General features: G+C 38.8%; 44 protein-coding genes and 1 pseudogene (1 of these 45 running past the window's edge). 29 read left to right on the plus strand and 16 right to left on the minus strand.

Features of this window, described 5'->3' with window-relative positions; genetic code table 11:
* The 10 genes from I6F45_RS17375 to I6F45_RS17420 all read left to right on the plus strand — a co-directional run.
* Positions 1-1,382 (plus strand): transposase (locus I6F45_RS17375; RefSeq protein WP_197161367.1); only part of this gene is annotated, 1,382 nt, incomplete at its 5' end.
* 220 nt (positions 1,383-1,602) lie between these two features.
* Complete coding sequence (locus tag I6F45_RS17380; protein ID WP_197161370.1) at positions 1,603-1,959, plus strand: hypothetical protein; 357 nt, start codon at positions 1,603-1,605, stop codon at positions 1,957-1,959.
* Positions 1,960-2,182: 223 nt separating this feature from the next.
* Positions 2,183-2,812, plus strand: a complete 630-nt coding sequence (locus tag I6F45_RS17385) for a hypothetical protein (RefSeq protein WP_197161375.1) — start codon at positions 2,183-2,185, stop codon at positions 2,810-2,812.
* A 599-nt stretch (positions 2,813-3,411) separates the two neighbouring features.
* Positions 3,412-4,137 (plus strand): hypothetical protein, encoded by a 726-nt coding sequence (locus I6F45_RS17390; RefSeq protein ID WP_039488371.1) that lies wholly within the window; start codon positions 3,412-3,414, stop codon positions 4,135-4,137.
* 121 nt (positions 4,138-4,258) lie between these two features.
* Entirely contained in the window at positions 4,259-4,576 is a 318-nt protein-coding gene (locus I6F45_RS17395; protein WP_197161378.1) for a hypothetical protein, read from the plus strand.
* 258 nt (positions 4,577-4,834) lie between these two features.
* Positions 4,835-5,374 carry a hypothetical protein gene (locus tag I6F45_RS17400; RefSeq protein WP_197161380.1) on the plus strand — a complete coding sequence of 180 codons (540 nt, stop codon included), beginning with the start codon at positions 4,835-4,837 and terminating at the stop codon, positions 5,372-5,374.
* A gap of 502 nt (positions 5,375-5,876) precedes the next feature.
* On the plus strand, positions 5,877-7,415 hold the full coding sequence (locus I6F45_RS17405; protein ID WP_197161382.1) for a glucan biosynthesis protein: 1,539 nt from the start codon (positions 5,877-5,879) through the stop codon (positions 7,413-7,415).
* A gap of 236 nt (positions 7,416-7,651) precedes the next feature.
* A complete protein-coding gene (locus I6F45_RS17410; RefSeq protein ID WP_197161384.1) occupies positions 7,652-8,014 on the plus strand; it encodes a 2OG-Fe(II) oxygenase in 363 nt (120 codons plus the stop codon).
* On the plus strand, positions 8,008-8,256 hold the full coding sequence (locus tag I6F45_RS17415) for a DUF1272 domain-containing protein (RefSeq protein ID WP_197161386.1): 249 nt from the start codon (positions 8,008-8,010) through the stop codon (positions 8,254-8,256). The genes I6F45_RS17410 and I6F45_RS17415 overlap by 7 nt, the downstream gene beginning before the upstream one ends.
* A 44-nt stretch (positions 8,257-8,300) precedes the next feature.
* A complete protein-coding gene (locus I6F45_RS17420; RefSeq protein WP_096794347.1) occupies positions 8,301-8,603 on the plus strand; it encodes a hypothetical protein in 303 nt (100 codons plus the stop codon).
* A 138-nt stretch (positions 8,604-8,741) separates the two neighbouring features.
* Here I6F45_RS17420 and I6F45_RS17425 read toward each other — a convergent pair whose 3' ends face one another.
* The 7 genes from I6F45_RS17425 to I6F45_RS17455 form a co-directional block, all read right to left on the minus strand.
* Positions 8,742-10,025, minus strand: a complete 1,284-nt coding sequence (locus I6F45_RS17425; RefSeq protein ID WP_197161387.1) for an allantoate amidohydrolase — start codon at positions 10,023-10,025, stop codon at positions 8,742-8,744.
* Between the two features lie 14 nt (positions 10,026-10,039).
* A complete protein-coding gene (locus I6F45_RS17430) occupies positions 10,040-11,269 on the minus strand; it encodes a pyridoxal-phosphate-dependent aminotransferase family protein (protein WP_165735574.1) in 1,230 nt (409 codons plus the stop codon).
* Between the two features lie 2 nt (positions 11,270-11,271).
* Complete coding sequence (locus I6F45_RS17435; RefSeq protein ID WP_197161388.1) at positions 11,272-12,096, minus strand: sulfite exporter TauE/SafE family protein; 825 nt, start codon at positions 12,094-12,096, stop codon at positions 11,272-11,274.
* Positions 12,084-13,667 carry a gamma-glutamyltransferase family protein gene (locus tag I6F45_RS17440; protein WP_197161390.1) on the minus strand — a complete coding sequence of 528 codons (1,584 nt, stop codon included), beginning with the start codon at positions 13,665-13,667 and terminating at the stop codon, positions 12,084-12,086. Before I6F45_RS17440 ends, I6F45_RS17435 begins: the two co-directional genes overlap by 13 nt.
* On the minus strand, positions 13,664-14,869 hold the full coding sequence (locus I6F45_RS17445) for an amidase family protein (protein WP_197161392.1): 1,206 nt from the start codon (positions 14,867-14,869) through the stop codon (positions 13,664-13,666). The genes I6F45_RS17440 and I6F45_RS17445 overlap by 4 nt, the downstream gene beginning before the upstream one ends.
* Positions 14,870-15,206: 337 nt before the next feature.
* Positions 15,207-15,689 (minus strand): putative 4-hydroxy-4-methyl-2-oxoglutarate aldolase, encoded by a 483-nt coding sequence (locus tag I6F45_RS17450; protein WP_197142650.1) that lies wholly within the window; start codon positions 15,687-15,689, stop codon positions 15,207-15,209.
* 3 nt (positions 15,690-15,692) lie between these two features.
* The gene (locus I6F45_RS17455) at positions 15,693-16,346 is read right to left on the minus strand and encodes a TetR/AcrR family transcriptional regulator (RefSeq protein WP_197142651.1); all 654 of its coding nucleotides are present in this window, start codon (positions 16,344-16,346) and stop codon (positions 15,693-15,695) included.
* A gap of 181 nt (positions 16,347-16,527) precedes the next feature.
* On the opposite strand from I6F45_RS17455, the gene yddG reads away from it, so the two are divergent.
* On the plus strand, positions 16,528-17,436 hold the full coding sequence (gene yddG / locus I6F45_RS17460; protein ID WP_197161394.1) for an aromatic amino acid DMT transporter YddG: 909 nt from the start codon (positions 16,528-16,530) through the stop codon (positions 17,434-17,436).
* An 83-nt stretch (positions 17,437-17,519) separates the two neighbouring features.
* Here yddG and I6F45_RS17465 read toward each other — a convergent pair whose 3' ends face one another.
* Positions 17,520-19,076: a PepSY-associated TM helix domain-containing protein gene (locus I6F45_RS17465; RefSeq protein ID WP_197161396.1), complete on the minus strand. Its 1,557-nt coding sequence runs from the start codon at positions 19,074-19,076 to the stop codon at positions 17,520-17,522.
* A gap of 674 nt (positions 19,077-19,750) precedes the next feature.
* On the opposite strand from I6F45_RS17465, the gene I6F45_RS17470 reads away from it, so the two are divergent.
* Positions 19,751-21,799: a TonB-dependent receptor gene (locus tag I6F45_RS17470; protein WP_165739936.1), complete on the plus strand. Its 2,049-nt coding sequence runs from the start codon at positions 19,751-19,753 to the stop codon at positions 21,797-21,799.
* Positions 21,800-21,914: 115 nt separating this feature from the next.
* Here I6F45_RS17470 and I6F45_RS17475 read toward each other — a convergent pair whose 3' ends face one another.
* Both I6F45_RS17475 and I6F45_RS17480 read right to left on the minus strand, forming a co-directional pair.
* Complete coding sequence (locus I6F45_RS17475; protein WP_197142653.1) at positions 21,915-22,595, minus strand: LytR/AlgR family response regulator transcription factor; 681 nt, start codon at positions 22,593-22,595, stop codon at positions 21,915-21,917.
* A complete protein-coding gene (locus tag I6F45_RS17480; RefSeq protein WP_197161398.1) occupies positions 22,589-24,097 on the minus strand; it encodes a sensor histidine kinase in 1,509 nt (502 codons plus the stop codon). The genes I6F45_RS17475 and I6F45_RS17480 overlap by 7 nt, the downstream gene beginning before the upstream one ends.
* Before the next feature lie 343 nt (positions 24,098-24,440).
* On the opposite strand from I6F45_RS17480, the gene I6F45_RS17485 reads away from it, so the two are divergent.
* Entirely contained in the window at positions 24,441-25,304 is an 864-nt protein-coding gene (locus I6F45_RS17485; RefSeq protein ID WP_165728998.1) for an ABC transporter ATP-binding protein, read from the plus strand.
* The gene (locus I6F45_RS17490; RefSeq protein ID WP_197161400.1) at positions 25,298-28,453 is read left to right on the plus strand and encodes a M1 family aminopeptidase; all 3,156 of its coding nucleotides are present in this window, start codon (positions 25,298-25,300) and stop codon (positions 28,451-28,453) included. Before I6F45_RS17485 ends, I6F45_RS17490 begins: the two co-directional genes overlap by 7 nt.
* Positions 28,454-28,525: 72 nt before the next feature.
* Here the strand turns inward: I6F45_RS17490 and I6F45_RS17495 are convergent, their stop codons facing one another.
* Both I6F45_RS17495 and I6F45_RS17500 read right to left on the minus strand, forming a co-directional pair.
* Positions 28,526-29,041 carry an ankyrin repeat domain-containing protein gene (locus I6F45_RS17495; RefSeq protein ID WP_197161403.1) on the minus strand — a complete coding sequence of 172 codons (516 nt, stop codon included), beginning with the start codon at positions 29,039-29,041 and terminating at the stop codon, positions 28,526-28,528.
* Positions 29,042-29,175: 134 nt separating this feature from the next.
* Positions 29,176-30,702 carry a catalase gene (locus I6F45_RS17500; protein ID WP_197161406.1) on the minus strand — a complete coding sequence of 509 codons (1,527 nt, stop codon included), beginning with the start codon at positions 30,700-30,702 and terminating at the stop codon, positions 29,176-29,178.
* A 417-nt stretch (positions 30,703-31,119) separates the two neighbouring features.
* Between I6F45_RS17500 and I6F45_RS17505 the strand changes: the two genes are divergently transcribed.
* The 5 genes from I6F45_RS17505 (at position 31,120) to I6F45_RS17525 (ending at position 37,969) form a co-directional block, all read left to right on the plus strand.
* Positions 31,120-31,794 carry an HAD family hydrolase gene (locus tag I6F45_RS17505; RefSeq protein ID WP_197161410.1) on the plus strand — a complete coding sequence of 225 codons (675 nt, stop codon included), beginning with the start codon at positions 31,120-31,122 and terminating at the stop codon, positions 31,792-31,794.
* 210 nt (positions 31,795-32,004) lie between these two features.
* Positions 32,005-33,726, plus strand: coding sequence for a purine-cytosine permease family protein (locus tag I6F45_RS17510; protein WP_197161412.1), 1,722 nt, complete (start codon positions 32,005-32,007; stop codon positions 33,724-33,726).
* Between the two features lie 60 nt (positions 33,727-33,786).
* The gene (locus tag I6F45_RS17515; protein ID WP_197161414.1) at positions 33,787-35,310 is read left to right on the plus strand and encodes a mannitol dehydrogenase family protein; all 1,524 of its coding nucleotides are present in this window, start codon (positions 33,787-33,789) and stop codon (positions 35,308-35,310) included.
* Positions 35,311-35,312: 2 nt separating this feature from the next.
* Positions 35,313-36,230 (plus strand): carbohydrate kinase family protein, encoded by a 918-nt coding sequence (locus tag I6F45_RS17520; protein WP_197142669.1) that lies wholly within the window; start codon positions 35,313-35,315, stop codon positions 36,228-36,230.
* 269 nt (positions 36,231-36,499) lie between these two features.
* Positions 36,500-37,969 carry a carbon starvation CstA family protein gene (locus I6F45_RS17525; protein WP_004334688.1) on the plus strand — a complete coding sequence of 490 codons (1,470 nt, stop codon included), beginning with the start codon at positions 36,500-36,502 and terminating at the stop codon, positions 37,967-37,969.
* Between the two features lie 87 nt (positions 37,970-38,056).
* Here I6F45_RS17525 and I6F45_RS17530 read toward each other — a convergent pair whose 3' ends face one another.
* Complete coding sequence (locus tag I6F45_RS17530) at positions 38,057-38,575, minus strand: TetR/AcrR family transcriptional regulator (RefSeq protein ID WP_101163235.1); 519 nt, start codon at positions 38,573-38,575, stop codon at positions 38,057-38,059.
* A gap of 390 nt (positions 38,576-38,965) precedes the next feature.
* Between I6F45_RS17530 and I6F45_RS17535 the strand changes: the two genes are divergently transcribed.
* The 9 genes and pseudogenes from I6F45_RS17535 to I6F45_RS17575 all read left to right on the plus strand — a co-directional run bounded on the left by I6F45_RS17535 (position 38,966) and on the right by I6F45_RS17575 (position 48,237).
* On the plus strand, positions 38,966-39,586 hold the full coding sequence (locus I6F45_RS17535) for a glutathione S-transferase family protein (protein WP_197142673.1): 621 nt from the start codon (positions 38,966-38,968) through the stop codon (positions 39,584-39,586).
* Between the two features lie 49 nt (positions 39,587-39,635).
* Positions 39,636-40,328 (plus strand): cupin domain-containing protein, encoded by a 693-nt coding sequence (locus I6F45_RS17540; RefSeq protein ID WP_197142676.1) that lies wholly within the window; start codon positions 39,636-39,638, stop codon positions 40,326-40,328.
* Between the two features lie 188 nt (positions 40,329-40,516).
* Positions 40,517-40,897: an STAS/SEC14 domain-containing protein gene (locus I6F45_RS17545; RefSeq protein WP_197142678.1), complete on the plus strand. Its 381-nt coding sequence runs from the start codon at positions 40,517-40,519 to the stop codon at positions 40,895-40,897.
* A 463-nt stretch (positions 40,898-41,360) separates the two neighbouring features.
* Positions 41,361-44,204 carry a PQQ-binding-like beta-propeller repeat protein gene (locus tag I6F45_RS17550; protein WP_197161416.1) on the plus strand — a complete coding sequence of 948 codons (2,844 nt, stop codon included), beginning with the start codon at positions 41,361-41,363 and terminating at the stop codon, positions 44,202-44,204.
* Between the two features lie 774 nt (positions 44,205-44,978).
* Positions 44,979-45,254 (plus strand): hypothetical protein, encoded by a 276-nt coding sequence (locus tag I6F45_RS17555; protein WP_197161418.1) that lies wholly within the window; start codon positions 44,979-44,981, stop codon positions 45,252-45,254.
* A gap of 110 nt (positions 45,255-45,364) precedes the next feature.
* Positions 45,365-45,649 (plus strand): hypothetical protein, encoded by a 285-nt coding sequence (locus tag I6F45_RS17560; protein ID WP_197161420.1) that lies wholly within the window; start codon positions 45,365-45,367, stop codon positions 45,647-45,649.
* Positions 45,650-45,845: 196 nt separating this feature from the next.
* Complete coding sequence (locus tag I6F45_RS17565; RefSeq protein WP_231609695.1) at positions 45,846-46,358, plus strand: DUF6624 domain-containing protein; 513 nt, start codon at positions 45,846-45,848, stop codon at positions 46,356-46,358.
* A gap of 263 nt (positions 46,359-46,621) precedes the next feature.
* Positions 46,622-46,825 (plus strand): annotated as a pseudogene (locus I6F45_RS17570) (transposase); the annotation flags it as partial.
* A 401-nt stretch (positions 46,826-47,226) separates the two neighbouring features.
* Positions 47,227-48,237 carry an alpha/beta fold hydrolase gene (locus I6F45_RS17575; RefSeq protein ID WP_166420374.1) on the plus strand — a complete coding sequence of 337 codons (1,011 nt, stop codon included), beginning with the start codon at positions 47,227-47,229 and terminating at the stop codon, positions 48,235-48,237.
* 444 nt (positions 48,238-48,681) lie between these two features.
* Here the strand turns inward: I6F45_RS17575 and I6F45_RS17580 are convergent, their stop codons facing one another.
* The 3 genes from I6F45_RS17580 to I6F45_RS17590 all read right to left on the minus strand — a co-directional run bounded on the left by I6F45_RS17580 (position 48,682) and on the right by I6F45_RS17590 (position 56,688).
* Positions 48,682-51,615 (minus strand): TonB-dependent receptor, encoded by a 2,934-nt coding sequence (locus I6F45_RS17580; RefSeq protein WP_197161423.1) that lies wholly within the window; start codon positions 51,613-51,615, stop codon positions 48,682-48,684.
* Between the two features lie 65 nt (positions 51,616-51,680).
* Entirely contained in the window at positions 51,681-54,341 is a 2,661-nt protein-coding gene (locus I6F45_RS17585) for a glycoside hydrolase family 16 protein (RefSeq protein ID WP_197161424.1), read from the minus strand.
* Positions 54,342-54,663: 322 nt separating this feature from the next.
* Positions 54,664-56,688: a winged helix-turn-helix domain-containing protein gene (locus I6F45_RS17590; RefSeq protein ID WP_197161425.1), complete on the minus strand. Its 2,025-nt coding sequence runs from the start codon at positions 56,686-56,688 to the stop codon at positions 54,664-54,666.
* 170 nt (positions 56,689-56,858) lie between these two features.
* Here I6F45_RS17590 and I6F45_RS17595 point away from each other — a divergent pair, with 170 nt between their 5' ends.
* Positions 56,859-57,671, plus strand: partial view of an alpha/beta hydrolase gene (locus I6F45_RS17595; protein WP_197161426.1) — the 5' end (the start) only. 969 nt of this gene lie beyond the right edge of the window; only the first 813 of its 1,782 coding nucleotides appear in the window; its start codon is at positions 56,859-56,861; the stop codon falls past the right edge of the window.

The raw sequence follows: 57,671 nt of genomic DNA on the forward strand, positions 1-57,671 counted from the left end.
AAACGGGCGCGGCGGCGTATCCACCTTCGGTAATGCTAAAGATTATTTTACTGGGCTATGCACATGGTTTGATCAGTAGCCGTCGAATTGCTAAAGCGTGTGAGACGAACATTTTATTTATGAGTGTGTCGGGAGATATCCAGCCGCATTACGCATCAATAGCAGGCTTCGTTGCTAAAATGCATGAACAGATTGAGCCGATTTTTACGCAAGTGCTGATGATATGTGATGAGGAAGACTTGATAGGCCGCAACATGTTTGCCATTGATGGGTGTAAATTAAAGTCCAATGCGAGTAAAGAGTGGAGTGGCACATTCGATGAGTTAGGTCGCAAAAAAGCAAAACTAGAACGCGCAAGCAAACGTATTATTGAACGCCACCAATCACAAGATGGACTGGGCGAAGAATTGATAACTCAGGATTTAAAACAAAAAGAAAAGCTAGATAAAAGTGCAGATAAAATCACCGAGTTTTTAGCCACTCACGAAGAGAAAACAGGCAGTAAAGGCAAGCCTGTTAAAAGTAATATCACTGATCCAGATAGTGCAAAAATGACGACCTCAAAAGGCACAATCCAAGGTTACAACGGCATCGCGATAAACGATGATAAACACCAAATTATCCTGCAAGCACAAGCGTGGGGCTCAGTAGGCGAGCAACAAACTTTACAGCCAGCCGTTGCACAATTAAAACAGCAACTCGCTAAACTCAATACAGAAAAAATGGAAGATGAGCATACCATCAAATTCACCGCAGACAGTGGGTTTAACAGCGAAGTAAATCTTGAATTTATGGCGCAAAGTGGGTTCGATACCTACATTGCGGACAACCAATTTAGAAAACGAAATCCATTGTTTAAAGCCAGCGAAACATACGAAACAGAGCAAGAAAAGCGCCGACTAAAACGCAGCAAAGGCAAGCCACGATTATTTACCTCAGATGATTTTCATTATAATGAAGCAACCCAAATTTGCCGCTGCCCCGCAGGCAATGCAATGTGGCGAAGCGGGATAAATGTAAAAAGTCACAATCAGCAATACACGCGATTCTGTGGTTATTTAAAAGACTGTAAAACGTGCCCGCTACAGCAGCAATGCATGCGAAAGCCACCCATTAAAACGGGGCGACAAGTACAGTTTATAAATAATGAATCACGCAAAAAGCTGAGCTATGTAGACAAAATGAAAGTAAAAATAGACAGCCCCATAGGTCGACGACAATATAGCAAACGACTCGGGTGTATTGAGCCAGTGTTCGGGAACATTACAGTGAATAAAGGCATGAATAAATTGACCTTACGGGGTCAAACGAAAGTGAATGCGCAATGGCAACTGTATTGTCTTGTTCATAATATAGAAAAGCTGCAAAACACGATGCATTAAGAAGGGTAAGCGCTTTTACCCTAAATAAAAGCCACTCAAGTACCCGTAATCCCGTCCAAAACGCCAATTAAAACAACACCAAACTCCCACTTTATATTCTGCATAAAATACAGTAATCGATTGAACCAAAATAGGAACTCAGCTATGGTTTGTTTATCAATAAAAATAAATAAAAAAACGAGTTAATCTACAGGCTCGTTAGCTGTCTATGAGGATTCGGGTGAAAGCATTACTAGCACTAATTATATTATCTTCTATTGGAGCATATGTTCCTTACGCTCAAGCTCAAGATGTTAATGTTGAACTTATTCCACCTGAATTTACTCTTTGTGGAAAAGTCATCACTCGCAAAGATGCTGAGTACGTTGAAATTAGAAATTGGTTAAGTGAAAATAAAAGGGGCTGGGACATTGATTGGAATACACCAATTGCTGGTTTATTATATTCATATCCTTCTTATTCAATAGTCGTTTTTCCTACTGGTGTTCATGTCGGTTATAAAACGGACAATGGATTTACAAGGTTAATAAAGTCTAAAAAGCATAACCTTAAAACGTCATGTGAAAGCGTCAGCTAACAAGCCATTCAAAAGGACAAAAAACAGCTTGCTGCCCTTCGTTCCTCAGGCATTATAGCAAGCTGTTTTTTGCCTCTTAATGGGGCGTTGAGGCTGTAGAATTACTCTTTCTAGGAACGTATTCTACTATTTTCAATTGATTGCTTTTTAACCTTGAATCCATTCATTCGCTGTGATCTAATAGATATTATTCACCCACGGTAAANAATTTTAAGGGACTATTGTGCAAACTGATGATGTTATAAAATTAGCAGAAAAATTAATTCAAATATCCAATACTATCGGTGAAAAAGATTACGTTAAATTTAAAGGGATATATGCAAGAGTTTCTGATTTTTTAGTTAAATTTGCAGGAGCAAAAAGCCCTTTTTTAACTGCTATATCTTCTATGCCAACTGATAAAGCCAGAGCAGGTCAATACCTTTCTGAAATTTTACGCTCATTTATAGATCATCTTGACGATGGACTTGTTGGAGGGCTTAGCCCAAGAAGACAAGCTGAAATTGATGTGACTTCAGACTTTCTTGATCAAGCACAAGGATTATTACGTTCTAATAAAGTTCACCCCGCTGCTCCAACTATATTGATAGGAGCATCTTTGGAGGAGTTTCTTAGAAACTGGGTAGAAGACAAAGAACTATCATTGGGGCCAAAAAAGGCAAGCCTTGATTCTTACGCTACCACTTTACGTGCTGAAGAATTAATAACTAAACAGGATATGAAAGATATAGCTTCTTGGGGAGGAATGAGAAATCATGCAGCTCATGGTGAATGGGAAGAGCTTGGTGGTACAGCAAGGGTTAAATTAATGCTGGAAGGTGTTAATTTATTCATGAGAAAGTATGGTGAATAAAAAATACTAACAAGCGCCTAAACTCCGGTATTGATTAGTTGTCACAGTTTTGGCAAATAACGAAAATAACGAAAATAACGCAAAAAGCCATGCCAGGAAGTTAAGATGACACCCATTCAAAATTTTACGTCAATTATCAATGATAGCAGTGAGTTAGGTTACATCCATGAAAGTGCATCACGCAAAAAGCTGAGCTATATTGACAAGATGAAAATAAAAATAGATAGCCTGATAGGCGAGAACAATTTTTATTAAAAAATGGTAAACAACTCGGCTTCATTGAGCCTAATTTCCTTTAAAATAAAAGCGGAATATTACCAACGTTATGATGATCCCCAACTGCTAGGTTTTTTCTGCTGCATCGCTTATTTTAACAAATATACTTTGCCCACCAGAGTAAAAAAACACCTACACCAAATTTCCAGTAATTCCTTGCAAAATGCTAATTAAAACAACATCAAACCCTTTTATATTCTGCGTAAAAATACAGTAATCGATTGAACCAAAATAGGAACTCAGCTATGGTTTGTTTATCAATAAAAATAAATAAAAAAACGAGTTAATCTACAGGCTCGTTGGTACTAAAGGAGTATCTAGCATTGGATGATCTAATAACAAAAATCAAAAGTGTCCCTAACGAAATTTGGTGGAGAACACTTTCGTATATTATTTCCGCTTTTTTCCTTGTACCAAATATTACGATGATCATGTTTCTAATTTACATGGGAGAATATGACTTTTTCTCTTACGACTTCTTTACGGAGGGTGTATTTGGAATGAAATTGTTTTTCGTAACTACTGCTTTTTTCTTACTTATTAGTTCATTAGCAATATTTAGCCCTGTCTTATTGATTGTTGGAAAAGTTAAGAAAAAGAAAATCGATAAACAACTAATTGCCCTGAGTATTTTATTTACTTTAATTACTTGGTCGATCCTTATCTTAGAGTTTATTTCTGGTGCTGATACTGCTCGGATTTTCTTTGTATTAGGTATGTGTGCGGTTATTATTACTCATATTTCAGTGCTAATTTACTTCAAGGCTAAGGCACAATTTATCAGTTTAGGAGCTATTACTTTTTGTATAGTTTTTATGTCTTTTAATTGGTCTGCTCAATCCTCCAAAGTAATTTCAATTGGCTTACAGGCATTTGGCGTTGGTGGTGATTTATCAATAACAATAACTAATGCTCAATCTGGAGTTAAAACTAAAGGGAAACTAAAATTAATATCCCCAAAATTTATATACTTTACGCCTTCAACCGAAAAGGGCGTTGCTAGTTATTCTTTATCAAATGTAGGCTATTATGTTGTGGATAAAAAGTAGCTCTAACAAGTCGTAAAGCAGAACAAAAAAAATCTGGTTTTTACTGCTATGTCGCTTACTTTAGCAAATATATTTTGCCTATTTAAGGCAGCACTAGATATAAAAATACAAGGAAGCATGATTGAATTATTTAAATTGGTTACAAAAGACATACCCAGAGCTAAATGAGATATCAAATGAAACTATTAACTCTCATATCAACAAAGCAAAGTCTGATACAGAGCTTTTTAGGGAATTCATTAAAGTACTAGGTAGCTTATTTTTTATTATCCCGTTTAACTTATACCTTTATATTTCGGGTATTCAGGAATCTAACAGCTCTTTATATTGGTTGTTGGTTGTGGCTTCAATTGCTGTTGGTGGTTTTATCGGGCTTTATTGCGAGCAAAAGGTCATTAAAAAACGTCTTAAAAAAATAATACAGTTAAAGGCGTTTTGAATGACTAATGATGAAGGGCAGTTAGGGTGACCTTATTCTAACCGTTACGGAAATTATCAATTATAGAATGGTAAACAACTTGGCTTTATTAAGCCTGATTCTCTTTAAAATAAAAAGCGGAATATTACGGTCAATAAATGCATGGGTAAATTGATTTTAAGTTGATAGGAACTCAGCTATGGTTTGTTTATCAATAAAAAATAAAAAACGAGTTAATCTACAGGCTAATTATACGTATCTCAGATTATGGAGAATCTTTTGAATCTTAAAATTAAAACATCTAAAGCCGACTATGACGCTTTTTACGCTCACACAGCATCTAAGGTGTTGAAATCCTATACATGGATACCCATGCTTAAAAATGTGTGTCTTTGGTTGGTGCTAACTTTTAGTTTTATGTCCTTCTTTCAGTTTCAGTCTGGCGGAATAGAAAATAAGTTGTTCTTTTCTGTTTTCACATTATCCATTTTATTTTTTATTTACGTCGCTCTCAGTAAATTTATGGAAGTGAAAATTGCACAATGTTTTACACCAAATGAAAATGGAATAATGATTGGTCCTAAAGAGTTTGAAATAAGCGCTGATGGTATAAAAGAAATCCACCAATATGGTTATAACTTTTATGACTGGGATGTTGTAGAGCATATCGAAGAAGTTAATGGTTCAATCTATGTATATGTTGATAAAGTACTTGCCATAATTTTCAACCCTGAGTCGTTGAAACCTGATAAATGTAGAGAAGATCTTTTAGCTACGATGAACAAACACGTAACAACACGCCCTGAGGTGGACGACTAGTCAAATTTAGCTATTAATTGCAAATTTTAAAAGTGGTGAGCCTCTTTGTTTTTCAACACTTAAATGTAATCCTTATCAATTTAAATACCACAGTTCTATATAGGCTTACCCTTCACTTTTTACTGCTTATAATACGCTTTAGCCCAAATCAACTATGTAACTACAACGAATAGAAAAACCAGCCACTCTACAAGTATTTGCCTTGGAATAGTGGGCAACTAAAATCTAAATATATCCATACCTCTTGACGGCTTCGTCCAATAAACTGCGCTATTTCCGTTTATTTTCACTTCAGCGATATCATTAAACGCGCGCAATCGCCCTTAAAATTAATTCCCGTAAAAACAAATTAATTATGGGAGGTCCTGTAGTCAAATAACAATACCTTAGTAAACGCTAGTTCATATTACGTCACGTAATATCCAGACAGAACTTTAAGTTAAACATACGTTCGTGCAGCGTTCCCATTTTTATTTGACTCAATTTATTGGACATTCTTTTTATGAAATTAAAGTTATTTATCGCAATTATTTTTAGCACTTCGATGTCGTCTTACGCGACAGAAGCATTAGATAAAACGGAGTTTTCATTCGAAGACTTAAAAGCACTGGCAAAAGCCTCAGCCGAAAAGCCCTATACGGCAACCAAGGTTCCAGCGCCGGAGTTAATCGATAAAATTACGTATGACGAACACTGGAAAATACGCTTTAAAGAAGATGAAACCTTATACCCAAGTGGAAAAAAGGCGCCCGTACAATTATTTTACCCTGGCAGATATTTTCCAGAGCCTGTAAGTATTTACATCAGAGACGATAAAAATCAGGTTCAAAATGTACCTTTTAGTAATGACGTTTTTGATATGCCTGACGATAGCCCAGCTCACGACCTCCGTGAAGGATTTGGATTTGCAGGCTTTAGAATAATGCGCCCAGATATGAAACCAGATTGGATATCGTTTTTAGGTGCGTCTTATTTTCGTACGGATGGGCCACAAGGGCAATATGGACTGTCGGCCCGAGGTATTGCAATTAATACGGGCATGAACCAACCCGAAGAGTTTCCGCGCTTTTCTGCATTTTGGATTGGCCCCGCAGAGAAAAAAGGTGAAAGTGTGTCTGTTTGGGCATTGCTTGAAGGGCCTTCTATCACTGGTGCTTATCGATTTGGTTTAAGCAAAGATAACAAAGAAGCTAAAGGCCATATTACCTCTGTAACGGCTAATTTGTATATGCGCGCCGATGTTGAACGCTTAGGCGTAGCACCGTTAACCAGTATGTATTGGTACTCACAAAAAGATAAAACAGAAGCTAAAGATTGGCGCCCAGAAATTCACGACAGCGATGGCCTGGCGATTCACACAGGATCGGGTCAATACATTTGGCGCCCATTAAATAATCCTCAGTCGGTGTCGACCAATAGCTTTATTGATGAGAACCCAAAAGGGTTTGGTTTAATCCAAAGAGACCGTGACTTTAATAACTACCAAGACGACGGCGTATTTTACAATAAGCGTTCATCAGCGTGGATCAAACCTACTGACGATTGGGGGAAAGGGGCAGTTCAGTTAATCGAGATTCCAACAAAAGATGAAACGTTTGACAATATTGTTGCCTATTGGGTGCCTGAAAAAGAGGCGCGCAAAGGTGATGAGTTTACCTTTTCTTATGATATTGAGTGGCGTCCACTCGATCCAAAATCAAAAACGCTTGCAAGCGTTGTAAATACTCGCCAAGGCTTAGGCGGAATTCCCGGCCAGCCAATTCCTGAAGGCGTTAACAAAATGGTGATTGATTTTGAAGGTCCAGCATTTAAAGACTTAGATAACAAAAGTGGTATAAAGCCGATTGTTGAAGCCAGCAACGGTGAAATACTAGAACCTATTGGGGTTTATCCGGTAGTTGGTACAAACCAATGGCGATTAGCGTTTGACTACAAACAAGCTAACAATAATCCGGTAAACATACGCGCGTATTTAGTTGATAAAAATGATGAAGCTATAACTGAGACATGGGTAAGTGATGCAAAGGTAACTATTAAATAAGACCTTAAATAAGCATTAAAGTAAAACGGGTGGCTATATTTTGATTTTCTTGTCAATTATAGCCACCATAATGTCTTTTAAAACGCCAATCAAAACAACATTAAAACTCCCTTTTATATCCCACGTAAAATACAGTAAACGATTGAATCAAAATATGAACTCGGCTATGGTTTGTTTATCAATAAAAATAAAAAAACGAGTTAACTTACTGTTTGTTAGCTGTTTCGAGGGATTGTATGTTTTTTTTGAGTAAATTATTTTGTTGGGAGCGAGGTAGGCAAAAATCAGGCTACGATAAAATGTTGATTTGTGGTGCTACGTGGCCAATTAAATTTGATACATATTTGCTTAAATTCCCACAAGGAAGTGAAATAGCACCACACACAGACAAAATTGAATCTGGTAAACACTATCGATTGAATATAGTGCTTAAAAAAGCAGATTTGGGTGGTGAGTTTATTTGTAGTAATCCGATATTTGAAACAAAGCGGGTTAAGCTATTCCGCCCTGATGTAAGTGAGCATCAGGTATCAAAAGTTATAAAAGGTAATAGATATTTACTCAGTATTGGGTGGATAAGAAGGAGCTCTAAGTGTTAGATTTAAGACCTAATTGTGAATGTTGTGATAAGAATCTACCTGCACAGTCCAGTGAGGCTTTTATTTGTTCATTTGAATGCACGTTTTGTTCTGGTTGTGCTCAAACGCTGTTAAATAACGTGTGCCCAAACTGCTCAGGTAATTTGGTTCAGCGGCCAATTCGCCCTTTGGCTGCACTAAAAAATTACCCAGCATCGACTAAGTTGGTATTAAACGAAAGTGGTTGTGCGCCAAACATATAAGAACATAAAGTATAATAATTACATTTTCTGGGTATGGAGATCTGATGAGAAAATCCTTTGAATTTACTGTTAAGTCAATCAAAGTTAAAATAATTAACGCTTGGTTTAGTGGTGCTAAATTATATGTGAATGGTGACTTACGAGATACTGACAAAACTTTGTTCGCTTTTAGGAATAATACTTTACTATCTGCAAATTTAGGTGAGTTGGGTGTTCTAGAAATCAAGCCATTATCGGGTTTAATTACCGTTGAAATGGATGCATATTTGGTCAATGGTACAAACATTCAACATGTATATAGCTCACATAAACGCCTTAGCCTAAAAGAGCAAAGGGCAGCTCGATAAAGCTACTTTAAATAACGTATATTCCTGCGTTTTCCTGCATTTACCTGCCTTCAGTAATAACCTCCAAATGACTTTGAGGAGGTTTAAGCCCCTAAGCATACCAAGTTAATCTATTTGGTTTACTCGATTACCTTAAAATCACTCACACTCTTTCACATAAAGTAAAAGCGCGCTGTACATTACACTGAGTGCCTTTGTTACATCGCTGTCGATAACGGCTTCTGCTGGGTGATGGCTTATACCGCCAGGGCTGCGTATAAACAACATGCCAACGGGACAAATTGGAGCGATTGCCATTGCATCGTGCCCTGCGCCTGAGGCAAGTGAAGGCGATGCTTGGTTGTTGAGTTTACATGCGCTTGTAAATAAATGTTGAATAGTGGTGTCGCACGCAACGGCATCTGCTGCATGCGTCCATTGCCAATCGAGTGTTAAATTGCGTTTGCTTGCTATAGATTGAGCGCTGCTTTGTATGGCGCTTAGTAAGTTAGCGAGATCGGTGTCGCTCTGTGCGCGTGCATCTAGGCTTATGGTTGTTTTACCTGCAATCACGTTTGTTGCACCGGGGCGAGATTGTATTTGCCCTACGGTGGCAACTTCGCCATTACTCGCGTTTTTTGCTAGCTGCTCTATGGCAAGAGTAAGTTCGGCGCAGCCTGCTAACGAATCCTGTCTCAAGTTCATTGGCGTTGTACCCGCATGACCACTTTGCCCTGTTAGGGTAAGCATAGCGCGTTTAGCACCTGCTATAGCCGTTACTACTCCGAGCGCCTGATTAACCGATTCGAGCACCGGACCTTGTTCAATATGAGTTTCCCAGTAACCTAGTAATTCGTTTTTGTTTAGTGCGGCCTTTGCGTAGTCATTAGGATTTAAGTCAAAATCGAGCATGGCTTGGCGCATAGTTATGCCGTTTGTGTCTTCAATGTTTAGCCACTGTGGGTTAAATTCGTTAGCGAGGGCTTTTGAGCCAATTAAAGTTGTGGCAAAGCGGGTGCCTTCTTCATCGCAAAAGCCCACTACATCTAAATGAAAGGGTAGGTCGAGCTTTAACTTATTTGCAAGCGCTGCAATTTCTATCCCCAGTAGTACACCTAAAATACCATCAAACGCACCTGCGTTTGGTACTGTGTCGAGGTGCGATCCTATAATTAAACGTTTAGCATGTGGGTTTGATGATTTAAGTCTTCCCCAAAGGTTGCCCACTTCGTCTTGCCACGATTGCATGCCTGCCTCAACCATCCACGATGCAGTAACGTCGTTACACTCTTTGTGCTCTTTTGATAAGTACACGCGGTGAATGCCGCCTTGCATTTGCGATAGTGCGCTGAGAGTTTTACAGCGAGATAAAGCGCGTGTTGCGTATTCATCAGCAAGTTCTTTGTTTAACAAAGGCTTTAAAAGGGGGCTTACAATCGTCATGCTAAATCCTTTTTTTATTTATAGTGAGCAAGGGCTGCAATGGCGGCTTCGCCTTTAGGGCCTTTGTAACCGTTGGCATGTAAGCAAGCGTCTAAACTTGCAAGTGTTTGTAGTACGGTATCTTTTCGGGCGTTGTAGCCCATAGTGCCAATACGCCAAATTTTGCCATGCAGCGGTCCAAACGAGGTGCCAATTTCTATTCCAAAATCGGTTAGCATTTGCCCTCGTACGTGATCGGCATTAATGCCCTCAGGTATATAAACGCCCAGTACGTTGTTCATTTTATGCGTTAAATCGCCAAATACGTTTAAGCCCAACGCTTGAATACCTGTTAGCATGGCATCGCCGTGTAATTTGTGACGCGCTACGCAGTTATCCACGCCTTCTTCAATGACTATGCGGGCGCATTCTGAGGCGCAATACAACATGCTGGTGGCTTCGGTATGATGATTTAGGCGCTCCTCGCCCCAGTAATTCATTATCATGCCTAAATCAAAGTAGTTTGAGCGTACAAATGGCTCTGTGCCGTCGGTATGATCGGCTGTGCGAATACCTGCTTCTACTTTTTTACGTTTTTGGATCCACTCGGCGCATTTGTCGCTAAGGGTTAATGGTGCTGAGCCAGACGGTCCGCCTAAACATTTTTGCAGACCAACAGAAAGTGCATCGAGTTTCCATTCATCGGCAGGAAGTTCGTTACCCACAATAGATGCGGTGGCATCGCAATAAAATAGTACATCGTGCTTTTGGCAAATATCGCCAATATGCTCAAGAGGTTGGTTCATGGTGGTCGATGTATCGCCTTGTACCATGGCAAGTACATGGGGTTTTACATCAACAATGGCTTTTTCGATTTGCTCTGGCGTAAACACTTCGCCCCACGGTACTTCTATTGTGTGCACCTTTGCACCAACGCGTTCTGCAATTTCAGCCAGTAAATGCCCAAAACGCCCCATAATTGGCACCAATACTTTATCGCCTGGGCGCAAAATAGAGCACAGTACGGCTTCAATCCCTGCGCGCGATGTGCCATCTATTAGCATGGTCCATTCGTTTTTGGTTTTAAAAATTTCGCGATAGCGCGCCATGGTTTCGTTCATAAAGCCGGTCATTACTGGGTCGTACTGACCTATAAGCTGCGCCGACATAGCACGTAAAACACGGGGATCTGCATTAATAGGACCTGGTCCCATTAATAAACGCTGTGGTGGGTTTAAGGTTTGAACTTGCGTGTTATTAAACATGTTTAGGCTCCCAGAGTCTGAATAAGCATACGAATACCGGTTATCATTAAGACAACGGCAAAAGCGCGTTTTAGTTGTTTTTGATCCAGCTTGCTACCAATTTTTACGCCAATAGGCGCAAATAAAATAGTTAGCGGAATAATAAGAAAAAAGGCCGGGAGGTTAACTAACCCCCACGTACCTATGGGAGCATCGATTGGCGTTGTGCCAATACTTAATAAGGTAATTACGCCTGGTAGCGCAATTAATAAGCCAAAAACGGCCGCTGTACCTACCGCAACATGTGCGCGTACGTTAAATGCGTTTAGCATAGGTACGCCAATAGTACCGCCACCTATACCAATCATGACCGACAAACCGCCTACAATACTTGCCATAATGCCTTGCCCAAATTTACCAGGTAGTTGTTTTACAAGTGCAGGTGCGCCGGCTCTAAATAACATGTTTAAACTGACTAAAATAGCAATACAGGCAAACATGAGTACTAATGCGTTACCGCGAACGGTATGAGCAATAATGCTACCCACAACCGCCATAACTAATATAAACGGTGCCCAATATTTTATTAGGGCAAGGTCAATATTGCCTTTGCTATGGTGCGAGCGAATAGATGAAAGCGAGGTAGGTACTATAGTGGCAAGTGATGTTGCGGTTGCTATCATCATTGCCGACTCTGGGCTTACGCCAAAACCTTGTAGCAGGAAGTACAGTACAGGCACGATAACAATACCGCCGCCTACGCCAAATAGTCCTGCTAAAATACCGGCAAAAATACCAGTTGCTATTAAGGCCACTACTATTGGCCATTGGTTAATTATTTCTGACATTGTGTTCCTGCTGTAGTTACTGTTGCACGTCCATCTGAACGAGGATCTGTTGCAGCTTCAAGGCTTGTAGGTGTATCTAAAATAGCCCCAGCGTGCCCCATCATTTCGTTATTATTATCAACGCTTACCCAATCGTGGTCACGTTGATTTAATTCATGTTCTATATGAGACGCTAAACTTTCTTCAATTTTTAAATTTGTACTTGTATCACCCCATGTTCTTCCAAGTAACCACCGAGGGTCGCTAATTGCTTGGTTTATTGACTTATTTCGCCATGCATAACCTGCAAAAACAGCGGCTTGGGTTTGTGGTTGGCCTTCACCGCCCATTGTTCCGTAAGCAAGTCGGCGACCATCGCTAAATTTTGCCATTGCAGGGTTAAGTGTATGTGCAGGCTTTTTATTTGGGGCAAGGTTATTGGCGTCTTGATTGTTTAAACTAAAGCTTAACCCTCGGTTATTCCACACAAAGCCGCCTTCGCTCATTAATATTCCGCTGCCAAATTCCCAGTAAATACTTTGAATAAAGCTGACTAATTGCCCATTTTTATCTCGTGCTGCCATCCATACTGTATCGCCAGGCTCTGTGTTAAATGGCCATTGTTGTGCTTTGCTCATATCAATATTGTTGGCAAGTTCGCTTAAGCGCTCATCGGTTAGTGCGTCTTTATAATCACCCCCTAATACATTGGGATCGGCCCAAAGGGTAGGGCGATGGGTAAAGCTTTGTTTGGTTGCCTCTACAATTAAGTGTGTCCAGTCGGCATCGGTTTTAGCTAAATGCTTTAACTTATTTACGGCACCAATTATTTGCAGCGAATGCACGCCCTGTGTTGGCGCGGGTAAGTTGTAGCAGTCAATACCACTTAGGTTTGCATTTAGCGGGGTAACTATTTCGGCTTGGGTACTTGCAATATCGTCAGTGGTAATTGAACTGCCTGCTTTGGCTAAATCAGCGGCAAATGAGCTGGCAAGTGCACCTTCATAAAATACGTTTAAACCCTGTTTTGCTAAGTGCTCAAATGTTGCTGCAAGTTTAGGGTTTTTAAAATGCTGACCCGCTTGCAAGGGCTTGCCATTGGGTATGTAGAGGTTTTTAAATGCGTCATTGGTATTGTTAGCAGCGGCTAGCTTTTCGCAGCCTGCTTGCAAGCTTTTTGTAACGGTAAAGCCCTCGCGAGCAAGTTTTATTGCGGGCGCTAAAATTTTTGAAAGTGGCAGTGCTGCGTGTTCATCAAGCTCAAGCGCTTTTTGCCAGCCGCGTATTGTGCCCGCTTGAGTCAGTGCGCTTAATCCGCCGCGATCTGGTATTTGCGTGTGCGAGTTATAGGGTGTTGTATTAGTTGCTGCGCGGCCGCAGGCGTCAATAGCGGTGGGTGTTTTTTGATTGGGATTATCGATAAGCCAAAAGCTGTCGCCACCAATTGAGTTCATATGTGGATATACAACGCTAATAGCAGCTGCTGCGGCTACCATAGCCTCGGTAGCTGTACCGCCTTGTTTTAGTATATTTATACCCGCCTCTGTTGCCGAAAAATGAGACGCGGTAAATGCAATATTGTGTGTGGTCATGCCGGTGTGTCCTGTTTAAAGTGTTCAGCTAGGTGCTTAACGCAAGCAAGTAGGCTTTTATCGTTACCGTGGGTCATCATTAATGAAAAACCATACGGATGATCATTTGCTAAATCAGCCAGCGGTAAATGCACTTGCGCTGAGCCACTAAGCCCTGCAATTGCCGAAAGTGTAATAATTTGCATGCGTAAGGCGCTTTTGTCGGCGCCTAATTTAGGTGCGGTTGTAGGTGTGGTTGGCAAAAATAAACAGCTGTTTGTATTTAGGTTTTTAGCGACGATTGCTTGCCACTCGTGCTGTACTTTTAGTGCTTCTTGTTCTTCTTGATCGGTTAGGGCAAGCGCCATATTAAAACGTGCCGCAATTGCTAGAGCAAACTGGGGAAGTTGCCCCTGCAATTGAAGCCAATCTTTATGCGTTTTTGCGATTGCTCGCCCTTGCAGTACTCTAAAACTATCAGCAAGTTCGTTTAGTAAGCTGCTGTTAGGTAGTTCAAATTCTTTATGGTGCTTAAAATTAGGTTTGGTTTTTTCAAGCAATTGTTTAAGTGGAGCTTTTAAAGCAGGGTCAACGAGTTCAAATAACGGCTCACAAATAACTAAGGTATTAACGTTATTAATAGCTTGATTTGGTAGCAGTACATTACCTACATCGCTTAATAGCTCTGCGCTTTGGGTAAGCCAACCTATGGTATCAAAAGGCGGAGCCAAGGGTATTAGGCCATCTTTTTCAATCACGTTATGGCTTGGCCTTATGCCATATAAACCACAATAGCTGGCGGGTATTCTAATTGAGCCACCAGTGTCGGTGCCCAAGCCAATATCGGCTAAGTTAGCAGCAACTGCAGCCGCCGACCCCATACTTGAGCCACCGCAAGCATGCCCTTTTAATTTAGGGTTTTGAGCAGCGCCATAGTGAATGTTATTTCCCTCTAGGCTGTACGCCAGCTCATCGGTATGGGTAAAGCTTGTAAAATTACAGCCTTCACTCATTAATTTGTTTATGGCGCTGGATGTTTGCTGTGCCGGTTTAGCTGTTTTAAGCCAGTGTGGGTTACCAGCGCTGTTATGCTCGCCTTTAATAGCAAATACATCTTTTACCACAAGGCGCTTATTAATAAGTGTGCCTTGGTAATGTGTTTGCCATGCTTTAGGACCATGGTCACAAAAAATACCGGGCGTATTATTATTTTTGGTACTCATATCACCACTCGTTATAAAAAATCTGACCAAGCAGTCCAGATTTAGGGTGATTAAAAAGACAGATTAATTTTTATTATTTTTCAGCCCACTGCGTAACATCTTGTTTTTATTTTACAGAGCCTGATCCGCTTTTTAATCGGTTAGCTTATTATATTGTTTAAAACCTAAGCAAGAGGAATGCCATAAATTAAAATCCTGTCCAATTGGTCAGGTTTTGGTGGGTTGTATGAGGTTTATAAATGAGAGCTGTAAAAATAATGGCATTGAAATGAGTTAAAACAGACCAATTTGGTGCGCAGGTGCACCAAGTTGGCCTTTATTTATATGGTTTTAAGTCCTAAATAAGGGGTGTTTTACTGATGATTAAACCGTTAATATCGGCATAAACCCAATCGTTAGGTTCGATAGTGGTGCCAAGCATTGCAATAGTTTGGTTTTTATCACCAAAGCCACGCTTTAAGGTACTACGCGGTGTAGAGCCTAGCGCCATTACAGGTAAGTTCATCGTGGCGAGTATTTCTATATCTCGGCAACAGCCATTTATTATTACGCCTTCCCAGCCATTATTTAGGGCACGCTCAGCCATAATGTCGCCTATAAACGCAAAGCGTTTGCTCGCAAACCCGTTTATAACTAATACTTTACCTTCACCATTTTCATGCAGTATATCGGCGGCAAATGAGTTGTCTTCTGGGCAGGTAACGGTCACTACTTTGCCATAAAATGTGGTTTTTTTGCCAAAGTGTAAAAGACCACTGTCTGCAACTTGTACGTTATCGCGATGATCGTCAAATAAATCGGGTGTAGTAAAGGGTGTCATGGGTTAAGTCTCGCTTTGCTCAGGTACTTTAAGACCAATACCTTTTAAAATTATGTGGGCAATTGACTGCGTAATTTGTGCCACATCGGTTTCGTCGTACTCTAATTTGTTCATTACAAGTAAAACCTCAGCCTGAAAGTCGGCGTAATATTGCGTGGTAGACCAAATAGTAAAGAGCAAATGGTACGGGTCAACCTTATCCATTTTATCTGCATCCATCCATGCTTGAAGTACATCAACCTTTTGTTTAACCCAAGGGCGGGTATTGGTTCTAAAGTAGTTTTGTAAATAAGGTGCACCGCGCAGTATTTCACTGGCAAATAAGCGAGATTGCATTGGTTGGTCTACGGCCAGTATTACTTTGCTTTTAATATAGTTATAAAGCACGGTAGCTGGATCGTCATTAATTGTGACGTTATCAAGCCCCAAGTTCCAGTTAGCTATTATGCGGTCGATCACAGACTCGTACAGACCATCTTTACTTTTAAAGTAATACAAAATATTAGCTTTTGGCACCTGCGCTTCTTTAGCAACCATGCTCATACTTGCTCCGTCGTAACCTAATTGCGAAAACAATTGCTCGGCGGCATCTAAAATTAATTTTTGGTTTTTCTCGCGTGTCACTTCTTTTTTATTTGGTTTTATTTGTGTGGTCATTATAGAGTTTGCGTGTTTAACGTATTGATTGATTGTAGCTTTACTGACCAAAAGGTCAATTACTAAAAAGGGTGGATGTTAAAAACAGGCGAGAGGTTTAAGCTATTAACTTTAATTGTTTAATTAAATAATTACTGTTAGTTTAGTTTCAAATTTACGAGTAGTACTTTTGGGTTGGCAAATGGATTTTATAAGCAAAAATAAATATACACTATATGGAGTCGCTGCAATATTACTGTGGAGTTGCTTAGTGGCATTACTACGGGATATTTCTGAGTTGTTTAGCCCCATTGGTGGTGCTGCGGCTATGTATTCTGTCAGTGCGATATTTTTAATTTTGGTTATGGGAGTGCCCAAGTTTAGTGGTTTTTCGAAACGCTACTTGGTAGTAGGTACTTTATTATTTGTATCGTACGAAATTTGCTTGGCGCTTTCTATTGGTATGGCAAATAGCCGTCATCAGGCAATGGAAATGGCGGTTATTAATTATTTATGGCCCACGCTAACAATATTGCTCTCTATTATTATTGGTCGTAAAAAAGTAAGTTACTGGGTTTACCCAAGCATGATTATTGCTTTTTTAGGCGTTGCTTGGTGTATTACTGGCGATCAAGAAATGTCGGTCGATACGCTTGTTACTAACTTTGCTGATAATCCTGCTACTTATTTAATGGCATTAGCTGCAGCGTTTATATGGGCTATTTATTGCGTAGTAACGCAAAAGCTGAGTAATGGTAAAAATGCCATTACGTTATTTTTTACTGTTACGGCAATGAGTTTGTGGGCGCAATATGGTTTTAGTAATGAAGCGTCATTAACGTTTTCAATCAGCTCAAGCATGACATTATTATTAGCCGGTGTAGTAGTGGGGAGCGGTTATGCGCTGTGGAATCAAGCTATTATTGGCGGTAACTTAATGCTTTTGGGAACGCTTTCGTACTTTACACCGGTGTTTTCTACTATTATTTCGGCGTTGTATTTATCTATTACGCTGAGTGCTTCGTTTTGGCAAGGGGTTGTACTGGTAACAGTGGGCTCGCTAATTTGCTACTTTGTAACGCGAGAAAAGCCTAAACGCACAGTAAACTAATCTACGTTAGTTAATGTTTTTATATTTTAAATCTAAACTTATACCTTTAATGAGGCGTGCAATACGCCTCATTAAGTTTTTCTTTATAATTTTGCAGGTATAACTGCATAGCTTACTGATTTATTTCTAACTTTTTTTGCACAATAATAAAATATTAATGCAAATACTGCAGCGCTAATATCAACAAAACCGCTTTGATAATATTTTAAAAAATCATCAGCTAATAAAGCCTGTATAAGTGTTGACCCCCCCATACCAGCAGATAAAAGTGCAATACCCATTAAGCCCCAATAGCTAGCGTGGTGAGTTCCTTTAAAAAAGGTATAAGCAACAAAGGCAAAAAATACCAAATAGTAACTATAGAGATAGCTGTAATTTGCGTTACCCATATATTGGTTAGTCCATTTAGCTTGTAATAAAGTGGCAACCACTGCAATCATTGACCCTAAGCAAACACCAATTGTTAAATTTGCCATAAATCGTGTACTTCGTTTGTTGGCATCTTGTTTAAAGCGCTTGTCTAGCCATAATAAGTTACCAGAGTAAAATAAGAATGCGCCAAGTAGCCCCATAACAAAATACCCCCAACGTCCCCATTCACCTCCATAAGTACCAAAGTGAAGTGAAAAGAAACTTCCTACTATATTACCCCAAACACCATCATCTCCTTGCGGATAGCTTGAGTTAAGTACTTCTAATGTATAGGGGTGTAAGAATAAGTAGTCGGTATCAGGTCCGCGAACGACAGCGCTGCTATTACTCATTTTTAATGTTGCTGTCGGACTGTTTGTATTTAAACGACTAAATGTAATGTGAATTGGCTCATAACCTGGGGCGTAGTTTTTTGCCGCTAGGAGCTGCTTATTTATGCTTGGTAAGTTTGCAATATGATAATTATGTGCTGCTGGGGCAGGTCGTTGAAAAAAGGATTTATCGTCATAAAATGCTGATAGACCATCATAAACCAGATCATGAAATGCAAATACCACCACAGTAAACGCTATAATTAAATGAAAAGGCAAGCTGGCGATCCCAACTAAATTATGACTATCGAGCCAAAAGCGACTGGCGCCTTTTTCTTTTCGAATCGCAAAAAAGGTTTTTACAAGCGTAGGTAGTAAAATAATTACGCCAGACACCAATGCTAAAAAGTACAGCGCAGATGCTATACCGAGTATATATACGCCTGATTGGTCGTGCCCAATTTCGCCTGCAAACCCTGCGGTTCGATGTAAGTAATCTATTAAATCTGCAAGTTTATTCTCACTTTGTTGCTGTATTACAAGATCATTTTGCTGGTTTAGATAGAGTACCTGTAATTGATTATCAAGTTTCATCCCGCGCTCTTTACCTTGGCTATACCAAGATAGTGGCGCTTGATTTGTTAATAAATCGAGAGAAAAACCATTACCCATTTGCTCAGGGTACTTAGTTATTGCTTGATCAACTAATATTTGGTGATTGTTAGTGTGTGGTTTAGTCACTGGTGCACTGGCGGGGTTTGCCCACTGTGCTAATTCGTGTTTAAACATGGTTAAACTACCAGCATAAAAACCTATAAAAAGTACTAAACCTGCAATTATTCCTGTCCATGTATGCACGCCTTGGTAGGTACGCAAAATATCGGCTCTTACTCTCATAGCCAATTCCTTAAAATTATAAATAGACTATATAGCGTTATATTTAAGCCCCCAAGTGTCAGCCAAGCATTTTTTGCTGAACTAAACAGGTAGGTGAAGCTAAAAATAGTTAACCATAAAATGGGTATCATCCACATATTAAATTGCACTTTGTCGGGCGCATCTATGCCTCCCGCTCCGTACCATGCAAAAAAAGCAACGAGAATAAACGCTAGCGCTAGCCCTAAAAAACAACCAGCCAAACTTTTGCCAAGCCAAGTTGGTTTTATTTTTTGCCTTTGTGCAGATGACATTATTTTACTTCCTTGTGTTTAATCAGGCTTACGATCGGAATTATTATTAAAGCGAGCATTATCATTAAAATGATAAAAAATACGGCTGCCGCATTAGAAAAAGCATATAAGGCTAATGGTATTGCAATAACAAAAAGGATAAATGCGAGCTTGCGCCAGCTTTTGTTAATGGGTTTGCTTAGAAGTCGTTGGTGGCGGTTACTAAGATAAAACAGGGATGTAGCAGTAAATAAAATAAGAGAAAGGGTAAGTTGCAACATAAATTAAAACACTTATTAATGATGTTGCTATTCTAAATGATAACTAAACTCAATTGCAACAAGTGTGTGTTTGTGCTATTTTTTCGAAAAATAAAACAACTATCCATAAAAGGAAATAACTGTGGTAGCTTCATTTAAGCCTAATAAACTTTCACTACTGATTACAAGCTCTTTGTTATTGGCTCAAAGTAATGCATTTGCTGATGAAACAAGTCGAGAATCAATAGATACAATTATTGTAACAGGCGAAAAAATCGAAAGGTCACTCAAAGATACGATTACATCGGTTGCAGTGGTAGATAAGTCACTATTAGAAAATGGACAACTAGGTTCGGTTTCAGAAGCTTTGGCAGAAATGGCAAATGTAGTGGTACTTACTGGAGCCGTGCCAGATATGCGCGGTGTGTCGGGTAATGGTGGTGCAACAGGTTTTAACTCATTTAGTGGAGGCTCTAAAGCAAGAGTATCAACGCTTGTTGATGGTGTAAGTCAGCCATTTGTAGCTGATTTAACCGGTGATACAGGTTTGTGGGATATAGATCAAATAGCGGTATACCGTGGACCGCAGTCAACTAGCAATGGTCGTAATAGCATTGGTGGTGCAGTTTATATGACAACCAAAGCACCAACACAAGATTTTGAAGGTGCTGTACGCGTTGGGTATAGAAATCAAGATAGTTACCTTGATACAGCCGCTGTTGTTTCGGGGGCTTTAATTGAGGATGTACTAGCATTTCGTTTATCTACTCAATATGTAAATGGTGAAACCTTTAGCAACCCAACGATACATGAAACCAATCCAACAGATAAAAACTTAAATCAGCTTAATACCAGTAGTACGCGTGCAAAATTACTGTATACCCCAACGACCGATTTAGCTGTACAGCTAACTTACTCTACCTACAGTGAAGAGGGTAATACAGGTCGTAAGTACTTTGAAGGTGATGAACCGTTTGATTATGTGCCTTTATTTCAGCGCGATATGGATACCCAGTCAGACACGACTCAGGTAAATATTGATTATAAAATAAATGATAACTTTTCGTTCGATATACTACTCGCATATATGGATTATGAATGGGGCTTTGAAGCATATGAGGCACTTGCCAGTGCGGAGTCTGATATTTCTATGGATGAAAAAAATATCACAATTGATAGTAAATTAAACTTTGGCTTAAATAGTGATTTTTATTCGGGCTTTGTAGGTATTGCTTATTTTGACCGTGAACAAGACTTTAAAAGCGTTGGTGCAACCAATTATTTTGGTGACGATAGTAGTGACTCTAAAGCAATTTATGGCGAAACAAGCTTTGAGTTAACAAATGAGCTTACGTTAACAGCGGGGCTGCGAGTTGAGCGTGAAGAACAACTTCGTAATTTTGATATGGCTTTTGGTGGCAGCAGATTAGTTGAGCAATTAGATAATTCTAATACGATAAAACTACCTACGGTAGCTGTTCAATATAAAGTAACTAATAACACTACCTTATCGGCAAGTGCTCGTCGTGGTTATAACGCTGGTGGTGGTGCCTTAGATTTTGCTGCACAAGAATACTATTACTACGAGCAAGAATCAGTAAATACCTATGAAGTAGGCTCGCGTAGCGTACTAAATAATGGTGATTTAAATATTAGTGCTAATATTTTTTACAATAACTTTAATGGTTATCAAGCTTTAAGCTCAAGTCGAAAAATCACTAATATTGACGATGCGCATAGCTATGGCTTAGAACTTGAAGCATATAGCATGCTAGGTGAGCAATGGCAGTTACATGCAGGGCTAGGTTTATTAAAAACTAAAATAGATGAATCAGCGACTTATTCAGATGCAGTGGGTAACGAATTAAACTCAGCACCAGAGCTAACTGCAAGTTTAGGTTTATCGCATTGGTTTACAGATAGCTTAAAGTTAAATGTGAGCGCTAATTATGTAGACGATTACTATGGCGATTTAACTAATACAGAAGAGCGTGTTGCCGGAGGTTATACAATTACGCGTGCAACAATAAGCTATAATAGCGATCATTGGTTGGTGAGTGCTTTTATTAATAATGCATTAGATGAAGAAGCATTTACGTCAGTTGAGCCTGCAAGTGGTCGTTACCCAACGGGTTATGTTGCGGTAGTGAATCCTCAAACGTTAGGTGCTTCAGTAACGTATCGTTTTTAACGTGCTTCTAAAATAATGAATTGGAAATTGTAACGCTACTTTTTAAAGGTAAAATAATTTAAAGCCCTAAAGCATTAGGGCTTTTAAATAAAGGGGAACTTTAACCGAGCTTAAATTAAATAATGTCGCGCACTTGTTGTTTAAATGACTTGCCAATTTTAACTGACACGCCTGATGCTAGTTGAACGCTTTCATTACTTAACGCAACAACTTTATTTTTGTTAATAACGTAAGATTTGTGGACTTGAATAAATGAAGTATCAAGCTCTTGCAATATGTATTTGAGAGTACTGCTTGCAAGTAATGCTTTTTCACCTTGCCATACTTTTACATAATTTCCATACGCTTCAAACATGTCTATGTCGCTTAATTGAATTTTATGTTTTTTACGATCGATTTTAAGCGTAATAGTCAGAGGTGCCTTGGAATTTAGCGTTATGTGTTTTCTTTTTTTCCGTACTTTATTGAGTGCTTGTTCAAGGCGTTGCGCAGAGACTGGTTTTAGTAGGTAGTCAGTTACGTCAAGTTCAAAACCGGCTAAAGCATATTCTTGATACGCACTAATAATAATCACTTGTGGTCGATTCGCGAGCACTTTTAGTAATGCAATGCCCGATAGTTCGGGCATGTTTATGTCTAAAAATAACAAATCAATAGATGATGTGGCTAAAGCACATAATGCATCTTTAGCGTTAAGGTATTGTCCGCTTATATTAATATCTTTATGGGCACTTAAATGATGCAGTATAACGTCATGCGCGAGCGGCTCGTCATCAACAATTATTGTGTTTAGCATGCAGCCAGCTCCAATTTAAGTGTGGTTTGCCAAAGGTTTTTATTTTCATTAATAATTAATGTGTGCTTATTTGGATATAAAAGAGTCAACCTACGGCGTAAATTGTTAAGTCCCATCCCATGCTCTGAATTGTTATTAGGTAGAATAGGGTTGGAGGAAAATAGCGTTAGTATGTTATCGGCCATGGTGATTTTAAACACAACCGTTACTTTTTGTGACGTGGGCTCTACACCATGCTTTATCGCGTTTTCTAAAATCATTATTAACAGTAGTGGCGAAATAAAATAGTGTTGTTGATATTCAGGCCATTGCACATCAAAGTTACAGCGCTCAGCACTTCGTAAACGCTGTAATGCAATAAAACCTTTTAAGTAATTGATTTCTTTTTCTAAACTCACCTGTGCTTTTTGACCTTCGTAAACACTGTAACGCAGTAAATTAGCTAATTGCATAACAAGATCTGGTGCATTATCTGCTTTTTTTAATGTCAGCGCGTAAAGGTTGTTTAATGTATTAAATAAAAAATGAGGGTTAATTTGCTGCTGAAGTAGCATTAGCTCTGTTTTTGTTTGTTGCTGGGCAATGTTGCTAATTTGAACGTGTTGTTGCTGTCGTTCAAACGCTAAAATAATCGGTGTGCTTATAGCTAAAAACAAAAATACGAACTGATAATTTTCAGGGCTGAAAATATTATCATTACCGCCTGGTGTTAAGTTAGCAATGCCTGAGGGTAAATCGTTAATAGGTAACAGTAGCAAGCACGATGTTAATATAGGTGTAAGTACAACGAGGCTTATTAAACTTGCAAACAAAAATATTAATACGCCATGATAGGTTAATACGTAGCGTATTAATAAATATCTATTTAATAAATACACTCCATATACTAATCCGGCACAAACAGTAATTTGCCAAAGGTAACCCAAAAAAGTATCAAACTGTGTGAATACTTTATAAACATCAATAACAGGCTCAATAGGCTGGTTTAACATAGGATCAGTGTGCGTATTGAGTATGCTTGATGTAACTATTGCCCAACCTAAAAGTACTATAAACACGACTGTATCAAGTGAAAACAAGGATTTAAGCCATTTATTACTCAACACATTGTTATTTTTATTAGTGCGTTTAGTAATAAGCCATATACCACTTGCAGATGCGCACAGTGTCCAACATTGTGCATCAAGGTATTGCCATTGCGAAAAGTTAAGAAGTTGGTTATTAAATACTAGCAAGAGAGATGGATAGGCTAAAAAGCCTAACAGCCAAACTATGATTGCGGGTGTAAGTAATAAACGATATGCAAACGCATGGGCAATAAAAAAGGGAATACACTGTAAAAAAAGTTGAATATTAATAGCCAGATATTGGCTAGTTGAATCCATATGTGATGACAAAAAGCGTATATGAGAGTCGAGCATAATAGCGGCTATTAGCGGTAAAAAATTTATTAGCTGGGTAATGCTAAAGCGTTGCCATATTGGTGTATTGGCTTGCTGCATATGTGACTCCGTTTTTATTATAGTTTCTGAGCGGGTACGCTCAGATAAAATTGTCTTTTTATTTTAAACATTACCTTTGCACAATTCACTACGCTGAGCGCGCTAGTTTATCCATAAAACTGTTTCAATCATAATTTATTTTTAAAATAATTATTTTATTTCATAGGGTTAGTAACCGTTTTAAGCACACTAGGCCATTTATCTAAATGATGAAAGGTCATATTTAAATGACCAACGTTACTTTTTTATGTTCATCATTTATTTCAAGACGTTAACCATTGTTTTCTCGCTTGTATTGACTTGTTTTCTTAAGCTGGTGCTATACCAATTAAGGAAGAAACTAATGCTTACACTGAAAAATATTAACAAAAAATACGCAGATGGTACGCAGGCTTTGAATGATGTGACGATCACTCTACCCGCCGGTATGGTTGGTCTACTTGGCCCAAATGGGGCGGGTAAATCAACACTTATGCGCACACTCGCGTGTTTACAAAATGCCGACTCCGGACATATTAATTTTAATGGCCTTGATGTAATTAGCCAACCAGATGCGCTTAGATCGCAGCTAGGCTATTTACCACAATATTTTGGTGTGTATCCCAATATGAGTTGTCGAGCGTTACTTGAGCATATTGCCGTATTAAAAGGTATAGATGGTAATGCACGCAAAAACCAAATTAATAGTTTACTTGAACTAACCAATTTGACTCAGTTTGCTAATAAAAAGGTCGTTAATTTTTCGGGAGGAATGAAGCAGCGTTTTGGTGTGGCTCAGGCTTTGTTAGGTAACCCAAAGCTAATTATTATGGATGAACCCACTGCTGGGCTTGATCCCGTGGAGCGAGAAAGTTTAAACAATTTACTCGTTAGTATTAGTCAAAATAGGTTGGTATTGTTATCGACCCATATTGTTGAAGATGTAGAAAATTTATGTCACTACGTGGCCATTATAGATCAAGGAGCACTCATACAAAGCGGTGACGTAAAAGAGTTACTAGTTCCTTTAGAAGGTAAGATTTGGCAGCTCGAAAGTTTACCTACGGGCATACCAACTCAGCATGTATTAAGTAAGAGCCATCGCTATGGTAGAGCGTCATTTCGTGTGTATGCAGACACAGCGCCTGCACACAATGCAATAAATTCGCCCGCTACGCTTCAAGACAAGTACTTTTTTGCACTTAATGAAGGAAGTCAAACATGTTAATTTTTAATGAGTGGCGATATGCAGTGCGCCAACCACTTGTTTGGCTGTGCATTATTATACCTTTGGTATTTGCGGTTATGTTGTCCTCTGGGCTTGCAGCAGTTGAAGTTGATTCGTTAAAACAATTTAAGTTAAATATTACAATGCTACAAATGATGCAGTTACCTGTGCTTGTAGGAGTATTGGCACCCGTTATATTTTTACGAGATCAGCACGCGTCAATGCAGGAGCTTATTTATGCTACGCAAACTAGTTTATTTAAGCGCAGTTTAGCAAGAGTATGCTTACTGATTTTCTTGGTTTTTATTATCAGCTTAATTAGCGATTTAGTAATGATATACATGCATGTAAGGCAATTGGGCTATATACCAAATGTGGTTTATTTTACTGTATTTAATAGCTTTTTAGTATTGTTACCAAATAGCTGCTTTTTAGTTGTTATTGCCTTTTTTGTTTGCCATAAATCAGCTAATTCATTACCCAATTATGTTGTTTTTACGGTGTTGTGGATAGGCTACATAATGCTTGCAAGTATTACCGGAAATCCAATGCTTGCTGGAAGTAGTATTATAAGCAATCGCTTTTATACATTATTTGTTTGGCTTGACCCTTTTGCATACACTGCCGTAATAAACAGTTTAACCAATTCATTAGGGGCTTCATTTGCTATTAATCGCGTTGTTGTGAGTATGCTTGCTGTTGGTATTTTTTATATTACTTTTAGTAAAAATAAAAAACACACATTATTAAAGAGTAAAAAAACTAAAAATACTAACGAATACATTCGTTACAACACGTTAAAACCCGCTGAATATAAAACAGCGAGAGTCACGCAAAAGCCATTTTTGATGATGGCCAGTTTATACAAAACTACGCTGGTTAATTTGGTTTCACACCCTGTTACTTTACTGATTATTTTTGTTTGGCCGGTGATGGTTTTTAATAGTGTTGCCTCGTCGTCTGGTTATGTTGAACCAATGAGTGTTATAAGCACCACAAGCCTTGATGCAATTAGCTATTATGCATTTGATATGCAATTGTTGTTTGGCACTTTATTAATGGCTTTGTGGAGCTGGCAAGTAAGCTGCTTTGCTAAAAACTATAATATAGCTGAGCTGATCGCTGCCACACCGCTAAAAACATATTACTTTTTAAACAGTCAGTTATTGGTCCTAGGTACTATGATATTGGTTTTTTTAACAATGAGCTTATTAGGGGCAAGTGCAGCTCAGTGGTTTTTACACAGTGCATATCAATTTGAAGTACATTTAACCATTTTATTTTTGATGGCAATTGTGCTTGCCATTATTGCGTGTGTATTTTTGTGTGTATTTAATTTGTGCCGTTCGCAGCTTATTGCGGGTTTGCTAATTGCTGTTATTTTACTGATCAAATTTACACCGATAATGACTTATCTTGGTCTTACGCATACATTGTGGAGTGTTGGTTGGACGCCTTTGCAGGCACCTGATAACTTTTCGGGTTATCGTGCAAGTATAAGTAGTTATTGGCCTTATATATCAGTTTGGTTAGCGGCGTGTATAAGTTTAGTTATAATTACGGGTATTTTTAATCACCGAGGTGCCGGGTTGAGCCGAAGAGTAATGGGGGTTAAGCATTTTTGGTTACTTATACCTTTACTTATCACTGTGGCACTATTTACTCAATTATATTTAAGACTGGTTGAGGAGAAGCCTTTAACCAACTCGCATAAACGCGAGGCATTTAAAGCACAATACGAAAAAGCATTCTCACAATGGCGCAATGTAGCACAGCCAAAAATTGTTCACATTGATGCTAATGTAGACTTTTATCCGCATCAGCAGCAAGCTCATTTTTCCTTAATATATACCTTAAAAAACACCCATCAAGCCCCTATTAAAGAGATATTGGTTGGGCGCTCTGGTTTTTATAAATGGGCCGATATTGAAATCGATGGCGCACAAAGGGCTAAAAGCTTTCCCTTGCTTAATCAAGCTGTGTTTAAGTTTGAGAATGAAATGCAGCCTGGAGAAATACGTAAACTAGTTACACGGTTTGATGTTCATCAAGCTAAGCTTTGGCCAGTAAGAGGCCATCAGATAATAACCCCTGAATTTAGCTATATACGATCAGTGCCTTTATTGCCGACTGTTGGCTATCAAGGTAATTATGAATTAACCGATCCTATACTTCGTCAGCAACACGCACTTAAAGTGAAGTCGGTTATTAGACCCACGAAGCTATTTGCTAAAACGGTGAAAGCAAGTACTCATTACCAGTGGCTTACTATGTCGAGTAAAGTGAGTACAACAAGTGGTTATCAGGTTATAACCCAAGGAGAGGAAATATCACGTACCAGCAAAGATGACCGCGAAATATTTCATTTTGAGACTCGTACACCCATAAATGCAATCCCAGCTTGGGTGACGGTGCCTTATTCCCCTGTTACCAAGCAGCAAAATGGCGTGATGTTAAACGTGTTTGCTAAAGATAAAAACGAGCCAGCACGAGCGGAGTCTATAGCTATAAACCTCAGCGCAATGGGCGATACAATAAAATGGCTTAATAATATAAGCCCTTATAGAGCAAAACAATTGAGTTTAATAGGCTCGCCTAGTGTTGGTGCTACAGGTTATGCATTGCCGCAACTTATACTTATTGAAGACAGTGTTGGTTTTAGATCAAAGCCAAGCGCTAATGCAGGCTTTGATCAACGCTATCGCCGTGCAGTTCACGAAACCGCGCATCAATGGTTTGGCCATGATATTGGTAATGGGGTACTTTCAGATAGCGCTTTTTTAGTGGAGTCTATGGCAAAGTATATTGAGCTTGTTGTTATAGAGCAGCGTTATGGGAAAGCGACAATGCAAGCGCTGGTTGAGTATGAAACAACACGCTATGAGCAAAGTATGTTGATGAACATAAAGGAGCGTTCAGCCTTGGTTGATGCTACACAAAGCTTTGACCAATATTCGCGAGCAACCATTGTCTTTGCTAAGCTACGCGCTGCTATTGGGGATGAACCCATTATTAATGCGCTCAAGTTGGTTTGGAAAAATCATGGTTATCCAAACAGTCCCGCCAATTCTATGGATTTTATACGAGCATTAAAACATGAAGCTGGGAAAGAACAAGAAAGCTTAATAAACACACTGTTTTTAGAGTAAGTACGTTTAATTTGAACATATATTTAGTAAATCAAAAGCCCTAAAGTTTTAGGGCTTTTTGTTGCGTGCAGTTTATTTTGCATTATTTACCTGCGCTAGTAACTCTATAACTTTTTGTTGACCAAATGTTTGTGCAAATTGCTCGGCTGTTTGACCGGCTTTGTTTTGATGCGCGTTATCGCAATCAAGTGATACGAGTGTTTTTGCAATACTAAATTCACCTCTGAATATAGCGGCCATAAGTGCTGTGTTACCCCGGTTATCTTCCATGCAAGCATTAGCGCCTAAGTGTAAAAGCGTGTTTACCGTGTTTTTATTACCGTGATAAGTGGCAATCATTAATGCGGTGTAACCTTTATTGTTGTAACTGTCGATAGGAATACCGGCATCTACAAATTGCTCTATTACAGCTGTGTCGTTTGTACGTGCTGCGGCAAAGTAATAAGAAAATAAGCTTTGGTATTGTGTTTTTGCAGAATGTTGGCTTTCAACTTGCGTACTGGGTGTTTGTGTACTTGGGGTATTTTGAGCGTAAACGCTACTGGTAAAGCTCAGTAGTAGAGCGACTATAATTAATAAATTACGCATAACAATTGTCTCTTATAAAAAGAGGAAGGGGGTTATCCCTTCCTCATAATTGTGGTTGCTTATATAGCTGCTTGCTTAGTTGGGACTAATTTTTACAACTGATTACTTACAGCTAGTTAATTACAACTAGCTACTTACAAGTTAGCTGCTAGTTGTTTAACCATTTTAATATCGCCGTTTACAGCTTTAGTTAAACGTGTACCGTACTCACTGTCTGCTTTGTAGAAGTGGCTAAGCATTTTGTGTTTAACATTGCTGTTTTGCACTTTACCTAAATCGCCTGCAAGGTTATTAACGAGGTTTGTACGTTCTTGCTTGCTAAAACCACGGTATAAAACACCGGCTTGCGCGAAGTTTTGTTGCTTTTTAATCGCGGCTTGCTGTACGTAGCCTTTAAGCTCGGTTTGGCTTCTACGTGCAATTGGGTTTTCAGCAACGTTTTCTTGACTTGGCTGGTAGTTTACATTGCCTGTAGTGTTACCGTAATTCATTGCGCCGTCTTGGTTGTAGTTAACTACTTCAACTTTTGCACGGTTAATTGGCAATTGCTGGTGGTTAGCACCTAGGCGGTACATTTGTGTGTCTGCGTAAGAAAATACACGGCCTTGTAATAAGCGGTCTTCTGAAGGCTCAATACCCGGAATAATGTTTGATGGCGCCATAGCTACTTGTTCCGTCGATTGGAAAAAGTTAGTTGGCATGCGGTTTAACGTAAGTGTTCCCGCTTTAACTTCTTTTACATCTAACCACATTTTTGTTGCATCTAACGGGTTGTAATCAAAGTCATCAAGCTGTGATGGATCAAGCGTTTTAATGTACAGATCCCATTTAGGGAAATTACCTTTATTAACTTCAGTGTATAAATCGTGAGTTAAGTGCTGGAAATCTTTACTTTGCACCTTTGCTACTTCTTTTGCGTCAAGGTTATCAATGCCTTGTTGGCTTACCCAATGAAACTTAACGTATTTAACATCACCCGATTTATTAATCATTTTGTAAGAATGAACACCCCAGCCGTCCATTTTACGAAGGCTTGCTGGTGTACCGTAGTCGCTGTAAACCCACGTTAGCATTTGTGTAGAACCTGGTTCGTGGGAGAAAAAGTCAAATACACGGTTAGGATCTTGAATGTTATCTACCGGAGATGGTTTCAAAGAATGGATCATATCTGGAAATTTAATCGCATCACGTATAAAAAATACCGGTAAGTTAAGGCCGACTAAATCCCAGTTACCTTCATCAGTATAAAACTTAATTGCAAAGCCGCGTGGGTCACGCAGTGTTTCTGGGCTGCCTTTAGAATGAATTACTGATGAAAAGCGAACAAATACGTCTGTTTGTTTACCTACTTCTGAAAAAGGGGCTGCAATTGTTAAATCGTCTAACTCTTTAGATGCTACAAACACACCATGTGCGCCAGTACCACGGGCATGAACAACACGCTCAGGAATACGCTCACGTGCAAAGCGTTGTAGTTTTTGAATTAGTTGTACGTCTTCTAGTAATACACTGCCACGTTCGCCAGCAGTAATCGAGTTTTGGTTGTCGCCAACAGCTGCGCCGTTATCTTTAGTAAGAGTTGTTGCTGCGCTTGCCGGTAATGCCATTGCAAGTGCTAGTGCACTTAGTGTTAATTTTGTTTTGTTTATTTGAGTATTCATTGTCGACCTCATCTATTTAAAAGTGCCGGCAGTGGTGCAGGCTGTTAATCTGTTAACGATAGTATTGATTTTATTAACTTCGGTAAAACTGATTAATTAGATTGATGTGATTTGTAAAATAGATGAAATAAATTTCAGAGGTGCTTTTAAGCCTTACCATCTACGACCTTAGTCGATAGGCATTTTTATAAAGTTGATTAAATACAACGATTTTTAGTTTTATCAGAGTGTATTTTCACCAAGCTGGTGCGTTTTATACTTACAGTGTGTTGACATATTCGCGCAATAAAGGGAATATGCTCAACTTATGGGCTTATGCTCATCATTAGGTTGCACTAAAAAGCTGCACACTATTAATCGCGCTTAACTCGTTATACTTAAATTAGCTAAACCAAACAGTTTTAATAAGGTGACAAGATGAATTCTAAAATTGAGCTAGTGATATTTGATTGTGATGGCGTTGTTATTGATAGCGAAATTTTAAGCGCGCAAGTGTTAATAAATATGCTTGCTGAAAAAGGCGTTGAGATTGACCGCGCTTATGTACAGCAACACTTTTTAGGCTGCAACTTTAAAACAGTAAGCCAAAAAATAGCGGATGCATTTAATGTCACTCTTCCTGAAAGCTTTGAAGGTGACTACCGCGAGGCACTGTTAAACGAATTTGAAACAGGACTAACCACGACTGACGGTATAAAAGACGTACTTAACAATTTAGCTGTGCCTATTTGTATAGCTACTAGCAGCAGCCCAGCACGCACCGCTAAAGCGTTGAGCGTAGTGAGTTTAAGTAAGTACTTTAGCGATACGGTTTTTACCAGCAGCGAAGTTAAGCGTGGTAAACCAGCACCCGATTTATTTTTACATGCAGCTAAACAAATGGGTGTAAAGCCAGATCATTGTTTAGTGATTGAAGACAGTAAAGCAGGCGTAAATGCCGGAATTGACGCCAATATGCAGGTGCTGCATTACAGCGGTGGGCAACATATGCAAGGCTCGGTAAATCATGTAAACAGTGCTTACCCAAATGTTGATCATTTAACGCATTGGCAAGATTTTTTTAGTGCATACCCTGCACTTAAAAAGCAGTAAACACGCAGCTTTTTAAATACACAAAGTTTTAAACGCGATTTGCTCGCCTTACTCACTGACAGGCAAGCAAACACAAAATATAAATGTAGATGGTTTTGCTTTACTAAAAATAAAACAAAACATGGCAAAACATCATGCGTTTATAAGCCAAATTATAAAAGGCAAAGTATTTAGGTATTAAATCTTTTGCTGTTAACAATAGGAAATACCATGGCAACGAGTCCACACACACAATCATTTAAAGATGTAAACGAAGAGCAGCTTCCTGTTGCTAATAATAAGCTTCACGGCTGGAAACATTTTGCAGGGCTATATGCTGGCGAACATGTTGCGGCTACTGAATTTGTTATTGGTGCAACGTTTGTTGCATTAGGCGCTTCAACCATCGACATTCTACTGGGTTTATTAATAGGTAACCTGTTAGCAATGTGTTCTTGGTGGCTGATTACTGCACCCATTGCAGTAGAAACCCGCTTAAGTTTATATAACTACTTAAACAAAATTGCTGGTAACTCAATGACTAAGCTCTATAACTGGGCTAACGTGGTTATTTTTAGTGTTATATCGGCCGCGATGATCACGGTATCCTCCACCGCCGTGCGGTTTTTGTTTGATATACCTGCACAACTTGATTGGTATCCAAATAGCTTTTGGTTTGTAGCCATTGTTTTAGCTGTTGGCTCTATTGTTGTGTTTGTTGCGATGTATGGCTTTTCTACGGTTGCTGACTTTTCAAAGCTGTGTGCGCCGTGGCTATTTGTTATATTTATTGCAGGTTCGTTCGCGTTATTCCCTGAGCTTTCAAATCACGTATTAGGTTCTACCTCTTTAACTAGCTTTAGCGACTTTATGACCATAGGCGACTCCTCCATATGGACGGGCACCAATGCCGATGGTGAAAAAGGTATTGGCCTATTAGAAGTGATTGGCTTTGCATGGGCTGCTAACTCAATTACTCACTTTGGTTTAATCGACATGGCTATTTTTAGATTTGCTAAACGCAAAAGCTATGGTTTGTTTTCTGGTGTGGGCATGTTTTTTGGTCATTACTTAGCGTGGATCTCTGCCGGTATTATGGGCGCAGGTGTTGCGGTATTACTTAAAACAACTATTTCATCACTTGATCCGGGCGATGTTGCATACCATGCATTAGGTTGGACTGGTTTTGTTATTGTAATTATTGCCGGTTGGACTACAGCTAACGCAAACCTTTACCGTGCAGGCCTTGCAGCACAATCTATATTTGTTAATCAATCACGTGAACGCACAACCGCTATTGTAGGTGTTGTAACCGTGATTATTGCGTGTTTCCCGTTTGTATTTTCACAAATGCTTCCGCTACTTACCTACGCAGGCTTATTAGTTGTGCCAGTAGGCGGCATTGTGTTTGCTGAACATGTGTTATTTCCTAAAATTGGCCTAACACGTTACTGGGCTAAATATAAAAACATTACTCGCAGCGTACCGGCTATAGCATCTTGGGCGTTAGCGCTTGTGTTTGGCTTTGGCTTAAACGCAATTGATGTAATGTCGTTTTACTACTTGTTTATTCCTACGTGGATTTTCACAATTGTTATTTACACGCTTTTAGCTAAAAAATACGGCGCCGGTGAAGATTACACACAAGAGATTGAAGCAGAAGAGCAAGAGCAACGTGATATTAAAGAATATCAAGCCGCTGAAGCTAAAGACATTCCAAAGCCAGTAATTGACAGCTCTGTATTTACCAAAGTACTTAATGCGGTTTCTACGGTTTCACTGGTTATTATTTTTATATTTGCCAGCCAGGTGATGTTTTTCAGTGAAACTATGAGTATGTACAGCGCTAATAAATCGCAATTCGAAATAGCCTGTTTTATTTGTACTGTTATTTATTTTGTTACTGCGTACTGGTCGTTAAAACGCCATAAAGTACTCAATACAGCATCGTAATTACTTATCGTAATACAGTATCGTAATTTATATTTTATTTTTGTTTAGTAAGGTCGCACCATGACGCAACATCAACACACTGACGCTCTAGTTACAGGGCTAAACCAACTAAGCTTGGCTCAATTACCAAGCCATGTTGATACACCAACCTACGACCGTAGCGCAGTTAAAGCCGGTATTGTTCATATTGGCGTGGGCGGTTTTCATCGTGCTCATCAAGCGGTATATGTTAACGAGCTTTTAAAAACCCCAGGCTCTGAGCAATGGGGCATATGTGGTGTTGGCCTTTTAGAGGGTAACCGTGGTCTGCGTGATATTCTAAAGCAGCAAGATTACCTTTATACGCTTACTGTTAGACACCCAGACGGTAAAATAAATAACAAAGTAATTGGCTCAATGATCGACTTTTTGTTTGCTCCAGAGGACAAACAAGCGGTAATTAATAAGTTAGCGCACAGCGATACTAAAATTGTGTCGCTTACTATTACCGAAGGCGGCTACAACTTTAACCCTGCAACGGGCGAGTTTGATTACAGCAATCCAGATATTATTAACGACATTAATAACCCGAACGACCCAATTACAGCGTTTGGTTACATTACGGCTGCGTTAAAACTGCGTAAAGAGCAAGGCTTAGGCGCATTTACAGTGCAGTCGTGCGATAACATTCAGCACAACGGTAACGTAACACGCAAAATGCTTTTAGCCTTTGCTACAGAGCAAGACAAAGACCTAAGTGAGTGGATTGAGCAAAACGTATCGTTTCCAAATGCGATGGTTGACCGTATTACACCGGTATCTAAAAAGAGTGATATTGATTACGTGGTTGATGCATATGGTGTTAGCGACGAGTGGCCAATTACCTGTGAGTCATTTACACAATGGGTAATAGAGGACACATTTAGTGACTCTCGTCCAAATTGGGATGTTGTTGGTGCACAGTTTGTTACTGATGTAACGCCTTATGAAACCATGAAAATACGTTTACTTAATGCAGGGCATTCTGTGCTTGGTTTATTAGGTTCAATCCATGGCTATGGCACTATTGACGAAACGGTATCTGATGAATTATTTGCCACATACCTGCGTGCTTTTATGGATAAAGAAGTAACGCCAAATCTTGAACCACTTGAAGGCATTGACCTTGAAAGCTACAAAGATACGTTAATAGAGCGTTTTGCTAACCCTAATATTAAAGACAGCCTAGCGCGTATATGTAGTGAAAGCTCAGCTAAACTGCCTAAGTTTTTAATTGCCACTATTAACGAAAACCTAGTACAAGGTCGAGATGTATCACTGGCAACGCTTGTTATTGCAACTTGGTGTTTATACAGCGATAAAGGTTTAAGTGAAAACGGTGAGCAACTTGAAATTCAAGATGCTATGCACAAAGAGCTTAATTCTTACGCGCAAGAGACTCAAACTAGCCCAATTGCATTTTTAAAGTTAACGAGCTTGTTTGGTAAGCTTGAGCATAACGAAACGTTTACTGCTGAATATAAAAAGTCGATTGCTGCGTTGTATGCACCTAATAGTAAAATTAAAGCCATTATGCAGGCTGTACTTGATCAAAAGAGTAACTAATTATGAGCATTTTAATTAATCATAAATCAGGCGAAAACGTAAGTGTTAGCTGCTTTGGCGAAGTGCTGTGGGATTGTTTTGATTCAGGTAAACGCCTAGGTGGCGCGCCACTTAATATGTGTGTGCGTATTAACTCACTAGGCATTAAAGCCGACATGATAAGTGCAGTAGGTAACGACGAGTTAGGCGCTGAGTTACTTGGCGAAATTACTAGCAAAGGCGTAAGCTGCGAATACATTGCTATTAATAGTGACAAAAAAACTAGCACGGTTGAGGTAGCACTCGACAGTGGTGGCTCAGCAAGTTATGAAATAGTGGCAGACACTGCGTGGGATAATATAGCGCTTACTGATGAGTTACTTAGTAAAGTTAAAAGTAGCGATGTATTTGTATTTGGCAGCTTAATTGGGCGAAGCGAAGCGTCTTTAGCAACATTAAATCAACTAGTTGATGTAGCAAACTTTAAAGTATTTGACGTAAACCTACGTGCACCGCATTACAAGCTAGAAACACTTGTAGACTTAATGAATAAAGCAGATTTTATTAAATTAAACGATGAAGAGCTATACGAAATAGCAAAATCGATGGGTTGTAAGTTTCATTCGCTTGAACAAAATTTAGCGTTTATAGCACAGCAAACAAATACCGATTACTTATGCGTAACCAAAGGTAGCCACGGTGCTTTATTAACAATCAAAGGCGAGAATTTTTATAATTCAGGTTATTTAATTAGCGTAATTGACACTGTTGGCGCAGGGGATTCGTTTTTAGGTTCGTTAATTTATCAGCTTTGTAGCAACGACGACGCGCAATATGCCGTTGACTTTGCATGTGCCGTTGGAGCAATGGTCGCCGAAAGTTCTGGCGCAACACCTACTTTAACGCATCAACAAATTAGTGAGTTTATGAACCCACTTTAAAAAACATTGTGTGTGAAAGCGGTTATAACGTAAAAGTTTAACCGCTTTTTTTGTGCCCAAAATAAGACGTGTGTAATAAATATTCAATGTGGAGCGTTAAGTGTGCAGGTTGCGTAAATAGTGGCTTATATCGATTATTGTATTAGCTAAACGTCTTATTGTTTGAGGGTTGAAGCTTTGTTATTGTTCGTCGATTATTCACGGATTGAAAAGGCGGGGCGACACACAATGCGCTCTATAACTAAAATACAAAAAGAGAAACGTGCTTTATGATCATCTTTTTTATCTGCCTCACTATTTTAATACTGGGCTATAAGTTTTACAGCCCATTTGTTGAAAAACAAGCCGGTTTGGATTCAACTGCTGACACACCACAAAAACGCTTTAGCGAAGGTGTTGATTACGTAGCTATTCACCCTGTACGAGCATTTTTAATTCAGTTTTTAAACATTGCTGGCGTAGGTCCAATATTTGGCCCAATTTTAGGTGCTTTATACGGACCAGTTGCACTAGTATGGATTGTACTTGGTAATGTTTTAGGTGGCGCTGTACACGACTTCTTCTCAGGTGTAATGAGTATAAAAGAAGACGGTAAAAGCCTACCAGAAATCGCAGGCCATTATTACAACGTCGTATTTAAAGGCTTTATGCTTGTATTTACTGCCATGCTACTGTTTTTTGTAGGTGTAGTATTTATTATGAGCCCTGCAGGTTTGCTAAGTAACCTTGATTTTTTTGAAGGTACAATACTGGCAAATAATACCTTTTGGGTACTCGCTATTTTAGCGTATTACTTTTTAGCTACCTTGCTACCAATTGATAAAATCATTACTAAGTTTTACCCAATTTTTGGTGCGCTAATGATTGTAATGACAGTGGCAATTGCTATTTCATTACTTATTAATGCGCCGCACTTACCGGTACCAAGTGACTTTTTAGCTTACTTTGAAGCTGATCACGCTCATGACTTTTTAGAGCCAAATCCAGATGGACTACCAACATGGCCATTGTTATTTATAACAATTACCTGTGGTGCTATTAGTGGTTTTCACTCTACTCAAGCGCCAATTATTGCGCGCTGTTTAACTAACGAAAAATACGTACGTCCAGTTTACTACGGCGCAATGATGTGTGAAGGTATTGTAGGTTGTGTATGGGCACTTGCTGGTATTGCAGCGTTCCCAGATGGTTACGCGGGCTTAAAAGCATTGCTTGATCAAGGTGGTCCAGGTTTAGTTGTTAACCATGTAGCTAACAGTTACTTAGGTGTATTTGGCGGTATAATGGCAATTATTGCAGTAGCCGTTTTCCCAATTACTTCTGGTGATACAGCGTTCCGCTCATTACGTTTAACCGTTGTTGATGCGTTTAATATTCCGCAAAGTTTACGTAACCGTTTATTAGTAGCGGTGCCTATACTTGCTATAGCGTACTTTATGACGAAGCTCGATTTCTCATTAATTTGGCGCTACTTTGCATTTTCAAACATGCTGCTTTCTACAAGCGTATTATGGCTTGCCACTAAGTACCTGTTTGACCGTGGTACATTCCATTGGATTGCCAGTGTTCCTGCTGTTATAGCAACTGCGGTAACGGTTTCTTATATTGGTACTGCCGCAATTGGTCTTAACTTATCAAGTGATTTAGGTAAACCTATTGGCGCTGTAGTAACAGTGATTGGCTTAATTGTTTTAGCTATTGTGCACTCTAAGCATAAAGTTAAACCAACAGCGGTTTAATAATAATCACATAAGTTATTTCAAGCATTAAAAAAGCGAGCTATTCATAATGAATAGCTCGCTTTTTTTGTGTACTAAATTTAGGTATTACTGAGTTGCAAGTTCAAAGTAACTGTTATCGTCGAGCGTTTTGCTTATCATCATAGCACCCTCAAGCAAGCTCACTGTTTGAATAGCCGCTTTAGTAGGGTTGAGTTCACCATTAGCTAAATGCGCAGCGCTAAGCCATGTTAAATTTTGATTAAAAAAGCGTTTTACTTCAAGGCGTACTTTATCTGGAAGGCTATCGCTTTCGGCTCCTAGCAAACCACATAAACACATTTTACGATCGGTTACTAATGCACTTCTAAAAAGCTGAGTGTACACATCAATAGGATTTTTACCGCTTGCTTTAAGCTCGTTTGGCTCGCCTAACGCAGCTAAAAAAGAATTAGTATATTGATGAGCAAGCTCAGCACCTAAATCGGCCTTAGTCGGAAAGTGATAGTGCACACTGGCGCTCTTAATTCCAACTTCGCTTGCGAGCTCTCTAAAACTAAAATTACTGTACCCGCCAAGGCGCACCTTGTTTTCAGCTGCTTTTAATAACGCTTCTTTTTTACTCACTTTTAATATTTTCCTATCTGCAGTAATACCAATTTTATTAAAACATGATCATTGTATCGCATTAAACAACTCACTAACTGCGTTAAAAATTATTCATATAGAATAACTAGATGTCATAATTTTCGCCTTGTTATTGCGCTATTTTCTTAGCGCAATAATAGATCACTTATTTAATGCAATTGGAATAGCAAAATTATCGACCAGTAGGTAGTTATTTACAAGCGTTTTTATTTTTAAGCAACCCCCTAATTTTATTATGAATTAAGTTAAATCCTATAAATCAGAAAAATTTAAACGTTGACTTAAATTTAGTTTAATACTATAAATTACCTACCGGTAGGTAGGTTGCTGCCATTAATTCACTTTTAAACAATAAAGATAGAGATTGCTATGAAAATTTATGATGTAGAAAACTTTCCAAATCCACTTCGTGTTCGTATTGCTTTAGCTGAAAAAAATGCCACTGCACATGTTGAGTTTGTGCCTGTAGATTTACTAAATGGTGAACATAGAACAGATGCTTTTTTAGCTAAAAACCCATTAGCAAGCGTACCCGTTTTAGAGCTGGATGACGGTACGTTTATATCTGAAAGTACCGCTATTACTGAGTACATTGATACCGCGTTTGAAGGTCCATCGTTAATGGGTGAAACCGCAAAAGAGCGTGCAGTAATTAATATGATGCAAAAGCGCGCAGAATCTATGGTGCTTGACGCTGTGGCAACTTACTTTCATCATGCAACTGATGGCTTAGGCCCAGAGCTAGAAACGTATCAAAACGTAGCGTGGGGTGAAAAACAAGGTGAAAAGGCACGCCAAGGGTTTAGCTATTTTAATGATGTATTAGCGCAATCAGCATTTGTTGGTGGTGAGCAGTTTAGTATTGCTGATATTACATTGTATGCTGGTTTGGTATTTGCTGGATTTGCACAAATAGCAATCCCGAGTGAGTTAACCCATTTAGTTGCATGGCAAGAAAAAGTAGCAAAACGCCCAAGTGTTGCGGCTTAATTAGGTTGTTAGTTTAAAATTTAAGTGGAGTTACGGTTAGGAGCCAAATATGAAAATTGCTGCCGATTTTAGTAAACGAGTTGTGGTACATAGCGAAACGCTACCGTGGGTTGCATCGCCAATGGCGGGTGTTGATAGACGAGCACTGGACCGTGTGGGCGACGAAGTTGCTCGCGCAACGACTATTGTTCGTTATGCACCTGGCAGTGAATTTTCGCCGCATGTTCATACAGGCGGTGAAGAGTTTGTTGTGCTTGAAGGGGTATTTCAAGATGAACATGGTGACTTTGTGGCAGGTTCTTATATCCGTAACCCACCGCAATCAAAGCACAAACCGGGGTCTGAAAATGGCTGCGTTATATTTGTAAAGTTATGGCAGTTTCAGCCAGATGATCGAACCCACGTGCGTTTACAAACAGACTTGATGCAAAGTACGGCGCACCCTAGTTTTAAAAATGTAGCCGTAACCCCTTTATACAAAGACGATTTTGAAGACGTAAGCTTGTTGCACTTTAAGCCCAGCGCCTGCATGGTTATAAACGCAAAAGGTGGAGCAGAGCTGCTAGTACTTGAAGGCTCATTTGATGAACAAGCCGATACCCTTGTAAAAAATAGTTGGTTAAGAGTGCCTATTAATAGCTCTGTTAACGTTAAAGCGGGAAGTAATGGTGCAAAAGTATGGCTTAAAACGGGCCATTTAACTGATGTAGAAAACCAGATATCTCGTGTACAAAACGCATAATTGAGTCGTTTATTTGAGATTGTTTATTGATCTAGTTCAGGACTATTTATTGATCCAGTTCAGGACTATTTATTGATCCAGTTCAGGACTATTTATTGATCCAGTTCAGGACTATTTATTGATTTAGTTCAGGACTAATTAACTTTAGAAGGTGTATTTTTGTTACTTACTATTTAAGGAGAGTGGCAATGGTACACACAACACATGGTTTATCTATTGGTCTTGAACGTGCAGGACGAGAGTTTTTTTTAAAACTTAAAGCCGTTGGTACACTTACTCATGACGACTATAAAATAATTACCCCAATGATAAATTCAGCACTTAGCGAAGTTAATCATCCTGTAGTAAATGTTTTAATAGATGGCAGCGAACTTGAAGGCTGGGAACTACGCGCAGCGTGGGATGACCTCAAGTTAGGTGTTAAGCACTCTAAAGAATTTAAAAAAGTAGCTATTTACGGCAATAAAGAGTGGCAAGCTCGAATGGCAAAAATAGGTAACTGGTTTATATCGGGTGAGGTTCAATACTTTGAAAATGCTACCGCAGCCATAGATTGGCTAGACGAATAGCCTGATTGAAAACTTAAATTAAAGCACTCTTATAGAGTGCTTTTTTCTTTATGGGTAACGTTATTTGATGAATTACTATAACTGGCGCGGGCCATATAGCTATAATCGAATGCTTGCCCCTGCTGTAGCAGAAGACAAACTTAACCCACTGTCCGGAATTAGTTGATCACAACAGTCTTGTTTTGTAGTAAGAGCGCTAATGACTTATTTAATGGATGAAATGAAATAACCCGCCGATAAAAGATAAATTATTAATCTAAAATTAAATTTAATGGCACCGTTTTGTATATTTCATTAGGGTGGCAGTCTAGTTCAGTAAAAAGATGAACGCTTAGTCCAAAAGTAAATTTAGTGACTCGGCTTTGTCTATTTAATTATAGTAATTAAAGTGGTTCTCTTGTTTAATCCTTCCGCATAATAGAAATATCAAATGTTTGAGTAAATACTTAATTCAGGGATAAAAATGAAAACTATAATCAAAAAAATGTCATACCTTGTATTATGTGTATTGCTAACAAGCGGTTGCACTACCGCTAGTCCTAGTAGATTAGGGTCTGATGTAACGCCTGCGTTGTATAGTATTGAAACCCCATACACTATTAGTAAAGTGAGATCAGCTAATCGCAAATCTGGCTCATACATCGTAGGCTCAAGTTACGAGGGGACTTTATTTGCAGTAGATTATGACGGTAAAGTTTTATGGGAAAATAAATTGTCTGGTTTTATGAACCATGATGTTTGGACACAAGATATTACCGGTGATGGTAATGATGAAATATTGACCGCTAATGCAGATGGTCATGTGTATTGTTTATCCGACAAAGGTAAATTGAAATGGTCATTTAAAATTAATGATGCACCTATGTACTCTGTTACCGCTATAAAAAAAGATAATACTTCATATGTGGTCGCCGGTGGTTTTGATAATAATTTTTATTATTTAGACACTCAAGGTAAGTTAATAAAAACCATTGCATCTTCAACTTATTCAATTGAAAAATCGCGCCCAAACAAAGCAACCAAAGATAACCCTCAGGCGCGCTCTCAACCAGCGAAACGTCACTCAATCAACTTTTTAAGAGCACTTAAACAAGCCGACGGTAGTGATGTTTTAGCGGTGCTAGGTGTTGTTAATTCAATGCAAGGATCTGGCGCTATATATTTATTTAAACCACTCGCAGATAAGCCATTTATTGCTGACCCATTAAAAGCGATGCGCTCACCCATTGGTGATATACGTGTAGTAGATATTGATGACGACGCAAATCAAGAGGTGCTTTTGGGCAGCACTAAAATGAAAAACCAAAGCATCGCCTTATATGATCCTAAAACAAAGTCTGAAACCGTTATTCCATTAAAAACAATATCACCTATATTCGGTAAGTTTGGTTATCGAATAGCTCAAACCGAACTAGTTGAATATCAAGGTGAAAAAAGTATATTTATCCTTTACGGTAATAGTTTAACTATTATTCCTGCCACTATGAAAAAAGCTAAAACTAAAACTAATGTGGTTACAGGAAAGTATTCGTATAACGATATGTGGAAAGACCCTGCAACAAATAAAATTATTTTAGCCAGTAGTCAAAGTGGTGGTAGCAGCATTCACGTTTTAGATATTGCGAAAAAAGGATGGGATAATCAATTTAAAAACTTAAATCCTCCTGGGAAAATTGCTGCTATTTTGAATAATATTGACAAGGTAAACCAGCAGTTAACGCATTACCAAGAAACGACATATAAACATAAACCATTACCTGTATATTTAATGTCTGATATAAATAAGACATCAAAGAAAGTGGTTAAACACATCACGAATGAATACGATAGCCCTATATTTCTTGATTCAGGCAATCTGGGTACTGAAAATTGGGATCGTTCTGCAATACCGAACAAGGTTTATCAAAATAAACGTGACCGAAGAAAAAAATATGATTTATCGCAAGCAGAAATATTAGAAAAAGCCAAACAACTCTATAGCGGTGATGTTGGTGCAGCCTATTGGGGCGGTCATGGTAACGATCCATACTACCGTAGTTTAGATACTCATATTAAAACCTTAAAAGTAGCCAATGGGAAAAAATCTGTTTTAATTTTTCCTGAAGTGGCTCACTACGATAAAGATTTTGAAATAATGTTAGAAGATTTTATGTTTCCTTTAGCGGAGGCGGCACAAAAACTCAACGGCAACTTGTTTTTAAGGAACAAGCACACGTTCTGGCAATCAATGGTTTATAAAAAAGGGTGGTCAAGGCTAATTTCCGGTGAATTCGCCGATGTTTTTGTACCTGCAATGGAAGAAACTACTGATAAATCGATGGAATTAAGCATTGCCGGTAGAGTCGGTTTGTGGGCTAGTGGTTCGGTTAACAATTGGGGAGCGCGTTTAGCTCGAGATAACACAAGTTATGATCGATTAAGACAAAATTCGCATCAAATGTTGCCTAATCATGCTCTGCGACAGTACATCTATAGTGCAGCCAATGGCGCGACTTATATTAATAATTTTCCTGTTGACCAAACACACATGAAAACCTTTTGGGATTTAATTGGCAAAGGCGCGTTGTACATACCTAAACCTAATGAAATTTTAAGCTATTCACCTGTAAATATTGGCATGTTGCCACCAGATAACCATTATTTAGATGAAGGGAATAATGTTAAAACAACGTCGCTGTATGATCAAAAGGTCGAAGATGAAAATCCAATGGTATTCAGCCGACTAAATGGCTCATGGCCTGGAGCTCCTGTGACTGAGTGGGATTTTTCACGTTATGCCGCAGGTGTTAAAGAAAGGCGTTTGGGTTTCTTACCTCAATACCCAAACGGTTTAGTGTTAATTACACCACCACAAAAGGGCGTATTCGCTGATGATAAAGCAGCTAGAGGTGCTTTAGTTGATCATTTACACCCTATTTATAAAAACATTATGCAAGAGTACTTAACTGACGGTAGGGAGTATGTTTCTGCAGATGGAAAACAACATTTTTCAGCAAAAGAGTTTTATAAAACGATAGAAAAAAGTATTAAAGAGAAATCAGCGTTATTACCAATTACCGTTAAAGGAAATGTTGCCTGGGTTGTTGCGCAAACATCCCCTACTAATTTACGTTTAACCTTGATTGACGGCGGTTATATTAATCCACAAACAGCACTAGCTGAGGTAACCTTTAACACTATATCGCCTAAAAAAATTAAAGATATTTTGTCAGGGGATGAGTTTAAAATCACAAATGGGAAGATTAATGTTCAGTTACCTACAGGTGGGTTTAGGTTTTTAGATATCACTTTAGAAAAACAATTATAGTAAAATGGGTGCAATAAAAGAAACTGTATATTTTGGAGCTTACAAAATATAGTACTATAAAATTAATTACTCTGATTAAAGTTTACGTGATAAAGAAACCTTAATGTATGTATATAAAATATTACTTATAGTGCGCTGACCTTTGGTTTTTTCTAGGGAAGATGCCCCTTTGTTACCTACACGGATGTCATAGTTAAGTACTTAAGAAAAATGTTAAGTACATCCTTAATAATTTGGCTCAGGTCTTTCTTTTTGCCTTTAGTGTTTATAAATAATGAATCACGCAAAAAGCTGAGTTATGTAGACAAAATGAAAGTAAAAATAGACAGACCAATTGGTCGACAACAGCTGTTTATTAAAGAAAGACAAATGACTTGACCGTATTGAGCCTGCTTTACTTCAAATAAAGAGCGGAATATTACAGTGATTTAAGGCATGAATAAATTGACCTTACGGGGGCCTGGTGAAAGTGAATGCCTTTAATTTATTGTGCGGCAACTGTATTACCTTGTTCATAATATAGAAAAGCTGCAAAATACGATAGATTAAGAAGGGGAAGCCCTTTTAACCTAAATTAAAGCTACTCAAGCACCCTTAATCCCTTCCAAAACGCCAATTAAAACAATATCAAACACGTCTTTATATGTTACGCAAAAGTACAGTAATAGATTGAACCAAAATAGGAACTCAGTTATGGTTTATTAATCAATAAAAACAAATAAAAACAAATAAAAAGCGAGTTAATCTACAGGCTCGTTATATGGCAAGGCGATTATGGCTAATTTTGCAGATTTAAATTTACATGATGCAACTCTAATCAATATTGAATTTGATTGGGTAAATGCTTTAACGCTTGTAAGCTTTAAATTGCATCTAGAAAATATCGTAATTAAGTTTAGCGATTGTACAAATGTATGTATTCCAAATGAAAGCCTTTGGGGACAATCAGCATCTGTAAATACAATTAGCCAAGATGGTAATACGTTTAAAATAGAAATGCAGTCTGGTGATGTTATTTCGGTAAACTCAAGCTCTTTTTGTGTTGAGTAATTGCCATATAAGCAATTCAACAAGGACAAAAAACAGTTGGCTTTTTGTTCACTACGTTCACTTATTTTAGCCAACCATTTTTGCCTATTAATATGGGCGTTAGGTTGCAGATGAGCACCGAGATTGAACCAATGTATGTTGATTGTGGCGAACATGGGAAGAGAGTTGCTTCCGTTGTATGTTGCCATTTGTTGAAGCCTGAAGGTGAGCGCGTAGGCTTTATTGAGAACTCAAGCGAACCTAATGATCTCCAAGCTTGGTGTTCTAAATGTGAAGCGGAGTTTGAAGAGGAAGATGGTATGACTGAGAAGTTTCGAGCATTTAATAAAATGTCTGTTGTATGTGTCAATTGTTACGAAAAATCAGCCGACTATCACAGCATCGAGGCTCAATAGTGTTTGTCGTAAAACAACAACCTAACAAGCCAAGTTAGCGGGAATTTTACTCACTGCAAAACGCTCAAAAACCCCCTGCTTGGGGCGTTATATGTACAAGGAGAGTTCAATTGATACGTTACCTATTATTACTGTTGATAATACCTTTTTATTCTTTTGCTGAAGTTAACCTTCCTCTGCAAAAGAACTAATTGAAATGGAGGTCGAAGATCAACATATTCGAAACAAAATAGGTGAGATAGGGTGGCAAAACCCACCTAAAGAACTCCTAGAAAAAATGATAAAAATAGATAATAGTAATACAGTAAGACTTAAAACTATCATCAAAAAGCATTCATGGGTTACAAAGGATTTAGTCGGGGTTGAGGGAGTTGGTGCCGCATTTTTAGTCATCCAGCATTCACCTGATGTTGCATTTAAAGAAAAAATGCTTCCTTATTTAAAACAATCATATTTGAATGGCGAAGGTGTTAGCGGACAACAAGTTGCCCTTTTAACTGATAGAGTTCTTATTGCACAAGGAAAGAAACAAATCTATGGTACTCAAGCTAACGTGACTGAAGGTAAAGTTGTGTTTAGCCCTATAGAAGATGAGACTAATGTAGATAAACGTCGTGAAGAGATGAAGATGCTCCCTTTAGATTTTTATTTAAAAATAATGGAAAAAATGTACGGGATTAAAGAACATCCTGAAATAGACTTGAATTAATGCCCATATAAGCTGTTAAACAAGGACAAAAAACAGTTGGCTCGCTAATTTTAACCAACTATTTTATTGCCTGTAAACAGGGCGTTGAGGCTGTAGAATTACTCTTTTTAGGAACGTATCTTACTATATTTGCTTGATTGTTTTTTAACCTTTAATCCATCTATTCGCTGTGATCTAATAGATATTATTCACCTATGGTAAACCGTTATGGCACTTTCTTTGGGTGAGAAGTTAAGCCTGACTTATCCTGTCAAAATAAATTCATTCCTATCAATTTCGCTGAGCAAATTATGCCAGGCACATTTGAATATGCCCTTTGTTATATTGTCGAAAATAAAATCGACTTGTCAGGATTTGACGCGTGGTATAACAACGACAAAACGGGCGCTGCTGCGTATCCGCCTTCGGTAATGCTAAAGATTATTTTACTGGGTTATGCGCATGGTGTGATTAGTAGCCGCCGAATTACACATTGGCGAACTAATGTGAGTAATTGTAAAAATTTACTCGCATAACATTTGAAATTATTAATAAGCACCAAGCCTGCATCACTGCAGTTATTTTCATGCGTGTAATTCAGGTTTAATAGCAACAATGGCATATTTAATTGATTAGATGAGAGCAACCAAGCAATAAAAGACAAATACCCAGGCTAAAAAACAAATTTAGAAGTATTATCTTATTTTTTAAATTAAGATGGATGTTTAGCTTAGAAAACCACTAAACAATCGAGTCGAGGCTAATTTTTAGATAGGATTGAGACATTAAAAGTAACATAACGAATTATGATTTTAATACAAGTAAATAGGCAGGGCCAAACTCTCCCTCATACTAAAAATACTAATGCATCTTATATACAGGAATGTAGATGAAAATCTGGAAAGGCACGTTTGCGATACTTACCACTCTGACATTACTGGTTGGGTGCGATTGGTTTGACGATAAAGTAACAGTGGCACCTGAGCAACAGGCTTATTTGATACCTGAACGTCATATAGAGAACGTTAAGTTACAAAAGCTATCGGCTAAAACATTATCTAATGAGCAGCTTTATCGTCGTGCTTTAAGTTTGTGGCCTGTAGCTTATCGCGAGCTTAGTATTCCTACCTCACTTGGTCAGGCTCGGGTTATTGTAGCAGGGCCAGAAGATGCTGAGGCTGTTGTTCTATTGCATGGTATGCAAGCGAACTCAGCTATGTGGTACCCTAATATAGCGGCATTAGCCGAACACTATCGGGTTTATGCCATTGACGATTTACTTGGTTCTGGAGGCTCACTTGCTGATACCGATATTTCAGGAATGACTCAAGTGGTAAGTTGGTATCAAGAATTATTTGATCTATTGCAATTGGACTCGATAAATCTAGTTGGTGCCTCGCGGGGAGGTTGGCAGGCGACTGCTATTGCACTAGCAGAATCAAATAATGAAATGTCGCGCATTCAAGCTTTGGTGTTGCTTAGCCCTGCGCAAACGTTCGGTTGGATTGAGCTAAGCGGTGACTTATTGTCGAGTATTTTGTTTACGTTAAACCCTGTACGCGATGAGGTTCAAGAGAGCTTAAAAACTTTGTCTACCAAAGTGCACTTGATTAACTCTATTTACTTGGATCAATATGTGGCAGCACTTGATGATAATCCTGTACCAGGTTTAATTACCGAAATGCGACCATTTTCAGATCAGCAGCTCCAACAAATTACTCAGCCTACACTAGTTATGATTGGTGATAATGACATAATGAACAATCAAGATAGTCTTGAGAGGGCAAATAAAATGCTGAAAAAAGTTCAAACTATACAGGTTCAAGATGCGGGACATTTTTTAACAGTCGATCAAGCTGAGCAAGTAAATCGTGCAGTATTGGATTTTTTATCTCTTTAATTTTTGGTGAGTTTACGTAAGCATAAAATTTTTACTCAAATCCCCACGGATATCACGTTAACTATTGAAGCAAATAAAGTAAGACACTTAGCTTTTCGCAGTTTGTATTTGGGTGCAGGTTGTACGGAACAACTAAATTGTAATTTTTAGTGTTAATACTTTTCTCAGCTATTTTAAAGGTTCTTTTAGAAGTGCAAATTACGCCTTTTTTATTTCCTCGAATTTCTCATCGTTTGCGACCATCTCAATGAGTTAGGGTAATTTAATGAAAGGTGAATACTTAAACCAGCCATTGCAACGTTTTAATAGGAATAGATAAAGTAATTATTCCTAACAAGGTTTTTGTTGATAGGACAACTAATGTGTTCCTTGAGCAAATAAAAGCGTTATAAAAAAAGCCGCTCGTTGTAACGAGCGGCTTAACTATTCTAACTAAGGGATGCTTTAGAACGTGTAACGAGCACCAATTGAGTAACGAGGACCGTATTGATTAGCAAATAAGAACTGCTCTTCGTAACGTCCGTAACCTTCTTCGGTTGCATTGTTTAAGTTTATGCCATCAAAAAATACCGTTACGTTTTCGTTTACATCGTAGTTAACGCTCATATCCCATTGGCCATAGGCTTTAGCATATTGCGGAGGTGCATCAGCTGAGCCTTGTGCTTGGCCTACACCAATTAGGTATGAGTCGCGCCATGCGTAAGTAATTTTAACCGATAAGCCATCTTTTTCGTAAAAGCCTTGAAAGTTAGCTGAGTCACTCAAACCTGTAAGCGGTGCCTGTTGATCAAGACTTTCGCTATCAAATTCAACGTCGCCATCTACAAACGTCGCGTTAACACCAACACCAAAACCGGTTTCACCAATTAAGTGCTGAACGGCAACTTCAAAACCATCTACCGATTTACTGTCGGTATTTTGTGGCTGGCTAATATTCCAGGTAATTAGCGGATCATCGCTGTTTGGTTCAATAACGCCATTTGCATTGCCGTAACCGCTAGCAATCATTTGTGCAAAAATAGCATCGGTTGTTGCTTGCTCGCCACGTGATTCAATATCACTTACGGCTTGTAAGTAACGAGGGCCGTTTAAAATATCGTATAGGCCATCAATAGTAGTTTGCGTAATGGTGGTTTGAATAAAGTTATCAACGTCTTTTTTAAAGTAACCAACAGACGCGTAGCTGCCTTCTGCGTAGTAATACTCAAGTGATAAATCAAGGTTTGTTGATTCAAAAGGCAGTAAGCTTGTATTACCTTGGCTACCTGTACGAGAACCTGGTTTTGGGCTGCCTGTTAAACTACGGCCACCGGCTAAATTACCTAGTGGTGCACGCGACATTGTTTTACCCCAAGATACGCGGGCTACTACGTCTTCAGTTAAATCAACACTTACGTCGATTGAAGGCAGTAAAACATCGTAATCACCTTGTTGCTCTAAGAAGTTATCATCGCCGCCAGCAGCGTATTGCATGATCCACTCTGAAGCGCTGATCCAATTAACTTGATCTTCAACGCGTTGACGTACAGTACTGGTTACGTCTGTTTGCTCATAGCGTAGGCCTGCATTTACTTTTACGTAGTAGTTACTTACGTCAAATTCCCAGCTTGATTGAACATAAAAGCTATTAGTGATTTCTTCTACGTAGCTTTCGCTGTCAATACCATCCATATAGGCATTGGCGGCGTATGCATCGCCGCCTGTTACATCAGCTGTTAAATATGCAATTTGACGTGCTACGGCTTCATCAAAGTCATACGTGTAGTAGTAATTAGGTTGTAAGTCGCTACCACCGCCAGCAAATTGGTCTAAAAGGCCCGAGGTATCGTGGCGAGTAAACATGCTATCTGGGAATATTTCTGTGTAAGATGGGTTAAAACCTGGACCACCTACTAAACCACTCCATGCAGTGTAACCGCCGGTGTTTTGCTCAGTACGTGATGCGCCAAATTTAACCTTAACTAAACCAATGTCATAACTTTCGTTGTACCACGTAGTATGTAGTTGTAACTGTTCAATGTTCGACTCACCTGGCGAGTGTGTAAACTGACTAAAGTTTGAGTCAATTTCGCCCGGTGTTAGTTCGCTTGTGCCATTTAACCAGTTAACTTGAGCACTTGGAATATCGCCTGTGCGGTAATCGTAAATTTTATTAGCAAGCTGGTCTGAGCCCAAAATCACTTGGCCGATACTGCCTAGCCCGTCATCGGCGCCGTTGTCAGTCTCATTTTTAGAGTCGTGGTAATCAAGCTCTACGTGCCACGTATCGTTAATTTCCCAATCAAGGTTTAACCCAATAGAGTGCGCTTTTACTTCTGTAGTGCCTTTAGTAGATGTGAATGATGCATCGTTACCGCTAATATCGGCGTAAACAGCTGTGCCATTTTCATCAAGCTCGTAGCCGTTAATATTGCTACCAAAGTCGTTCCAAATACCCCAACCGATACTCTGTGAACCTGTAACTGCTTTACTTGCTGTATAATCCAATGTGGCTACAAAGCTATCTACCGGTGCAAACTGAAAAGTAACTTGTCCGTTTGTGCGTTCACGTTCTACGTCTTCAATAGCGTAGTTCATGTCTTTAGGGAAGTAGTAGTTACCTGATGTATCTGTACGGTTATCAACAACGTTGCTGCTATCTAAATCAGGTAGGTCTACGTTTGCTTGCCAGCCTTGAATATTGGCACTTTGTTTTTGAAAGTCACGCTCTTGGTGAGAAAACGAAAAACCAAAACCAAAAGTGTCATCTACAAAAGTATTGCTGTAAACAGTAGAAAACTCTGGTGTTACGTCATCGCCAGCTTCGTTTGACGAGTCGTGATTTGCTTTAACGGTTGCTGAAAAGTTCTGACCCGGCTTTTGAAAAGGGCGTGCAGTAGAAATATTTACCGTTGCACCTAAGCCACCGCTTGGCACGTCTGCACGTGCTGTTTTAAATACTTCAAGGGCACTTACACCTTCAGAGGCGATGTTTTCAAGGTTATACGAACGTGTATAACCTGTGCCCGGCATTTGGCGGCCATTTAAGGTAATTAAGTTAAACTCAGGGCCAAAACCACGTACTGTAATTTGGCTACCTTCACCGTTTGCACGGCTCACCGATACGCCGGTAATACGTTGTAATGATTCTGCTAAGTTGGTATCTGGGAATTTACCCATTTCTTCAGATGAAATGGCATCTACAATGCCAGAAGAGTCGCGTTTCATATCCATAGAACGAATAAGTGAACCACGAATACCTTTTACTTCAATAACTTCTACATCAGATGAAACGCTTGTTTCTGCTTCTGCCGCAATAGCTGTGTTTAATGTGCTTGCAGCAATGATGAGAGACACAGAAGCCGCAAGTTGGCTCTTTTTAAAATTGAATGTGTTCATAATAGCTCTGCTTTATAAAATGTTGTTGTGTAGCAATAGGCGCTAAGCGCCTATTGGTGTGTGTTTTATGGATTTGCAATAATCACGTTGTCTATACGGTAAAGCGCGCCATCGCCCATGTCCCAGCTAGGAAAAACCATAATTACGTTTAATGCGCTAATGTCTAAGCCGGCATCAAATAATTGCTGAAGAGGGAAGGTGTATGTTTGCCATTCGCCCGTTACAGGTACTTGGCCTTCAACACTGCTTGATAAAGCAAGCTCTACGGCACTCGATGTACCAATTGATTCAATTTTAAATAGCCATTGTGCGTCAATATCTGAAGGGGCTGATACAACTTTCATATCAAATTGAACTACACCATTTTCAAGTATTGCAGAGGCATCGAACGATACGTCTTCATCAGCAATAAAGCCCATTACTGTAGCAGTAGAACCAATGCTAAATTGCGCTACTGCGCCATGCGCGTCATCATCGGTTTCTGTTGTTGGTGTAGAGCCACCACAACAATCCCAAATACTCCACTGATCGGCAGCTGCATCTTTAAATACAGTAAGCTCACCCGTTGCAGCTGGCGCTGCATTTGGATTATAAATCTTAACGTTATCTACACGGTAAACAGAGCCTTCACCTGCACCCCACGCTGGGGAAATCATTAGTACATCTATAGTACTTACATCTAAGCCAGCAGCTGCAAGATCAGACAGCTTAAACGTATATGTTTGCCACTCGCCAGTAACTGGCGCTACGCCTTCAACACTTGCCGTTAATTCAAGCTCTACTGCAGAGTCACCTTCGTTTGACTCAACTTTAAACAACCACGGTGTAGTTGGGTCACTCGGTGCAGACGTTACTTTTAAATCAAATTGAATAACGCCTTCATCTAAAATGCTACTAGCATCAAACGATTCACCTGCGCCACCTGACGATGTGCGGCTATTAAAGCCCATTACAGTAGGCTCTGCACCAATGCTAAATTCTGCGGTTAAACCATGCTCTTCATCATCCATAGCTTCAACAGGGGTTGAGCCACCACAACAATCCCACATTGGCCATGCTAGATTTTGCTCATCAGTAAAAATAGTAAGCTCAGGTGATACGCCTAAGTTATCTTGAGTAATCTCAACATCGTCAATTAAATAAACAGCGCCTTCACCTGCGCCCCATGCTGGAAACACCATGATCACATCAATTGCACTAATATCTAAATTTGCAGCATCTAGATCTTTTAATAAAAATGTATAAGTTTGCCATTGGCCAACAACAGGACTTACGCCTTCAATGCTATCTGTAATCGGCATTTCTAATGCGCTAGAACCTTCATTACTTTCAAGTTTTACAAGCCAAGCTGCATCAGCAGTGCCTGGTGCATTTGTTACTTTCATTTTAAAACGAACGTAACCTTCATCCAACATTGGAGAAGCATCAAACGGGCTGGCTTTTCCTGCTTCGTCAGTAATAAAAATCTCACGGCTAATAAAGCCCATTACAGTGGGTTCTGCACCTACTACAAATTCAACTACATCACCTTGGGTTTCATCTGCAATAATTGCGGGAGTAGATCCTCCACAACAATCCCATGCAGGCCAATTTGGATTAAATGACTCACCAAAAATAGTCAGTGGTGTTGCAATGCCTGTCGAAGGTGGGCTAGGAATTGGTGCATCGCCTTCAAGCAATGCATCGTCTAGGCTATTGTAACCCGGGCGAATAGTTTCACAGCCTTTACCTGTTTCAGGGTTTGATGCACATTGATAAACACGTACGTAATCAATAGCAAAGGTTTGGCCGTTTTCAAATGCGCTAGCATCTATACCTAGATTATTAACGTTTTCAGGCCAGTCGCCGCCTACTGCTAGGTTTAGCAATAAGTGAAAGTCTTTATCAAATGGTGCGCTATCCCAGTGAGTTTCAAGCTCGCCAGAACCTTGCTCAAAATATTCTGCAAACCAGCCACGGTGTTTTAGACCTACAGCCTCGTCACTTGCATTAGTACGAACTTCTGATTGACGCTGAGTTGCATAAAGGTAACCGTCTACGTACCAGCGAATTTCACCTTCTTGCCATTCAACAGCATACGTGTGGAAATCATCTGCCGGGTTAGTATTTTCAGGGAATTTAAATTCTTTGCCCGTAGAGCTGTTATCTGGCCACGCGCGTCCGTAATGAAGTGTGCCGTGGATGCTTGACTCTATTCCACCGTCTTCATCCGGTGTTTTAAGATTTACTGATTCTAAAACATCTATTTCGCCAGAACGAGGCCAAGTGCCATAAACTTCATCTGTTGGCAGCATCCAAAATGCTGGCCAGCTACCTTGCCCTGATGGAAGTTTGGCGCGCACTTCAAAGCGACCATACGTAAAGTCAGCGTTGTAACGCGTATTTAAGCGTGCTGAAGTATAAGGTTTTTCTGCACCTTCTTCAGCGGGTAGGGCAACAATGTTTAACACACCGTCTGCAATAAATGCATTTTGCTCGCTGTCGGTGTAACACTGTTTCTCGTTGTTACCACCGCCATTGCAGTTTAATTCATAGTTCCATTTGTTTGTATCAATGGCTGAGCCTTCAAACTCGTCGCTCCAAACCATTTGCCAATCTGATACTGGTTCAGAGGCATCTACATTTTCAAAATTTGATTTAGTGGCAGAGTCGCCACCACAGCCAGCTAACGTAACTAAAGAGATAGCGGCAAGTAAACGTGTAATGTGCGTTGTTTCAATGTTCATAACTGAACCCCGGTTTCAACAGATTATTGTCAGATTAATTGTTTTACGATCTATGTATTTTTGTGTTGTAAGCGCTTACATTTGTAAATGTGTTTTGTAAGCGCTTACAAATGATATTGTGGAGTACGCAAATGGTCAACATATTTGTTTATTTTATTTACAATTAGTTTACGGTAAGACCAGTTGCAGGACTGAAAAATACATAAATACGAGGAGCGTAAGCAGTTTACTTATTTACATATGTATTGCCAAACAGCTTATAGTAAAGCATTTTTATTATTTTATATTTGAAAAACACACAACCTATATTTAAAAACGATAATTAAAAGGCATATTGATAAATATCTCCTTGAATGGTTTTTAGGCGTACCCAGAATATATGTTGCTGATCAGGTGCCACTGTATACTGGTGAACAAAACCATCAGGTTTTGGCATGATCAAATTCTCTTTTTGAGTATTGATATTAAAAGTCCAAATTCCCGTTGCTTCTCGATAAAAGTATAATTGGTGGTCAATAAGTTGCCAGTTTAGCCAGTTGATTCGATTGAAGTTTTTAATAACAAGTTCTTCACTTGTTGTTGTTAAATTTTTACGCCATAAACCATCTACATTAAATTTAGAGTAATAGAGGTATTGATCTACGATTCTGCCGCTATAACCCCCATTTAAAGTTAATTGACTGTGTGTATCGGTACTTCGTTGATACAACCGCAGTTGCCATTGTCCAGAAGCGTTTGTGCTATAAATAATGTTATTTTGTGCGTCGTAATTAGCAACATAGCTATTGTGATTTTTAGTAAACACTTTTTGATAGGCATTTTTATTTAAATCTAGTTCAAAAACATCGCCGTGCTTAGTAAATAAAATACGACTGCCATCATCAGATAGTTCGTAGCGTACAAACTGTAGATCAAAGGGTAAATCGATATCAATTAATTGGGCCTCGTCGTTTTTAACTCTCCAAAAGTGATGGCTTTTGTAACGCGTAGACAAAAAAGTTTGAGTGTTTGCCCGCATACGAGGAAGCAGCTCTGTGCGCGCACTTTGCTGCCACACATGTTGACTACTGTTAATAGTGTTATATTTTACAATTTCGCTTACGACATTAAGACTACTTACTAATAGCGAGGCATTCAATTTAGCTGGGATAATAGCTAAAGAGTTAATTGTAAAATCTAATTTTTTTATCGAATAATATTCACCACTCGCGGCTTCTAAAGAGAAAATAGTGTTGTTGTTTGCGATAACTAAAGTATTGTTTTTAGAATGCCATACAAGACTTTTTACACGCAGATTAACTACGTATTCGTTTAATTTTTCTTCTTCATTTTTAATAATTATTTTTGAGTCGTTTTCGCTTATATAACGAACAATAGCAAGTTGATTACTATGGTTATTGTAGGAGAAATCAAAATCGCCCTTAGTATTATTTTTACTACTTGGATTTGTAATTTGTCTTAATCTACTCGTGTTTATATTATAGCTATATACTTGATATGGATGAGATTTACTAAAACGTTTATTGAAGTAAAATGTATTGTTTTCTCCCCAAGCTAGTGAGGTTGGGAACTCATCACATGAAAATAAAAACTGCTTTTTCTTAGTGTGTACATGATAAGTCGAAATTAAACATTGTTCATCAATGTGTGTGGCATAAACGATATATTCTCCATCAGCACTTATCGTCGCCAACGAATTTGTTAGTACACTGTTTTGAGTATGTGTTTTTGTATCATATAAATAAACCGATTGACGGTCATCCTCATCAAGGTGATGGAACAAAATGAGTCCCCCAGATTGGGTGGCCGAGAGCTTATATTCTCTACCTTGCAAACCAATCAATGGCGCACTAACAAGTAATAATTTATTTGGCGTGATTAAGTTTTCAACTTTGAAGAGTGTGCTAAAAAGGGTAGTTAATAGCAGAGCTATAATAATTGCAATAATTGATGCTTTTTTGATATTGCGCACAGGTTTCTTGAATGATGGGCTTTTAAAAGCAACCTTTTGCTCAACAGGCATTTCATCGTGAGAAATATCTGTGTTCGTTACAGTAGCAACTAACCGATACCCTTGAGTTGGGACAGTTTCAATAATATTTTCATTAGTTAACGCTGAAAAATGGTTTCTCAATAAAGACACGGTTCGATTGATCGCTCCCTCACCTACAACCCGATTATTCCAGACTTCAACGATGAGTTGGTCGCGAGTGACAATTTTCCCATTAGCTGCTAGTAAAGTAATTAATAAACTGAATACTTTTGGTTCAAGTTTTCTAGTTTGACTGTCATTTTTTAATGTTCGCTGCTCTTCGTCAAAAATAACACCAGAAATATGGACAGCCATAGGGTTCTCTATCATATTGAAATTACATTGCTTTTTAAAACATAACATAAATACAACAAAAACATAAGCGTCAACTATGGCAACAACAAATAAGTATATGATTTGCTACCAACTCATATTTAATGAGAGTAGAGAAGATGCGTACTTATTTATATTTATTATTGAAAATAATGACAGTCACATTATTAATGGCCGGTTGTAATGGTACTAATAAGGATTCGAGTTTAACAAGTACCCAGCCCAAGGGTTTAACTAAAGTTAAATTAAAAAATCGAAGTTATTATGTGGCAACACCACGTAATAACTTTGATACAAAAAAATCTTATAAGCTTTTATTAGCTTTTCATGGTTCTGGGCAGAGCGCTAAAAATATGCAGAGTATGGCTGCGTTTGAATCTGCATCAGAAAATTATATAGTTGTTTACCCACAATCAAAAGTTGAAGAGTGGAATGAAGGATGTGATTGCAATAAACCCCATCGATTAGGCATTAATGATTTGGTGTTTGTCGAAAATGTTGTTGATGATGTTAAAGCTAAATACAACATTATTGATGGAGAGCTTTTTGCGGTCGGGTTTTCTCAAGGAGGTTTATTTACACAAAATTTAATGTGTAATAGTAGTTTAAAGTTTGCGGCCATAGCATCAGTTGCCTCGCCTATGTCAGAGCAGCTGTCTCAACGATGCGAGATAGTAAATCACACCAACTACATGATGGTACATGGCACAAATGATCAGACTTTACCCTTTGAAGGTAAAACTCATTCAAATTTTGGATTAATCCCAAGTAGGCTTGCTATTGAAATAATAGCCAAAGAAAACAGTATTGATTCGGGTGTACAATTAGAAAAAAGTCAGGCAATCGCTAAATATACATTTAAAAATGATAGCTATATCAACCAATTGGTAGCAATTGAAGGCGGTGGGCATAGTTGGGCATTTAGTAGTTTTAACACCACTGAAGAATTAATAAGCTTTTTTGAT

This window comes from Pseudoalteromonas sp. SWYJZ19 (assembly GCF_015864375.1).
Classification (GTDB): domain Bacteria; phylum Pseudomonadota; class Gammaproteobacteria; order Enterobacterales; family Alteromonadaceae; genus Pseudoalteromonas; species Pseudoalteromonas arctica.

Excerpts from the sequence above, each read along its gene's own strand:
- I6F45_RS17560 (WP_197161420.1), top strand. The coding sequence starts at position 45,365 with ATGAGCACCGAGATTGAACCAATGTATGTTGATTGTGGCGAACATGGG.
- I6F45_RS17425 (WP_197161387.1), bottom strand. The coding sequence starts at position 10,025 with ATGACGATTGTAAGCCCCCTTTTAAAGCCTTTGTTAAACAAAGAACTT.
- I6F45_RS17450 (WP_197142650.1), bottom strand. The coding sequence starts at position 15,689 with ATGACACCCTTTACTACACCCGATTTATTTGACGATCATCGCGATAAC.
- I6F45_RS17510 (WP_197161412.1), top strand. The coding sequence starts at position 32,005 with ATGGCAACGAGTCCACACACACAATCATTTAAAGATGTAAACGAAGAG.
- I6F45_RS17405 (WP_197161382.1), top strand. The coding sequence starts at position 5,877 with ATGAAATTAAAGTTATTTATCGCAATTATTTTTAGCACTTCGATGTCG.
- I6F45_RS17535 (WP_197142673.1), top strand. The coding sequence starts at position 38,966 with ATGAAAATTTATGATGTAGAAAACTTTCCAAATCCACTTCGTGTTCGT.
- I6F45_RS17520 (WP_197142669.1), top strand. The coding sequence starts at position 35,313 with ATGAGCATTTTAATTAATCATAAATCAGGCGAAAACGTAAGTGTTAGC.
- I6F45_RS17540 (WP_197142676.1), top strand. The coding sequence starts at position 39,636 with ATGAAAATTGCTGCCGATTTTAGTAAACGAGTTGTGGTACATAGCGAA.
- I6F45_RS17555 (WP_197161418.1), top strand. The coding sequence starts at position 44,979 with ATGGCTAATTTTGCAGATTTAAATTTACATGATGCAACTCTAATCAAT.
- I6F45_RS17435 (WP_197161388.1), bottom strand. The coding sequence starts at position 12,096 with ATGTCAGAAATAATTAACCAATGGCCAATAGTAGTGGCCTTAATAGCA.
- I6F45_RS17420 (WP_096794347.1), top strand. The coding sequence starts at position 8,301 with ATGAGAAAATCCTTTGAATTTACTGTTAAGTCAATCAAAGTTAAAATA.
- I6F45_RS17575 (WP_166420374.1), top strand. The coding sequence starts at position 47,227 with ATGAAAATCTGGAAAGGCACGTTTGCGATACTTACCACTCTGACATTA.
- I6F45_RS17525 (WP_004334688.1), top strand. The coding sequence starts at position 36,500 with ATGATCATCTTTTTTATCTGCCTCACTATTTTAATACTGGGCTATAAG.
- I6F45_RS17495 (WP_197161403.1), bottom strand. The coding sequence starts at position 29,041 with ATGCGTAATTTATTAATTATAGTCGCTCTACTACTGAGCTTTACCAGT.
- I6F45_RS17505 (WP_197161410.1), top strand. The coding sequence starts at position 31,120 with ATGAATTCTAAAATTGAGCTAGTGATATTTGATTGTGATGGCGTTGTT.
- I6F45_RS17515 (WP_197161414.1), top strand. The coding sequence starts at position 33,787 with ATGACGCAACATCAACACACTGACGCTCTAGTTACAGGGCTAAACCAA.
- I6F45_RS17490 (WP_197161400.1), top strand. The coding sequence starts at position 25,298 with ATGTTAATTTTTAATGAGTGGCGATATGCAGTGCGCCAACCACTTGTT.
- I6F45_RS17430 (WP_165735574.1), bottom strand. The coding sequence starts at position 11,269 with ATGTTTAATAACACGCAAGTTCAAACCTTAAACCCACCACAGCGTTTA.
- I6F45_RS17545 (WP_197142678.1), top strand. The coding sequence starts at position 40,517 with ATGGTACACACAACACATGGTTTATCTATTGGTCTTGAACGTGCAGGA.
- I6F45_RS17465 (WP_197161396.1), bottom strand. The coding sequence starts at position 19,076 with ATGAGAGTAAGAGCCGATATTTTGCGTACCTACCAAGGCGTGCATACA.
- I6F45_RS17445 (WP_197161392.1), bottom strand. The coding sequence starts at position 14,869 with ATGAGTACCAAAAATAATAATACGCCCGGTATTTTTTGTGACCATGGT.
- I6F45_RS17455 (WP_197142651.1), bottom strand. The coding sequence starts at position 16,346 with ATGACCACACAAATAAAACCAAATAAAAAAGAAGTGACACGCGAGAAA.
- I6F45_RS17580 (WP_197161423.1), bottom strand. The coding sequence starts at position 51,615 with ATGAACACATTCAATTTTAAAAAGAGCCAACTTGCGGCTTCTGTGTCT.
- yddG (WP_197161394.1), top strand. The coding sequence starts at position 16,528 with ATGGATTTTATAAGCAAAAATAAATATACACTATATGGAGTCGCTGCA.
- I6F45_RS17485 (WP_165728998.1), top strand. The coding sequence starts at position 24,441 with ATGCTTACACTGAAAAATATTAACAAAAAATACGCAGATGGTACGCAG.
- I6F45_RS17550 (WP_197161416.1), top strand. The coding sequence starts at position 41,361 with ATGAAAACTATAATCAAAAAAATGTCATACCTTGTATTATGTGTATTG.
- I6F45_RS17440 (WP_197161390.1), bottom strand. The coding sequence starts at position 13,667 with ATGACCACACACAATATTGCATTTACCGCGTCTCATTTTTCGGCAACA.
- I6F45_RS17565 (WP_231609695.1), top strand. The coding sequence starts at position 45,846 with ATGGAGGTCGAAGATCAACATATTCGAAACAAAATAGGTGAGATAGGG.
- I6F45_RS17590 (WP_197161425.1), bottom strand. The coding sequence starts at position 56,688 with ATGGCTGTCCATATTTCTGGTGTTATTTTTGACGAAGAGCAGCGAACA.
- I6F45_RS17480 (WP_197161398.1), bottom strand. The coding sequence starts at position 24,097 with ATGCAGCAAGCCAATACACCAATATGGCAACGCTTTAGCATTACCCAG.
- I6F45_RS17585 (WP_197161424.1), bottom strand. The coding sequence starts at position 54,341 with ATGAACATTGAAACAACGCACATTACACGTTTACTTGCCGCTATCTCT.
- I6F45_RS17475 (WP_197142653.1), bottom strand. The coding sequence starts at position 22,595 with ATGCTAAACACAATAATTGTTGATGACGAGCCGCTCGCGCATGACGTT.
- I6F45_RS17410 (WP_197161384.1), top strand. The coding sequence starts at position 7,652 with ATGTTTTTTTTGAGTAAATTATTTTGTTGGGAGCGAGGTAGGCAAAAA.
- I6F45_RS17500 (WP_197161406.1), bottom strand. The coding sequence starts at position 30,702 with ATGAATACTCAAATAAACAAAACAAAATTAACACTAAGTGCACTAGCA.